This window comes from Pseudonocardia autotrophica (genome assembly GCF_003945385.1).
GTDB classification, from domain to species: Bacteria; Actinomycetota; Actinomycetes; order Mycobacteriales; family Pseudonocardiaceae; genus Pseudonocardia; species Pseudonocardia autotrophica.
In genome coordinates this window covers 5467817-5522700 of record NZ_AP018920.1, presented here as the reverse complement: position 1 = coordinate 5522700, position 54884 = coordinate 5467817, and the positions used below count along the sequence as shown (strand labels likewise).

56 protein-coding genes and 2 tRNA genes (1 of these 58 cut by a window edge) are annotated in these 54884 nt (G+C 72.9%); 28 read left to right on the top strand and 30 right to left on the bottom strand.

Translation table 11 applies throughout. The annotated features are described in order from the left end of the window. Positions 1 to 91 precede the first annotated feature (91 nt). Positions 92 to 376, top strand: coding sequence for a hypothetical protein (locus tag Pdca_RS25865; RefSeq protein WP_085916207.1), 285 nt, complete (start codon positions 92 to 94; stop codon positions 374 to 376). Between the two features lie 71 nt (positions 377 to 447). Here Pdca_RS25865 and Pdca_RS25860 read toward each other — a convergent pair whose 3' ends face one another. Next, the gene (locus Pdca_RS25860) at positions 448 to 1896 is read right to left on the bottom strand and encodes a flavin-containing monooxygenase (RefSeq protein ID WP_085916246.1); all 1449 of its coding nucleotides are present in this window, start codon (positions 1894 to 1896) and stop codon (positions 448 to 450) included. Between the two features lie 181 nt (positions 1897 to 2077). Between Pdca_RS25860 and Pdca_RS25855 the strand changes: the two genes are divergently transcribed. Further along, the gene (locus tag Pdca_RS25855; RefSeq protein WP_232021202.1) at positions 2078 to 2941 is read left to right on the top strand and encodes a universal stress protein; all 864 of its coding nucleotides are present in this window, start codon (positions 2078 to 2080) and stop codon (positions 2939 to 2941) included. On the opposite strand, the gene Pdca_RS25850 is transcribed toward Pdca_RS25855, so the two are convergent. Next, positions 2935 to 3492, bottom strand: coding sequence for a DsbA family protein (locus Pdca_RS25850; RefSeq protein WP_232021201.1), 558 nt, complete (start codon positions 3490 to 3492; stop codon positions 2935 to 2937). The two genes, Pdca_RS25855 and Pdca_RS25850, sit on opposite strands and share 7 nt — an antisense overlap. Positions 3493 to 3514: 22 nt before the next feature. Here Pdca_RS25850 and nhaA point away from each other — a divergent pair, with 22 nt between their 5' ends. Next, positions 3515 to 4855 (top strand): Na+/H+ antiporter NhaA, encoded by a 1341-nt coding sequence (gene nhaA / locus Pdca_RS25845; RefSeq protein ID WP_085916208.1) that lies wholly within the window; start codon positions 3515 to 3517, stop codon positions 4853 to 4855. Here nhaA and Pdca_RS25840 read toward each other — a convergent pair. Together Pdca_RS25840 and Pdca_RS25835 are read right to left on the bottom strand one after the other, a co-directional pair. Further along, the gene (locus Pdca_RS25840) at positions 4802 to 5923 is read right to left on the bottom strand and encodes a winged helix DNA-binding domain-containing protein (protein WP_085916209.1); all 1122 of its coding nucleotides are present in this window, start codon (positions 5921 to 5923) and stop codon (positions 4802 to 4804) included. The genes nhaA and Pdca_RS25840 overlap by 54 nt on opposite strands. Beyond that, positions 5920 to 6228, bottom strand: coding sequence for a DUF4180 domain-containing protein (locus Pdca_RS25835; protein ID WP_085916249.1), 309 nt, complete (start codon positions 6226 to 6228; stop codon positions 5920 to 5922). Before Pdca_RS25835 ends, Pdca_RS25840 begins: the two co-directional genes overlap by 4 nt. A gap of 244 nt (positions 6229 to 6472) precedes the next feature. Between Pdca_RS25835 and Pdca_RS25830 the strand changes: the two genes are divergently transcribed. From Pdca_RS25830 to Pdca_RS25805, 6 genes are all read left to right on the top strand, one after another. Beyond that, positions 6473 to 7024 carry an RNA polymerase sigma factor gene (locus Pdca_RS25830; protein ID WP_232021200.1) on the top strand — a complete coding sequence of 184 codons (552 nt, stop codon included), beginning with the start codon at positions 6473 to 6475 and terminating at the stop codon, positions 7022 to 7024. Then, entirely contained in the window at positions 7021 to 7611 is a 591-nt protein-coding gene (locus Pdca_RS25825) for an Asp23/Gls24 family envelope stress response protein (RefSeq protein WP_125911571.1), read from the top strand. The genes Pdca_RS25830 and Pdca_RS25825 overlap by 4 nt, the downstream gene beginning before the upstream one ends. After that, positions 7608 to 7994 (top strand): STAS domain-containing protein, encoded by a 387-nt coding sequence (locus Pdca_RS25820; protein ID WP_085916211.1) that lies wholly within the window; start codon positions 7608 to 7610, stop codon positions 7992 to 7994. The genes Pdca_RS25825 and Pdca_RS25820 overlap by 4 nt, the downstream gene beginning before the upstream one ends. Before the next feature lie 68 nt (positions 7995 to 8062). Further along, positions 8063 to 8668, top strand: coding sequence for a phosphatase PAP2 family protein (locus Pdca_RS25815; protein ID WP_085916212.1), 606 nt, complete (start codon positions 8063 to 8065; stop codon positions 8666 to 8668). After that, positions 8665 to 10086: a sensor histidine kinase gene (locus Pdca_RS25810; protein ID WP_085916213.1), complete on the top strand. Its 1422-nt coding sequence runs from the start codon at positions 8665 to 8667 to the stop codon at positions 10084 to 10086. Before Pdca_RS25815 ends, Pdca_RS25810 begins: the two co-directional genes overlap by 4 nt. Further along, complete coding sequence (locus Pdca_RS25805; protein ID WP_085916214.1) at positions 10083 to 10727, top strand: response regulator; 645 nt, start codon at positions 10083 to 10085, stop codon at positions 10725 to 10727. The genes Pdca_RS25810 and Pdca_RS25805 overlap by 4 nt, the downstream gene beginning before the upstream one ends. Here Pdca_RS25805 and Pdca_RS25800 read toward each other — a convergent pair. Further along, positions 10714 to 11712, bottom strand: coding sequence for a pentapeptide repeat-containing protein (locus Pdca_RS25800; protein WP_085916215.1), 999 nt, complete (start codon positions 11710 to 11712; stop codon positions 10714 to 10716). The genes Pdca_RS25805 and Pdca_RS25800 overlap by 14 nt on opposite strands. Positions 11713 to 11816: 104 nt before the next feature. On the opposite strand from Pdca_RS25800, the gene Pdca_RS25795 reads away from it, so the two are divergent. Next, positions 11817 to 12107 (top strand): ArsR/SmtB family transcription factor, encoded by a 291-nt coding sequence (locus Pdca_RS25795; RefSeq protein ID WP_085916216.1) that lies wholly within the window; start codon positions 11817 to 11819, stop codon positions 12105 to 12107. Continuing rightward, positions 12104 to 12496, top strand: coding sequence for a VOC family protein (locus tag Pdca_RS25790; RefSeq protein ID WP_085916217.1), 393 nt, complete (start codon positions 12104 to 12106; stop codon positions 12494 to 12496). Before Pdca_RS25795 ends, Pdca_RS25790 begins: the two co-directional genes overlap by 4 nt. Here the strand turns inward: Pdca_RS25790 and Pdca_RS25785 are convergent. From Pdca_RS25785 to Pdca_RS25755, 7 genes are all read right to left on the bottom strand, one after another. Continuing rightward, positions 12493 to 13404, bottom strand: a complete 912-nt coding sequence (locus Pdca_RS25785; RefSeq protein ID WP_125911570.1) for an aminoglycoside phosphotransferase family protein — start codon at positions 13402 to 13404, stop codon at positions 12493 to 12495. The genes Pdca_RS25790 and Pdca_RS25785 overlap by 4 nt on opposite strands. A 29-nt stretch (positions 13405 to 13433) precedes the next feature. Then, positions 13434 to 13802 (bottom strand): DoxX family protein, encoded by a 369-nt coding sequence (locus Pdca_RS25780; protein ID WP_085916219.1) that lies wholly within the window; start codon positions 13800 to 13802, stop codon positions 13434 to 13436. Positions 13803 to 13844: 42 nt separating this feature from the next. Next, positions 13845 to 15758, bottom strand: a complete 1914-nt coding sequence (locus Pdca_RS25775) for a S9 family peptidase (protein ID WP_085916220.1) — start codon at positions 15756 to 15758, stop codon at positions 13845 to 13847. A 76-nt stretch (positions 15759 to 15834) separates the two neighbouring features. After that, positions 15835 to 16287 (bottom strand): methyltransferase domain-containing protein, encoded by a 453-nt coding sequence (locus Pdca_RS25770; protein ID WP_085916221.1) that lies wholly within the window; start codon positions 16285 to 16287, stop codon positions 15835 to 15837. Between the two features lie 82 nt (positions 16288 to 16369). Then, positions 16370 to 16693: a DMT family transporter gene (locus Pdca_RS25765; RefSeq protein ID WP_085916222.1), complete on the bottom strand. Its 324-nt coding sequence runs from the start codon at positions 16691 to 16693 to the stop codon at positions 16370 to 16372. Between the two features lie 2 nt (positions 16694 to 16695). Then, positions 16696 to 18615, bottom strand: a complete 1920-nt coding sequence (locus Pdca_RS25760) for a S9 family peptidase (protein WP_085916223.1) — start codon at positions 18613 to 18615, stop codon at positions 16696 to 16698. Positions 18616 to 18714: 99 nt separating this feature from the next. Beyond that, positions 18715 to 19440, bottom strand: coding sequence for a MerR family transcriptional regulator (locus Pdca_RS25755; protein ID WP_085916224.1), 726 nt, complete (start codon positions 19438 to 19440; stop codon positions 18715 to 18717). A 131-nt stretch (positions 19441 to 19571) separates the two neighbouring features. Here Pdca_RS25755 and Pdca_RS25750 point away from each other — a divergent pair, with 131 nt between their 5' ends. Together Pdca_RS25750 and Pdca_RS25745 are read left to right on the top strand one after the other, a co-directional pair. Then, positions 19572 to 20285 (top strand): VOC family protein, encoded by a 714-nt coding sequence (locus Pdca_RS25750; protein WP_085916225.1) that lies wholly within the window; start codon positions 19572 to 19574, stop codon positions 20283 to 20285. Positions 20286 to 20487: 202 nt separating this feature from the next. Continuing rightward, complete coding sequence (locus Pdca_RS25745) at positions 20488 to 21030, top strand: alpha/beta hydrolase (protein ID WP_125911569.1); 543 nt, start codon at positions 20488 to 20490, stop codon at positions 21028 to 21030. Between the two features lie 134 nt (positions 21031 to 21164). Here Pdca_RS25745 and Pdca_RS25740 read toward each other — a convergent pair whose 3' ends face one another. Continuing rightward, positions 21165 to 21959, bottom strand: coding sequence for a PrsW family glutamic-type intramembrane protease (locus tag Pdca_RS25740; protein WP_085916227.1), 795 nt, complete (start codon positions 21957 to 21959; stop codon positions 21165 to 21167). A gap of 107 nt (positions 21960 to 22066) precedes the next feature. On the opposite strand from Pdca_RS25740, the gene Pdca_RS25735 reads away from it, so the two are divergent. Beyond that, complete coding sequence (locus Pdca_RS25735) at positions 22067 to 23377, top strand: FAD-binding oxidoreductase (RefSeq protein WP_085916228.1); 1311 nt, start codon at positions 22067 to 22069, stop codon at positions 23375 to 23377. Here Pdca_RS25735 and Pdca_RS25730 read toward each other — a convergent pair. From Pdca_RS25730 to Pdca_RS25715, 3 genes are all read right to left on the bottom strand, one after another. Then, positions 23367 to 26138, bottom strand: a complete 2772-nt coding sequence (locus tag Pdca_RS25730; protein WP_125911568.1) for an AfsR/SARP family transcriptional regulator — start codon at positions 26136 to 26138, stop codon at positions 23367 to 23369. The genes Pdca_RS25735 and Pdca_RS25730 overlap by 11 nt on opposite strands. Positions 26139 to 26208: 70 nt before the next feature. Beyond that, a complete protein-coding gene (locus Pdca_RS25725) occupies positions 26209 to 27102 on the bottom strand; it encodes a hypothetical protein (protein ID WP_158092329.1) in 894 nt (297 codons plus the stop codon). Positions 27103 to 27227: 125 nt separating this feature from the next. Next, a complete protein-coding gene (locus Pdca_RS25715) occupies positions 27228 to 28427 on the bottom strand; it encodes an alpha/beta hydrolase family protein (protein ID WP_085916230.1) in 1200 nt (399 codons plus the stop codon). 141 nt (positions 28428 to 28568) lie between these two features. On the opposite strand from Pdca_RS25715, the gene Pdca_RS25710 reads away from it, so the two are divergent. Further along, the gene (locus Pdca_RS25710; protein WP_085916231.1) at positions 28569 to 29312 is read left to right on the top strand and encodes a hypothetical protein; all 744 of its coding nucleotides are present in this window, start codon (positions 28569 to 28571) and stop codon (positions 29310 to 29312) included. 169 nt (positions 29313 to 29481) lie between these two features. Next, positions 29482 to 29622, top strand: a complete 141-nt coding sequence (locus Pdca_RS35780) for a hypothetical protein (RefSeq protein WP_158092330.1) — start codon at positions 29482 to 29484, stop codon at positions 29620 to 29622. Here Pdca_RS35780 and Pdca_RS25705 read toward each other — a convergent pair. From Pdca_RS25705 to Pdca_RS25695, 3 genes are all read right to left on the bottom strand, one after another. Beyond that, on the bottom strand, positions 29615 to 30022 hold the full coding sequence (locus Pdca_RS25705) for an ester cyclase (RefSeq protein WP_085916232.1): 408 nt from the start codon (positions 30020 to 30022) through the stop codon (positions 29615 to 29617). The genes Pdca_RS35780 and Pdca_RS25705 overlap by 8 nt on opposite strands. 728 nt (positions 30023 to 30750) lie before the next feature. Then, on the bottom strand, positions 30751 to 31467 hold the full coding sequence (locus Pdca_RS25700) for a hypothetical protein (RefSeq protein WP_125911565.1): 717 nt from the start codon (positions 31465 to 31467) through the stop codon (positions 30751 to 30753). 296 nt (positions 31468 to 31763) lie between these two features. Then, the gene (locus Pdca_RS25695) at positions 31764 to 31967 is read right to left on the bottom strand and encodes a MerR family DNA-binding transcriptional regulator (RefSeq protein ID WP_085916234.1); all 204 of its coding nucleotides are present in this window, start codon (positions 31965 to 31967) and stop codon (positions 31764 to 31766) included. Between the two features lie 478 nt (positions 31968 to 32445). Between Pdca_RS25695 and Pdca_RS25690 the strand changes: the two genes are divergently transcribed. Next, a complete protein-coding gene (locus Pdca_RS25690; RefSeq protein WP_085916235.1) occupies positions 32446 to 32772 on the top strand; it encodes a hypothetical protein in 327 nt (108 codons plus the stop codon). 351 nt (positions 32773 to 33123) lie between these two features. On the opposite strand, the gene Pdca_RS25685 is transcribed toward Pdca_RS25690, so the two are convergent. Continuing rightward, entirely contained in the window at positions 33124 to 33807 is a 684-nt protein-coding gene (locus Pdca_RS25685) for a siderophore-interacting protein (RefSeq protein ID WP_085916236.1), read from the bottom strand. A 157-nt stretch (positions 33808 to 33964) separates the two neighbouring features. On the opposite strand from Pdca_RS25685, the gene Pdca_RS25680 reads away from it, so the two are divergent. The 3 genes from Pdca_RS25680 to Pdca_RS25670 are packed head-to-tail and all read left to right on the top strand — an operon-like array spanning position 33965 to position 35692. Further along, positions 33965 to 34282, top strand: coding sequence for a hypothetical protein (locus Pdca_RS25680; RefSeq protein ID WP_085916237.1), 318 nt, complete (start codon positions 33965 to 33967; stop codon positions 34280 to 34282). Between the two features lies 1 nt (position 34283). Next, a complete protein-coding gene (locus Pdca_RS25675; RefSeq protein ID WP_085916238.1) occupies positions 34284 to 34466 on the top strand; it encodes a helix-turn-helix domain-containing protein in 183 nt (60 codons plus the stop codon). Beyond that, positions 34466 to 35692 carry a tyrosine-type recombinase/integrase gene (locus Pdca_RS25670; RefSeq protein WP_085916239.1) on the top strand — a complete coding sequence of 409 codons (1227 nt, stop codon included), beginning with the start codon at positions 34466 to 34468 and terminating at the stop codon, positions 35690 to 35692. Before Pdca_RS25675 ends, Pdca_RS25670 begins: the two co-directional genes overlap by 1 nt. Before the next feature lie 8 nt (positions 35693 to 35700). On the opposite strand, the gene Pdca_RS25665 is transcribed toward Pdca_RS25670, so the two are convergent. Together Pdca_RS25665 and Pdca_RS25660 are read right to left on the bottom strand one after the other, a co-directional pair. Then, positions 35701 to 35904, bottom strand: coding sequence for a cold-shock protein (locus Pdca_RS25665; RefSeq protein WP_158092331.1), 204 nt, complete (start codon positions 35902 to 35904; stop codon positions 35701 to 35703). Positions 35905 to 36040: 136 nt separating this feature from the next. Next, positions 36041 to 36117: transfer RNA gene (locus tag Pdca_RS25660), tRNA-Pro, on the bottom strand. A 156-nt stretch (positions 36118 to 36273) separates the two neighbouring features. Here Pdca_RS25660 and Pdca_RS25655 point away from each other — a divergent pair. The 6 genes from Pdca_RS25655 to Pdca_RS25630 all read left to right on the top strand — a co-directional run bounded on the left by Pdca_RS25655 (position 36274) and on the right by Pdca_RS25630 (position 46818). Further along, positions 36274 to 41544 (top strand): glutamate synthase-related protein, encoded by a 5271-nt coding sequence (locus tag Pdca_RS25655; RefSeq protein ID WP_085916241.1) that lies wholly within the window; start codon positions 36274 to 36276, stop codon positions 41542 to 41544. After that, positions 41541 to 43280, top strand: coding sequence for a diflavin oxidoreductase (locus Pdca_RS25650; protein ID WP_232021199.1), 1740 nt, complete (start codon positions 41541 to 41543; stop codon positions 43278 to 43280). The genes Pdca_RS25655 and Pdca_RS25650 overlap by 4 nt, the downstream gene beginning before the upstream one ends. 22 nt (positions 43281 to 43302) lie before the next feature. Continuing rightward, entirely contained in the window at positions 43303 to 44187 is an 885-nt protein-coding gene (locus Pdca_RS25645; RefSeq protein WP_158092332.1) for a ChuX/HutX family heme-like substrate-binding protein, read from the top strand. Between the two features lie 89 nt (positions 44188 to 44276). Continuing rightward, on the top strand, positions 44277 to 44975 hold the full coding sequence (locus Pdca_RS25640; protein WP_085916243.1) for a CHRD domain-containing protein: 699 nt from the start codon (positions 44277 to 44279) through the stop codon (positions 44973 to 44975). Then, positions 44962 to 45573: a class F sortase gene (locus tag Pdca_RS25635; protein ID WP_232021198.1), complete on the top strand. Its 612-nt coding sequence runs from the start codon at positions 44962 to 44964 to the stop codon at positions 45571 to 45573. Before Pdca_RS25640 ends, Pdca_RS25635 begins: the two co-directional genes overlap by 14 nt. A gap of 69 nt (positions 45574 to 45642) precedes the next feature. Further along, the gene (locus Pdca_RS25630; protein WP_085916244.1) at positions 45643 to 46818 is read left to right on the top strand and encodes a peptidoglycan glycosyltransferase FtsW; all 1176 of its coding nucleotides are present in this window, start codon (positions 45643 to 45645) and stop codon (positions 46816 to 46818) included. Between the two features lie 38 nt (positions 46819 to 46856). On the opposite strand, the gene Pdca_RS25625 is transcribed toward Pdca_RS25630, so the two are convergent. Together Pdca_RS25625 and Pdca_RS25620 are read right to left on the bottom strand one after the other, a co-directional pair. Next, positions 46857 to 47519: an anti-sigma factor family protein gene (locus Pdca_RS25625; protein WP_085916245.1), complete on the bottom strand. Its 663-nt coding sequence runs from the start codon at positions 47517 to 47519 to the stop codon at positions 46857 to 46859. Then, the gene (locus tag Pdca_RS25620; RefSeq protein WP_232021197.1) at positions 47516 to 48067 is read right to left on the bottom strand and encodes a sigma-70 family RNA polymerase sigma factor; all 552 of its coding nucleotides are present in this window, start codon (positions 48065 to 48067) and stop codon (positions 47516 to 47518) included. Before Pdca_RS25620 ends, Pdca_RS25625 begins: the two co-directional genes overlap by 4 nt. 152 nt (positions 48068 to 48219) lie before the next feature. Between Pdca_RS25620 and Pdca_RS25615 the strand changes: the two genes are divergently transcribed. Both Pdca_RS25615 and Pdca_RS25610 read left to right on the top strand, forming a co-directional pair. Continuing rightward, a tRNA-Gly gene (locus Pdca_RS25615) sits at positions 48220 to 48290 on the top strand. Positions 48291 to 48439: 149 nt separating this feature from the next. Continuing rightward, entirely contained in the window at positions 48440 to 49627 is a 1188-nt protein-coding gene (locus Pdca_RS25610) for an IS701 family transposase (protein ID WP_408635018.1), read from the top strand. 182 nt (positions 49628 to 49809) lie between these two features. Here Pdca_RS25610 and Pdca_RS25605 read toward each other — a convergent pair whose 3' ends face one another. From Pdca_RS25605 to Pdca_RS25580, 6 genes are all read right to left on the bottom strand, one after another. Beyond that, positions 49810 to 50955 carry a tyrosine-type recombinase/integrase gene (locus Pdca_RS25605; RefSeq protein ID WP_010228084.1) on the bottom strand — a complete coding sequence of 382 codons (1146 nt, stop codon included), beginning with the start codon at positions 50953 to 50955 and terminating at the stop codon, positions 49810 to 49812. After that, positions 50955 to 51173: a helix-turn-helix domain-containing protein gene (locus tag Pdca_RS25600; RefSeq protein WP_010228082.1), complete on the bottom strand. Its 219-nt coding sequence runs from the start codon at positions 51171 to 51173 to the stop codon at positions 50955 to 50957. The genes Pdca_RS25605 and Pdca_RS25600 overlap by 1 nt, the downstream gene beginning before the upstream one ends. After that, positions 51170 to 52525: a replication initiator gene (locus Pdca_RS25595; RefSeq protein ID WP_085916661.1), complete on the bottom strand. Its 1356-nt coding sequence runs from the start codon at positions 52523 to 52525 to the stop codon at positions 51170 to 51172. The genes Pdca_RS25600 and Pdca_RS25595 overlap by 4 nt, the downstream gene beginning before the upstream one ends. An 89-nt stretch (positions 52526 to 52614) precedes the next feature. Next, a complete protein-coding gene (locus tag Pdca_RS25590) occupies positions 52615 to 53280 on the bottom strand; it encodes a hypothetical protein (RefSeq protein WP_232021195.1) in 666 nt (221 codons plus the stop codon). Continuing rightward, positions 53277 to 53492 (bottom strand): hypothetical protein, encoded by a 216-nt coding sequence (locus Pdca_RS25585; protein ID WP_085916659.1) that lies wholly within the window; start codon positions 53490 to 53492, stop codon positions 53277 to 53279. The genes Pdca_RS25590 and Pdca_RS25585 overlap by 4 nt, the downstream gene beginning before the upstream one ends. Beyond that, positions 53492 to 54884, bottom strand: partial view of an FtsK/SpoIIIE domain-containing protein gene (locus Pdca_RS25580; RefSeq protein ID WP_085916658.1) — the 3' portion only. The gene runs 47 nt beyond the window's last position; the window shows 1393 of its 1440 coding nt (coding positions 48–1440); the start codon falls outside the window, past its right edge; its stop codon occupies positions 53492 to 53494. The genes Pdca_RS25585 and Pdca_RS25580 overlap by 1 nt, the downstream gene beginning before the upstream one ends.

The window sequence follows — 54884 nt, the reverse complement described above, 5'->3', positions numbered from 1 at the left end:
ACCCGTCCGGGTCGCTCCCGTATCCCCGCCCGTGACCGTCTGCTTACCGTCCGCTTGTCCGTCCCACCGGACCCACCATCGGGGAGAAGACATGCGCAGGAAGCTTGCGGTCACCGGGATCGCCGTCGTCGCGGCGCTGGTCGCCTTCAGCCCGCTCGCATCGGCGGCTCCGGCCACCGATGACGGCGACGGCGACTCGTTCGTGCAGGACGTCGGCAACGTCCGGGGTGACCAGTTCGGACTGGTCAACCTCGACGACGTCAACGTGCTCAACAACGTCGACGTCTGCCCCGGCATCAACGCCGCGGTGGGCAACGTGCTCGGGGTCCTGGGTGGCGGTGCCGCCCAGAACCGGGACAACCCGACGAGCTGCTGAGACCCGCCGGTGTCACGCCGGTGAACCTCCGCCCCGCACCCCACCGCCATGGGATGCGGGGCGGACGGCGTTCAGTGGAAGACGTAGTCGGCCGGATCCACCCGGCTGGTCAGCTCGTCGTACTCGCGCATGTAGCCGGGCCAGTTGGTGACGATCCGGCCGGAGTCGTCGCGGTACCAGGAGTCGCAGCGGGTCCAGGCGGTGCCGGTGAACCGGGCCTGGATCTCGGCGTCGTAGGTCCGCTCGACGTCGGAGCGCACCTCCACCGCGCTGCTCCCACGCCGCTGCGCCTCCTGCAGCGTCTCGCGGACGTAGCGGACCTGGTGCTCCAGGTAGCGGATGATCGACCCGCCGGAGGTGTTGGTGTTCGGCCCGTAGAGGACGAACAGCGACGGGAAGCCGGGCACCGTCATCCCGAGGTAGGCGTGCGCCCCGTCGGACCACTCCTCGGCGAGCGAGCGCCCGCCGGGGCCGGTGACCTCCATCGGGAACATGAAGTCGGTGGCCGCGAACCCGGTGCCCCAGATGATCGTGTCCACCTGGTGCGTCCGGCCGTCGGCGGTGCGGACACCCTCCGGCACGATCTCGGTGACCTTCTCGGTCTCCAGCGACACGTTGTCCCGCTGCAGCGCGGGCAGCCAGTGCGAGCTGAACAGCACCCGCTTGCAGCCGAAGGTGTAGTCCGGCCAGACCTTGCGGCGCAGCTCCGGGTCGCGCAGCTGCGCCCGCATGAACAGCGTCGAGTACAGCCGTCCGAGCCGGCCCCAGGTGGCCGGGTGCCGGATCATCAGCGTGATCGCCTCGCAGTACTCGGTGATGAACCGGCGGCGCCAGCGCTGCAGGCCCGGCACCCGCCGGATCGCGGCCCGCCACAGCGACGGGAACACCCGGTTACGCCGCGGCAGGAACCAGTTCCCGCTCCGCTGGAACACGCTCAGGTGCCCGGCCTGCGGCGCGATCGCGGGTACGAACTGCACCGCGCTCGCCCCGGTCCCGATCACGGCGATCCGGCGCCCGCGAAGGTCGTGCTCGTGGTCCCAGCGGGCGGAGTGGAAGGTGTGCCCGGCGAACGTGTCGATGCCGGGGATGTCCGGCACGACCGGGCGGTTGAGCTGGCCGGTCGCGATGATCAGGACGTCGGCGGTCCGGGTGTGGCCGTCCTCGGCGGTGACCGTCCACGGTCCGTCCGCGCGAGGGCGGTCGGCGGAGACGATCCGGACACCGGTCTCGATCAGGTCGGCGACACCGAACTCGCGCGCCACGTCGTGCAGGTAGGCGAGGATCTCCGGCTGCGGGGAGCACAGCCGCGACCAGTCGGTGCGCTGGGCGAACGAGAACGAGTACAGGTGGCTCGGGACGTCGCAGGCCGCACCGGGGTAGGTGTTGTGCAGCCACGTCCCACCGAGGCCGGGCGCGGCGTCGACGACGGTCACGTCCCGGATGCCGTGCGCGCGCAGCTCGATCGCCGCGGCGATTCCACCGAACCCGGCGCCGACGACGAGAACGCTCGGTGCGTGCATGGGGACCTCCCTGTCACCGGTGACGGCCGCCACCGTAGCGATCTTCGGCCGGATCGTGGGTGCCGGACGCGGCCCGCGCGGGCCCGCGGCGGCCCGGCGCGGCGCCCGGATGCGGCGGGCCGCGCGGGGGAGCACTGTGGAGGCCGGAGATCGGATGCCGGCCGGGAACGGGGTGGTTGTGATGGGCACGATCGTGGTCGGGGTGGACGGATCGGACGCGGCGCTCGACGCGGTCCGCTGGGCCGCGGCCGAGGCCGCGCACCGGCACGCCGAGCTGCACCTGCTGTACGCGTTCGATATCGCCGGGCTCTACGCCGACGCCGCCGTGGCACCCCTGCTCGACGACGTCGAGGCAGCCGTGCGCGAGGAGGCCCGGACGATCCTCGACGCGGCCCGGAGCGTCGCGGCGGAGACCGCACCGGCGGTACCGGTCGAGACCCGGCAGGACACCGAGGCTCCCTCGTCGGTGCTGCACGAGGCGTCCCGGACGGCGTCGCTGCTGGTGCTGGGCTCGTCCGGCCGCGGCCGGATCGGCACCGCTCTCGGCTCGGTGACCCTCGCGGTGGCCTCGCACGCGCAGTGCCCGGTGGCGGTGGTCCGCGGCACCGCACGCGAGAGCGCCCCGGTGCTGGTCGGGGTGGACGGCGGGCCGCTGTCCGACGCCGCGCTGGAGCACGCGTTCGAGGCGGCGTCGGCGCACGGTGCGGGACTGGTCGCGCTCTACGCCTGGCACGACGGCCGATCCCCGGCACTGCGCGCCGCCGGCGCGTTCGACCGGCTGCGCGACGCCGAGGAGCGGGCGCTCGCCGAGCGGCTCGCCGGATGGTCGGAGCGCTACCCCGACGTCGCCGTCGAGCGGGTCGTCGAGCGGTCCGAGCCGAGCCGTGCGCTGGCGCAGCGCAGCACCGGCGCCCGGCTGGTGGTCGTCGCGACCCGGGGGCGCGGCGGATTCACCGGGCTGCTGCTCGGGTCCACCGGGCTGTCACTGATCCAGCACGCGGACTGCCCGGTGCTGCTGGTCGGGCCGGAGGCCGCCGGTCAGTAGACGACCGGATCCTGCTCCAGCGCCGCGGTCAGGGCGTCGACCGTGACGTTCCCGCGGTACTGCTCCCCGTTCACGAACAGCGTCGGCGTGCCGCGCACCCCGCTGCGCACGGCCGCGTTGAAGCCGGCCTCGACCCGGTCCTCGACCTTCTGGGTCGCCGGCCAGAGCACCCGTTCCGGCCGTACCCCGGCGGTCTCGGCGTGCCCGGCCAGGTCGGCCTGGCTCAGCCGGGGCGGCCCCGGCGCGTACATCGCGTCGTGCATCTCCCAGAACCGGCCCTCCAGTGCCGCCATCTCCGCGGCCAGTGCCGCGGCCAGCGCGTGCGGGTGCATCTCGTGCAGCGGGAAGTGCCGGAACACGAACCGGAGCCGGTCGCCCAGCCGCTCCCGGACCTGCTCGATCACCGGCACCGCCGCCCGGCAGTAGGGGCACTCGTAGTCGCCGTACTCGACCAGGGTGAACTCCGCGGCCGGCGGTCCCAGCGTGTGGTCGTACGGGCCGACAGGTGGATCGATCGAGCTGATGGGGCACCTCCTGCAGACAGTGTGCACAGCGCAACGGCAGGATCGTTGCATGGCGGTCACCACCCTGGTCGAGCGCGGCGATCTCTCCGACGCCGCCCGGCGCTTCCTCGGCACCGAGTCCGGATCGGCGGTGCTGCTGGTCGTCGCGGCGCTCGGCGCGCTCCTCTGGGCGAACACCGGTGCCGGCTACGAGAGCTTCTGGCACACCGAGCTGGCGATCCGGCTCGGTGGTGCGGAGCTGGCGCTGGACGTACGGCACTGGGTGAACGACGGCCTGATGGTGCTGTTCTTCCTGTCCGTCGGTCTGGAGATCGCCCGCGAGACCACGCTCGGCGAGCTGCGGGGAGCGCGGGCGATCGCGGCCCCGGCCGCCGCGGCCGTCGGCGGGCTCGTGGTCCCGGCGCTGGTGTTCCTGTCGCTCAACGCCGGCGGGGAGGCCGCCGGGGCCTGGGGCATCGCGATCTCCACCGACACCGCGGTGATGCTCGGGGTGCTGGCGCTGCTCGGCCCGCGCTGCCCGGACCAGCTGCGGGTGTTCCTGCTGGCACTGGCGATCGTGGACGACATCGGGGCGGTCGCGGCGATCGCGCTGTTCTACACCGACGAGGTCGACCTCACCGCGCTGCTGATCGCGGTGGTGCTGCTGGCGGGGCTGCTGGGGCTGCGGCACGTCCGGTTCTGGCGGACCCCGTTCTACGCCACGATCGGGATCCTGACGTGGCTGGCGGTGCTGCGGTCCGGGGTGCACCCGAGTGTCGTCGGTGTCGCGCTCGGGCTGCTGGTGAACGCCTACGCACCGCGCCGGCAGGACATGGCGGCCGCGATCGGGGCCGGCAAGAACTTCCTGCTCGACCCGACCCCGGAGCGGGCCCGGACCGCGCAGGTCGTCGCGGTCGCCGCGGTCTCCCCGAACGAGCGCCTGCAGCAGCGGATCCAGCCGTGGAGCAGCTACGTGATCGTGCCGCTGTTCGTGCTCGCCAACGCCGGTGTGGTGCTGGACGCGCAGACCCTGTCCGCCGCCGCGACCTCGCTGCTGACCTGGGGGATCATCCTCGGTCTCGTGGTCGGCAAGCCGATCGGTGTCGCCGCCGGCACCTGGCTCGTGCTGCGCACCGGCCTGGGCCGGGTGCCGGACACGCTGCGCTGGGGGCAGCTGCTCGGTGGGTCCGCGCTGTCCGGGATCGGGTTCACGGTCGCGCTGTTCGTCACCGAGCTGGCGCTCGACGACGAGCTGCTGATCGCCGAGGCGAAGATCGGCATCCTGACCGGGTCGATCCTGGCCGCGCTGTCCGGCTGGCTGGTGTTCCGGCTGGCGGGGGAGCGGGGCGGGCAGTGCTCACCGACCGGGCTGCCGACGCTGCCCCCGCGCCCGTGGCGGCCGATCGACTGACCCGCCGATCGTCGTCGATCCGCCGGTCCCGGATGCGCCGCCGGTCAGGAACCCGCGCAGCCGTTCCCCCTCGACGCCGACGGCGTCGGCCTCGGCCCGGGTGAACGGCCGCAACGGGTGCACCGCGAGATCGTCCCCGGAGATGGTCCAGGTGGCGGCGACCCGCCCGTCGACCAGCACGAATCGGGCCCCGGTGATGCTCAGGCCGCGGTGCGCGTCGTCGATGATCCGGCTGCGGTCGTCGAACCCGAGTACGACGTTGTCGAAGGCGGGCAGGAACCGTGGCGGGGCCGGGGTGTCCGGGTCCGGCAGCGGGGTATCGGCGACGTCGAGCAGCTCGCGGCCGCGCTCGTCCCGGAAGGTCCGCAGCTGCGGGCGCAGCCGCGCGACGACGGCGGGCAGCCCGGTCAGGCCGCACCAGGCGCGCAGATCGGCGCTCGCGGCGGGGCCGAACGCGCGTAGATAACGCAGCACCAGTGCGGCGGCGTCCGGCTCCGGATCGGGGTCGCTCCCCAGCCAGGCGTCCACCGTGGTGAGCCGGGCCGGCCCGGAGCCGTCCCAGGTGCCCCGCGGCGGGACCTGGACCAGCGGGATCACCGAGATCGCCGCGTCGGCCAGCGCCGCGTGCCCCGCCCCCGGGAACCGGTCCGCGACCAGCCGCGCGACCTCCCCGCCGGTGCGCGGGGTCTCGGCGAACCACGGCCGCACGGCGTCGGCGAGCACTCCCGGGTCCACCCCGGGCAGCTCGGCCCGCCGCGCACCCCAGGTCCGCTGGGTGATCATCGGCTGGCACAGCCCGCGGAAGGCGAGGCAGTCGGCGGCCGTCACCAGGTGCACGGTCCGGCGGATCAGAACGGTGCGCACCAGCGTCCGGTCGTGCAGCGCGGCCGAGGTGGGAGCCGGGTCGAAGTCCGCGACCCGGGACCACAGTCCGGTGTAGGGCTCGCGGGGTTCCTGGGCCTGCAACCCGCCGAGACGGGCGACGATCTCGTCCGGGCCGTGCCGTTCGAGCAGCTGCTGGCGGGCGAGCGTCGCCCGGTTCAGCGACCGCCGGTCGAGCACCGTCATCCGGTGAACCGCAGCGTGCCGGCCCCCTGGTTGGCCTCCCGGATCCAGTCGGCGACCGGGCCGGGCTCCGCGGCCCACCGGGAGACGTCGCCGACGACGGTCAGCCGGACGCCGTACTGCGCGAACTTCTGGGTGATCGCACCGGCCAGCCCGCTGCGCAGCCGGAAGAACTCCGGATCGAGCCGCTGCACCGGGATCTCGACCTGCTCGGCCTGCTGCCCGAACGCGTCGCCGAGCACGCCGAGCGCGTCGGCCTCGGAAGCGATCACGGGGCCGTCGACGGGCAGGGTCAGGACGCGGTTCATGCTGGTGAGCACATCAGGGACGGTGCCGTCCGGCAACGGCTTTCACGAAAGTGCAGAACTGTGGTGCGCATCACCGAACCGGGCCGTGAGGTTCGGCGAACCGATGTGTCCCACTGATGCCGAGGAAGGGGACCGACGCCCCGTGAGCGACCCGGGGGGTGCCACGGGCCTCGGACCGGTCGGGCCCACCCGGGGGCGGGCCCGACCGGAGGCGTTCGACGGAGGGGGCTCCCAGGTGCCGCGGGTGGGGGAGAACGACCGGCTGGACGCGGCCGCCGACGACTGGCTCATCGGGAAGGTCAAGGGCGGCGACGTCGATGCCTATGAGGAGCTGGTGCGCCGCCACCGCGATCGGATCTACCGGATCGCGCTGCGGATGGTGGGGAATCCGCACGACGCCGAGGACGTCGCGCAGGATGTCGTCGTCGCGCTGTGGACGGCACTGACCGGCTTCGCCGGGGACAGCCTGTTCACCACCTGGCTCTACCGAGTGGTGGTGAACCGGTGCATCAACCTGATCAACAGGCGGCCCCGGTTCGAGCCGCTCGACGATCCGGACGTGACCGTCTCACCGGGGGCGGACCTGCAGGTGGAGGCGAGGAGGCACGCCCAGGCCGCGCTCGCGGCCGTCACCGCGCTGCCGGCCGAGTTACGTGCTCCAGTGGTACTCGTCGACATCGAGCAGATGACGTACCAGGAGGTGGCAGCCATCCTGAACGTGTCCGAGGCGACGGTCCGCGGACGGCTGTCCCGGGCGCGACGACGACTCCTCGACACCCTGCGGGAGTGGGCATGACCAGCCAGAACGAGGGCTCCGGGAGCCGTGACCGGCTGGCCTGCGGACGTTCGGTGGACGAACTGCTCGACCAGGTCGCGGCCGGGCGTGCGGACCGGCGCGACGAGCATCAGCAGGGCTGCGTGCACTGCCAGGCGGCGCTGGGCGAGTACGGGCGGCTGTGGTCGCCGGTGCGCGAGCTCGCCGCCCAGCCGGTGGCCGCGCCGGCGGGCCGGATCGACCGGATCCTGCGCCAGATCCGCGGCGTGCTGTCCGAACCCGATCACGCCGTGCTGGCCGGTCCGGACGGCGTCACCCGGATCGCGGCACGGGTGGTCGTGGTGACCGCCCGCCGCTCCGCGCAGTCGGTGCCCGGCGTCCGGGTCGCGCTGAGCCGGACCCTCGACGCGAACGGCACGGCCGACGACGTCGTCGCGGGCGTCGCCGGGGCCAGCACGGCGATCGAGATCGTGCTCGCCGCCGACTACGGACGGGATCTCAACGCGCTCGCCGACCAGGTCCGGCGGACCGTCGCCGAACGGGTGGCCAGCCTGACCGGGCTGGCGACGACCGAGCTGACCGTCGTGATCGACGACGTGCTGCGATGACCGGCCCGCCGGCCGGGTACGACGAGCTCGCGGCCGACCCGCTGCGGGCGAGCGCCGAGTACCGGCCGGACGGGTCGGTCGTGCTCCGGTGCCGGGGCGGGATCGACGCGGCCACCGCGCCGCCGCTGTCGGTGTTCCTGATCGGCTGGGTCGACCGCTGCTGCTGCGTCGAGCTGGACCTCTCCGGGGTGGATCACCTGGCCGCCGCCGGCCTCGCGGCGGTGCTCACCGGCTGCCGGCACGCCGACCGGGAGGGCAGGCACCTGCGGCTGGGGCCCGGCCGCTCCCCGGCGGTGGGGCGGGCGCTGGCGGCCGCCCGGATCGTCGTCGGTGACCGGCTCGGGCCGACCTGCCCGCAGCACCACCGGAGGCCCGCCGCCTGACGATCGTCGGGGGTGGTCCCTGCCGATCGTCGGATCCGCGGGGGCACCGGGTCGGTGAGGGTGCCGGCATGCTGCCGATCTCCGATGTCCCCGACGCGAGCGCCGCCGAGCTGACCCGGATCCTCGCCCTGCTCACCGGGGCCCCGGACCGGACCGGGGCGGTGGTCGCGCTGGTCGGTGAGCTGGCGCTGCTGCTCACCGTCGCGGTGTGGATGTGGCTGTGGTGGCTCGGCCGCGGCACCGGCCCGGCGACCACGGCGGCGGTGTTCGCCGTGCCGGTCGCGACGGTCCTCGCCTGGCAGCTGAACGAGCTGCTGAAGGACGCATTGGCGGTGGACCGGCCGTGCCGGCTGCTCACCGGCTTCCCGGAGTGGGGGGTGTGCCCGGACCCGGGGAGCTGGTCGTTCCCGAGTAACCACTCCGCGGTCGCCGGCGCGCTGGCGGTCGGTGTGCTGCTGGTCGCGCTGCGGCTGGGGGCCCGCGGTGTGGGGCTGCTCGCGCTGGGCTGCGGTCTCGCCGTGGCCGGATCGCGGGTGCTCGCCGGGGCACACTTCCCGCACGACGTCGTCGTCGGGTTCGGGCTGGGTGGCATGGTGGCCGTCGTGACCCTCACGCTGGGAGTGCTGCTCGCCGGACGGTTGCCTGCCGCCCGCCGTCACGCGGGGCGCCGATGAGCGAACGCGGCACCGCGATCGGTGCCGGGGTGGTGCTCGCGTCGGCATCGTGGCTGGTGGTGTGGCTGCTCCTCGGCGCCCGGGAGAGCCTGTTCGCGGCGACCGCGCTCGCCCCGCTGGTGCTGGTCGCGGGCGGGCTCGCCGGACGTTTCGGGGACCGCCGCTCGGCGTGGTTCCCGGCACTCGTCCCGCCGGCGGGTGCGCTCGCCGTCCACGCGACGACCGGCGGGGTGGACACCGCGCTCGCCGCCGGGATCGGGCTGGGCGTGCTGCTGTGGTGCCCGTGGCTGGTGGGCCGGTGGTTCCGGGAGCGGGCGGCGCTGGGCAACGCGGGCTGGCAGTTCGCCGCGCAGTGGGAGGAGCTGGCCCGGACCGCCGAGCACGAGGCCCGGATGCGGGAGCGGGCCCGGCTGGCCGCCGACATGCACGACCTGGTCGGGCACGATCTGGCGCGGGCCGCGCTGCGGCTCGGCGCCCTGGAACTGGACCGGGACCTGCCCGCCGAGGCCCGCCGTGGCGTCGGCGAGGCCCGCGAGCAGGTGAGCGCCGCGGCCGAGCACCTCGCGCAGGCGGTGTCCGCGCTGGGCGCCGACCGGGCCCCACCGACCGGTGCCGGCGCCGACGTGACCGCGGTCGTCGCCGGTGTGCGGGCGGCCGGTCGCGCCGTGGAGCTGGTCCCGGCCGATCCGGCGCCCGCGCTCGACGGGACCGCTCCGGCGGTGTCCGCGCTGGTGGTGCGGGTGGTGCGGGAGGGTCTGACGAACGCGGTCAAGCACGCCGGTGACGCCCCGGCCGAGGTGTCGATCGTCCGCCGGGACGGCGAGATCGACGTCGTCGTCCGGACCCGCGGGGCGCGCCCCGGACCGTCCGCTCCGGGCTCCGGGAGCGGACTGCCCGGACTGTCCGCGGACACCGCAGCGCTCGGCGGGACGCTGGAGCACGGCCGCTCCGGCACCGACCACCTGCTCGCGGCCCGGCTGCCGGTGACGGCCCGCACCGGGGACTCCGGCCTGCCCGCGGTGGAGACGGCCCGGCGGGTCGCGCTCGGCGCGGTGCGCCGCTCCCGCAGCACCGCGGTCCGCGGGATCGCGGCCGCCTTCGCCGTCTCGGTGCTGCTGGTGTCGACCTACCGGGTGCTCGATGCCGCGACCTCGGTGCTGCCCGCCGACACCTTCGACGCACTGACCGCCGGTACCGAGCGGGCCGCCGTCGAGCACGTGCTCCCGATGCGCACCCGCACCGACGGCACCGGCATCCCGCGCCCGCCCGGTGCCTGGTGCGAGTACTACAGCGTGGGCGTCGACCCGTTCGGCACCAGCGCCGCGGACCTGCGCAGGCTCTGCTGGGCCGGTGGGGTGCTGGTGCACAAGGACCTGATCGTCCGATCGGCGACGGCACCGGGCACCATCGGGACATGACCCGGGTGCTGCTGGCCGACGACGAGGCCGTCGTGCGGGTCGGGGTGCGGGCCGTGCTGGCCAGCGATCCCGGCATCGAGGTCGTCGCCGAGGCGGCCGACGGGCGGGAGGCGATCGAGCTGGCCACCGCGCACCGGCCGGACGTCGCCGTGCTGGACGTGCGGATGCCCGGCACCGACGGGCTGGACGCCGCCGCCGAGATCACCCGCCGCGACCTGGGCTGCGCGATCCTGGTGCTCACCACCTTCGCCGACGACGACTACCTGGTCCGGGCGCTCGCCGACGGCGCCGGCGGGTTCGTGCTCAAGACCGGCGACCCGCGGGAGATCGTCGACGGGGTGCGCGCGGTCGCCGCCGGCGGGGCGTACCTGTCCCCGCGGATGGCGCGCCGGGTGCTCGACCTCTACGCCCGCCGCCGGCCCCGGGTCTGCCGGGCGTCGGTCGACGCGCTGACCGGCCGGGAGCGGGCGGTGCTCGGGCTGCTCGGCGCGGGATTGTCGAACGCGGAGATCGGGCGGGAGCTGCACGTCGTCGAGGGGACGGTGAAGGTGCACGTCAGCGCGGTGCTCGATCGCCTCGGTGTGCGGAACCGGGTGCAGGCGGCGATCGTCGCGCACGAGCACGACCTCATCCCGGAGTGAGCCCGGCACCGCTCTCGGGCACCACCCGGTGCTCGGTGGGGTCGGGGCCGGGCTCGAACCGCCATCCGTCGGGCATCGTCACACCGAACAGGTCGGACTCCTCACTGGAGATCGTCGCGCCGGTGAAGGAGTGGCGGTCGGCGAACTCGGCGTCGGCGAACGAGACGTACCAGGGGAACCGGGCGTCGCTGAAGTCGGTGAAGCCGGTGAACACCGCACGGTCGAACATGGCCATCGACGCGACCCGGAGGCCGCCGAACTGAGCACCGCCCTCGAAGGTGCAGTCCTCGAAGTTGACGATCCGGGCGACCGAGCGGCTGCAGGTGACCCGGTCGCGGAACGTCGTGCCGTGGAAGTCGGCGACGACGAACTCGGTGTCGGAGAGCAGAAGATGGCCGAGCGTGGTGTTGCTGAGGTTCACCGAGATGCCGGGCCAGAAGTCGGCGGAGTCCTTCTTCAGGTGCGTGACGACGCGGTCGGTCACCACCTCGCGGACCACGTCCTCCTGGGGGTCCGAAGTGTCCGCCGACGGCGGGACCCGCAGGTAGGCGCACAGTACGTCGACGATCATCTGCCTGCGGCCGGCGTCTTCGCGCCCGATCTGCTCCAGCGCGTAAGCGCCGGCCAGACGGACCGCGGCGCTGCTGCTCCCCAGCTGGTCGGAGGCCCGGGTGAACGATTCCGCCGTCCGGCGTTCCAGCGCGTCGCGCTCCACTCCCCGGGCGACCTCCATCTGGTGCACCAGGGTCTGCTCGGTCGAGCGCTGCCGGCGTGCCGCGAGCAGCAGGGCGACGGCGCCACCGGTGCCCAGGACGATGGTCGCGGTCGTGCGGACGGCGTCGAGACGCGCCGCGTCCTGTGGCGTCCCGCCGCCGAACAGGTGCAGGAGCACCCACGCGACGGCCGCGGCGATGGCGACGAGCAGTACGCCGGCCGCGACGATCGACCGGACGGACAGGACCCGGCCGGCCGCTGGCTCGTTCACGTGCAGGCTCCCGTCGTCCCCGGCCTGATGGCGGCCCGCAGCGATCGTAGGGGGGTGGGCCGACGATTGACAGGCAAGTGGCAACTTGCCTATAAAGGTGCACCGTGGACGCGGACCTGTTCAGGGCGATCGGCGACGCGACCCGGCGGACCATCCTCGACGAGCTGACCGAGCGGGACGGTCAGACGCTGTTCGAGATCTGCGGACGGCTGAGCATGAAGCACGGTTCGACGTCGTCCCGGCAGGCCGTCTCGCAGCATCTCGCGGTGCTCGAGCAGGCCGGTCTCGTGCACACCCGGCGGCAGGGCCGGTACAAGTTCCACCACCTCGACACCGCTCCGCTGCGCGCGATCGTCGAACGGTGGCCCATCGACCGAGAAGGGCCGAACCCATGATCCGCATCACCATCACCAGCGTCTTCGTCGACGACCAGGCCAAGGCGCTCGCCTTCTACACCGACACGCTCGGCTTCGTGAAGAAGACCGACGTCCCGGCGGGTGAGTACCGCTGGCTCACCGTGGCGTCCCCGGCCGATCCGGACGGTGTCGAACTGCTGCTGGAACCGGACGGGCACCCCGCGGTGCGCCCGTACAAGGAGGCACTGGTCGCCGACGGGATCCCCGCCACCCAGTTCACCGTCGACGACGTGTATGCCGAGGTCGAGCGGCTCAAGGGGCGCGGCGTCGTGTTCACCCAGGAGGCGACCGATCTCGGGCCGGTGGTCACCGCGGTGCTCGACGACACCTGCGGCAACCTGATCCAGATCGCCGCGATGAAGGTCTAACCGGCCGCCCGCCACTGCTCGAGCACCGGGAGCAGGTAGTCGGCCAGCACCGGCAGCTGCGGGGTGAGCGCGAGGGTGGCGATAGCGCGCAGCGTCCCCACGGCGTCGGCGAAGGCCATCACGTCGTCGTCGAGTGGGCGCAGACCGCTCCGCCGGGCGCCACGTTCGTAGGCCGACCGCATCTCCGGGCCGAGGGTCGCCAGATCCCACTCCACCGGACCCGTGGTGACCAGCTCGAAGTCGGCGAACAGCGGCCCGTCGGTCCCGGCGAAGATGTTCGCGGGCGGGGAGTCGCCGTGCACCGGCTGGACCTCGACACCGGGGAACGCCCGCTCGAACGCCGTCCGGGAGTGCACCAGCGGATCCAGGGCCCGCCATTCCCGGCGGGCACGCTCCAGGTCGTCGCCGGTGAGCAGGTCGCCGCGCTCGGCGAGCTGGTCGAGGGCCTCCGGCACGTGCTGTGGTTCGTCGGAGGTCAGGAACGGCAGCGGCCCCGGGTACCCGTGCAGCGCCGCGTGCAGGTCGGCGACGCGCTCGGAGTTCGCTGCGTAGTCGGGCTCCGATCTCCGGTCCTCCTCGGTGAACTGCCAGAACGTCATCGAGAATCCGTTCCGTCGCACCGGCTCCCGCGCGACGAGCGGGCTCGGCGGGATCACCGGGGTCCCGCGCGCCGCGAGCCACCCGGCCACGTCCAGCTCCGCCTGCTGCCGGCCCGCCAGGATCTCCGGCGTCGTCGAGCGCGGGAAGACGACCGGCATCCGGGCCACCACGGGCGTCGGGGCGAGGTGCACGACCACCGAGAACAGGTCGTGCAGCACTGCGGCGTCGGTCACCGTGAGCCCGAGCCCGCGGGCCGCCCCGACGGCGGCGTCGACCGCGGCCGCGGTGCGTGCCGAGTGATCACTCATGCCGTCACGGTAGGACAGCCCGCGCGGCGTCAGACGGTCAGCACACCGAGCGTCGTCACGGCGATCGAGACGATGAGCAGGGGCGCCGGGTTGCGTACCCCGGCCGCATCGTTGTTCACCAGGTGGGTCACGACAGCACCCACGAAGTAGAGGGCCGCTCCGACGGCGGCCGCCACCCCGAGCGGCCGGAGCCAGATCCCGGCGACCAGCCCGGCCGCACCGGCGAACTCCGCGGTGGCCAGCCACGGGTACCAGGACCGTGGCACACCGGTGCGGTCCAGGTTCTGCACGACGGCCGCGGCGTGGGTGAGCTTGCCGTAACCGGAGAAGGCCAGCACGAGCGCGAGCAGCGCCGCCGACACCGCGTAGGCGATGTTCACGCCGACCCCGATCCGCACACCGGCCCCTCGCCCGGTGGCGGCGGCTCTCCGGAGGCCAGGCTACTCCGCGCGACGCCCGCCGAGGTGCTCGGCGAGGTGCCGCTCGATCGCCCGGTGCAGCAGGACCTGGTTCTCCGGGTTCTCGAAGCCGTGCCCCTCGTCGTCGGCGACGATGTACTCGACCGGCACCCCGCGCTCGCGCAGCGGCGCGACGATGTTGTCGGACTCGGCCTGCACCACGCGGACGTCGTTGGCGCCCTGGGCGACCAGCAGCGGCGTGCGGATCCGGTCGACCATGGTGATCGGCGAGCGGCGGCCCATCTCCGCCAGCTGCTCCGGGTCGTCCGGGTCGCCGACGTAGGCGATCCAGTTGTTGGTCATGTTCGCCCGGACGAACGGCGGCAGCGTCGCGAGGAAGTTCGCGAGATCGGAGATGCCGACGTAGTCGACGGCGGCGGCGAACTTCTCCGGGGTGACGGTGACGCCGACGAGTGCGGCGTACCCGCCGTAGGAGCCGCCGGCGATCCCGAGCCGGGCCGGATCGGCCCAGCCCTGCGCGACGGCCCAGTCGGCGCCGTCGATCAGGTCGTCGTGCATCGCGCGGGCGAACTCGCCGATGGCCGCCGTGATGTGCCGGCGCCCGTACCCGGTGGATCCGCGGAAGTTCACCTGCAGCACGGCGTAGCCGCGGTTGGCCAGGAACTGGACGGTCCGGTTGAACCCCCACGTGTCGTGCATCCACGGCCCGCCGTGCACCAGCAGCACCAGCGGCAGGGCCGACGGTTCGACGCCCACGGGCAGGGTCAGGAACCCGTGCAGCGGCAGGCCGTCGCGGGCCGGGAAGCTGACCGCGGTGGTCGGGGCGAGACCGGCCGGGTCCAGGGTCCGGTCGCCGGACACCTGGCGGGCGTCGCCTGTGCTGTGGTCGTAGAACCAGGTGGTCACCGGCTGCCGGTCGTGGATGAAGGTGACGATCCAGCGCTGCCCGTCCAGGTCGGACGACACGGTCCCCAGCACCCCGTCGGTCAGCTTCTCCAGCGCGGCCTGGACCTCGGCGAAGTGCGGGTCGATCGGCACGATCAGCGGGCGGTCGCCGGTGAACCGCGCGGCGATGACTCCTCCGGTGCGCCGGTCGGCGAACACCGTCGGTGGCAGGGTGTCGGCGACCGAGCTCAGGGTGTCCAGGCTGTGCCCGTCGACGGCGGCCACCACGGTCAGCTCGCCGGTCTCCCGGTCGAGCCGCAGCAGCCGCAGGTCGTCGGAGTCGTGGTAGTCACCGAGCAGCGCACCGGTGCCGTCCGGCAGCGGGTACAGGAACAGTCCCACCGGGTGCTCGGGTCCGCCCGCGCGGTGCAGCACCCGGCGCTCGCCGGTGTCGGGATCGGCGGCGGAGATCTCGTAGCTGCCGTCGTCGGCCCGCGCCACGTGCCAGGCCGCGCTGCCGGTCCGGTCGACGAAGAACATGTCGGCCGGGTCGGTCCGCTCCACCAGCGGGGTGATCTCCCCGGTGCCGAGGTCGATCCGGAACACGTCGACGAACAGCGGTCGCGGGTTCATCCAGATGATGGCGGTACCGGGCACCGTGGTCTCGGAGTCGACGGCGAACACCCGGGAGCCGGGCTCCAGCGGCGTCAGGTCGACGGCCGGCTCGTCCGGCCGGTCCAGGTCGACCCGGTAGAGGTGCCAGTCCTCGTTGCCGTCGTCGTCCTGCAGGTAGAGCAGCCAGCGCGGGTCGTCGGACCAGAAGTAGCTGGAGATGCCGCGGCGCTCGTCGTGGGTGACGAGCACGGCATCGGTGTGCTCCTGGTCGACACCGCGCACCCAGACGTTGCGACGGCCGTGCGCCGGTGCGAGGTAGGCGATGCGGGTGCCGTCCGGGGAGATCGACGGGGAGGAGAACTCCGGGTCGGCGAAGAGCGCCTCGACGTCGATCAGCGCCGGCCGCTGGTCGGTGGGGCGTCCGGTCACGCTCATGCTGTGCTCCGATCATCGGTTCGGAACCCATCCGACAGGATGCCGCTACGGCACGGTCAAGGCCGCCGCCCGCGGTTCACCGGTCCGGGGCGCGCCGGGTGTCCGGCGGGAGCCGCAGGGCACGCAGCGGCGTGCCGCCGTCGACGAACAGCTGCCCCCGCGGCGTCAGGGCCGCCGCGATCCGGGCCAGTGCGACGCGCCCGGCCGCCGGGTGCCGCCCGTCGAGCGCACCGACGCGGACGGCGAAGGCCAGGTCGAACGGGGCCTCCCCGGCGGCGAGCTCGAACTCCTCGATCGCGACCCGGCGGACGCTCATGAGCCCGGCGTCGATCTCGGCCCGCGAGTTGCGGCGGGCGAGATCGACGCTGCGCCCGGAGCGGTCGATCATGACGACGTGACCGTCGCCGATCCGCCCGGCGACGGCCCTGGCCGCCGCCCCGGGCCCGCCGCCGATCTCGAGCACCCGGATCCCCGGTCGGAGCGGGAGGGCGTCGACGATTGCGGCGAGCCGGGCCGACAGCGGGCTCATGCCGGGACGTCCCCGGTGCTCGTCATGCACCGATCACAGCATCCCGGCGCCGTGCGGTCCATGCCCGCGCGGCCCGCGGCGGTCAGTGCTGGGCACCGAGCTCCAGCGCCAGCACCCCGGCGATGACCAGCCCGATCCCGCCGAACTGCACGGGGGTGAGCGTGTCGCCGAGGAAGACCGCGCCGATGATCGCGACGAGCGCGACACCGGCCGCGGCCCAGATCCCGTAGGCGACGCCGACCGGCACCCCGGCCTTCAGCACCTGGGACAGCAGGCCGAACGCGCCGAGGTAGCCGATCACCACCAGGACCGAGGGGACGAGCCGGGTGAACCCCTCGGACAGGCGCAGGTTGATCGTCGCCATCACCTCGAGGACGATCGCCCCGGCGAGCAGCAGGTAGGGCATGGTCAGGCCTCGCTCGCGGTGCGTCCGCCCAGGTGCCGGGCCAGGAACTGCTCCAGGGTGCGGTAGAGCTCGATGTTGCTGTCCGGGTTGACGAACCAGTGGCCCTCGCGCTCGTTGAGCAGGTACTCGACCTCGGCACCGCGGGCCCGCAGCGCCTCGGCGACCCGGTCGGAGTTGCTGCGGTGCACCCGCAGGTCGTTCGCGCCGTGCACGAGCAGCACCGGTGCGGTGATGTCGTCGACCCGGGTGATCGGGGACCGGGCGTACATGTCGGCTTCCTGCGCCGGGTCGTCCGGGTCGCCCATGTAGCGGCCGAAGCTGTTCACGACGGCGCGCCGGACGAACGGGAGCACCCGCTTGCTGATGTCGACGAGATCGGACATGCCGGTGTAGCTGATCGCGGCGGCGAACCGGTCCGGGGTGAACGCGGCCCCGACGAGCGCGGCGTACCCGCCGTAGGAGCTGCCGTAGATCGCGACCCGGTCGCGGTCGGTGTACCCCTGCGCGATCGCCCAGTCCAGTGCGTCGATGACGTCGTCGTGCATGCGGCCGGCGAACTGCCCGATCGCGGCCTGCATGTGTGCCTTGCCGTAGCCGGTGGAGCCACGGAAGTTGACCTGCAGCACCGCGTAGCCGCGGTTGGCCAGCAGCTGCACCTCCGGGTCGTAGGTCCAGCTGTCGCGGTACCAGGGCCCGCCGTGCAGCAGCACCACGGTCGGCAGGTCGCGGTGCTCGGTCCCGATCGGCAGCGTGAGGTGGCACGGCAGGTCGATGCCGTCGCGGGCGGTGATCGTGACCGGGGTGACCGGGGCGAGCCGTGCCGGGTCCAGGTGCGGGTAGGGGCGGAACAGCCGGCGGGCGGTGCCGGTGGCGTGGTCGTAGAACCAGGTGGCGCGGTGGTCGCGGTCGTGGGTGAAGTCCACGACCCAGCGCCGGCCCGTCGTGTCGCAGGAGACGTGGGCCAGGTCGCCGTCGGACAGCTCGGCCAGCCGCGGCAGCACCTCGGCGAAGTGCGGGTCCAGCGGGTGGATGACCTGGCGGGCACCGAGGTAGCGGGCGCCGAGGAGCTCCCCGGTGCCCGGGTGCACGATCAGCGAGGACGGGTAGCGCGGATCGGCCTCCGGGCGCAGGGCGTCCAGGTCGAACACCGGGTGGCTGTCCACCCCGATCTGCTCACCGGTGTCGAGATCGATGCGGACCAGCCGGTTGCGGTCCGATCCGCGCACCGACCCGGTCCACAGACCCGTGCCGTCCGGGGTGGGGACGGCGGGCAGGATCCCGAAGGGCTGGTCGAAGCCGGAGATCCGGCTGATCACGCGGGGTTCGCCTGCGTTCCAGTCGGACAGCAGGTGGGTGCCGTCGTCGTCGAGGCCGAAGGCCACGATGCGACCGGTGGGCATGCGCAGCCAGCCGAGGACGTCGCCCGGGTTCGCGGCGATCAGGGTCAGCCGGCCGGTGTCGAGGTCGAGCTCGTGCAGGTCGACCAGCTCGGGGCTGCGCGCGTTGAGCTGGACGACCACGGTCCCGGGATCGGGGGTGAGCTGGGCGCCCATCACCCGGGCCCCGGCGATCGGGGTCAGATCGACCGTGGGCTCGTCGGGCCGGCTCAGGTCGGCCCGGTGCAGGTGGGCGTTCTCGTCACCGTCGGTGTCCTGGGTGAACAACAGGAACCGGGAGTCGGCGCTCCAGAAGAACGTCTCGATGCTGCGGTGGTCGTCGGAGGTGACGCGGCGCGACGCCGGATCGTCGGACGCGTCGCCGCCGGGCCAGTCACCGTCGACGTCGCGGACGAAGACGTTGAGCCGGTTCCGCCACGGGGCCAGATAGGCGACCTTCGTGCCGTCCGGCGAGATCCGGGCACTGCTGCGGACGGGAGCGTCGAAGAACTCCTCGACGGTGATCAACGGGGGTGGGGTGGTCATCGCGGAACCTCCGGGTGTCGTGGTGTGGACACCTGCGAGTTCAGACCCCGACGTCGCGTCGGACTCAAGCCCGGCCGCCGTGATTCACCCCATAGGGCCTCACGGCCCGTCGCGCAGCGCCAGCCGCTGCTCGACCTGTCGCAGGACGCGATGCTGGACGGGCCGCAGGTTGTGCCCGCTCAGCTCGTCCAGCAGGGCCGACGCCCGCCGGTCCAGTCCGGGCAGCCCGCTCAGCTGCCCCACGACCACGTCCAGCTGCGCGACCAGATCGTCGACCAGGGTGGCCAGATCGTCCTCGGGCGTGTCGGAGTCGAGCGCGTAGAAGCGCGCCGTGAGCGGGGCGGCCGCCGCGGCCCCGGTGCTGAGCAGGGCGATCAGATCGGCGTGCCCGGCGTCGTCGAGCAGGTGCCCGAGCAGCAGCAGCTGCTCGTGCTCGTGGCGGGCCAGGCCCGAGGGCAGCTCCGGTGCCGACCGGAGCGCCGCGAGCTCGGGGGACAGGTCCGGCGGGGAACCGGTGCGGCGCAGCACCGCGATGCTGTCCCGCCGGGCCCGCAATCGGTCGATCTCGGCGGCGGCCTCCCGGTCGAGCTCGTCGAGCAGCCGCTCGGCCGTCGCCGGATCGTCCAGCACCGCCGGTACCTGCGAGAGCGGGATGCCGAGCGCGGTCAGCCTGCCGATCCGGAGCAGCCGGACGAGATGGCCGACGTCGTAGTGCCGGTAGCCACCCGACGACCGCGGCGGCTCGGCGAGCAGCCCGATCTGGTGGTAGTGCCGCAACGTCCGGACGGTGACGCCGGCGAGTTCGGCGAGTTCACTGCTGCGCAACGGGCCGCTCCTTCGACCCGGCAAGCGTACGCAGAACGCCCGAGCGGGCCTCGCGTCGACGTCGAGGCGAGGTCGATCGAGGACTCCGATTTCTCCAAGAGATCGTGCGACACCGCTCCTAACCTGCTGTCATGACGACGATGAGCATGCACGGCACGGTCGGTTACGCGGCCCTGTGGGTCACCGACCCGGAACGCGCGGCGACGTTCTTCGCGACCGCGCTCGGCTGGTCCTACAGCGAGGAGACCCCGCAGCACCGGATGGTCGCGGACGCGTCGCCGCCGCAGAGCATCGTGTCCCTGACGGCGCTGCCCGCGGGAGTGTGGGACGCCTGGCCGCGACACAACACGATGTTCCTGAGCCACGCCGTGGACGACGTCGACGCCGCCGTCGAGCGGATCCGGTCGGCCGGCGGGCGGGCCGAGGATCCCGTCGACACCGGCAACGGGCGGTCCGCGAGCTGCACGGACGACCAGGGACTGCCGTTCGCCGTCCACCAGGGCGATGCGCGCGGCGACGATCGGCTCGCCTACCTGACCTTCGAGGTCGCCGACTCCGCCCGCGCCCGTGCCTTCTTCGGCGCGGTGTTCGGCTGGACGTTCAGCTCCGGCAGCCACGACGACGGCTGGCAGGTCGACGAGATGTACCCGAAGGCGGGACTGCACGGCGGGCATCAGCAGCCGACCGTGGTGCCGATGTACGCGGTGGACGACATCGAGGCCACCGTGACGAGGGTGCGCGCGGCCGGCGGCACCGCCACCGACCCGGATCGCCAGCCCTACGGGCTCGCGTCGAGCTGCGCCGACGATCAGGACACCCGCTTCTACCTGGGGCAGCTGGCCTGAGCCACCGGGCGACGGCCTTTCACCCGACCTTCAACCCGGTCCGTCGTCGCCGTGAAGCTGCTTTGAAGCCCTCGTGGGCGCGGTCTCCGCATCTCGACCGAGCGGGCAGGTCGTGATGCGGGCGGCCCTCGACCACCCCGGCCGGGTCGCTCGTCTGTCGCTCGTGTGCACCAGGGCGGCGCCCTGTCCCGCCTTCCACGCGGTGGCCGGCGCTCTGCGCGCCGGGACGGCGGACCGGACGGCGTCGCTGGCCCGCTGGTTCACCCCGGCGGAGATCGCCGGCTCGGATCCGCTCGTCGGGGCGGTGCGCCGCCGGCTGCTCGACGCCGATGCCGCTGGCTGGGCCGCGGCGCTGGAGATGGTCGCGGACTTCGACGTGCTGGGCGAGCTGGCGAGCCTGCGGATGCCGGTCGACGTCATCGCCGCCGAGCACGACGGTGTCGCCGTGCCGGAGCACATGGCGCGGATGGCGCAGGCGGTGCCCGGCAGTGCCTTCCACGAGGTGCCGGGCGCGCGTCATCTCCTCCCGCTGCAGCGCCCCGGAGTGGTGGCCCCGCTGCTGGGGGCTTGGAGCGCCGCCGGCACAAGGTCGGCCCCGGCCCCGGCCCGGCCCGGCCCGGCCCGGGTCCCGTGGTCCGCAGGGCCCTCCCCAGCCGGAGTCCGCTCACCACGTGAGCGAATTCCGGAACCAGACACCCCCCGGGGCCGCCCGACCCCTCGATGCCCGGTCCACCCCGGGCACTGATGGACCCTGTCTGTCGGCGGGATTCGCTCACCTGGTGAGCGATTGCCGGCCACATACCCCTGTCCGCGGCTCCGGGCCGGTGGTGCCCGGTCCACCCCGGGCACCGATGGACCCCGTCTGTCGGCGCAAACCGCTCACCTGGTGAGCGGATCCCGGCCACACGCCCCTCTCCGCGGCTCCGGACCGGCGGCTCGGCGTGCCGTCCAGGCCAGCATCACGAGGCCGCCGGCGGCGACGGCCGCGATCACCGGCAGCGAACGGGTGGTGTCCCAGGCGAGGTGCAGGCCGACGGCCGCGGCGAACGCGGCGGCGAACCGGGCGACTCCGCGCAGCGTCCAGCCGGAGCCGGCGGCCGCGAAGAGCGCGGCGGTCGCGATGCCCGTCCAGGCCATGTGGCCCGCGGGGCTCAGCAGCCCGCGCAGCGCCAGCAGATCGAGGGTGGTGGTGAGGCCGTCGTGGGAGTTCGTCAGGGTGCTGACCGCATAGCCCATGGTCTCGAGTGCGGCGAAGCCCGCGCCGACGGCCACACCCAGCAGCAGCCCGTCCGCGGCGCTGCGGTGCTGCCGGAGGGCGAGCAGCACACCGAGCGGGACCAGCAGCTTGCCGCCCTCCTCGATCAGCCCGACGCAGGCCGCCGGGAGGGTGCCGAACGCCTGCCGGGTGGCGTACTCGAGCACGGCTGCGGCGGTCGAGCCGATGACCCCGCCCAGCACAGCGACGGCGGCCACCGTGCCGGCGCCGATGTCGTAGGGCAGGCGGCGGCCGTGCACGAAGACGAGGAACGCCGCCGGGACCGTCGTGGCGCCGAGCAGGATCAGTGCGGGCACCAGGTTCGGGTCGCGGGTGAGTGCCAGCGCGCGATCGACCGCGAGGGTCAGTACGACCCCGACTACGAGCACGGCGATCCAGCCGTGGCGGGCGCGTTCCATGGTGGGGACCCTCGCGGCGCGCCCTTCAGGTCGCCTTCAAAGCAGGTGAAGGCCGGCTGAAGCCCGCCGGGGGACCGTCGACCGGTCCCTCCTGGAAGGAGCGCCCGATGTCCCTCGACCTCCATCGTCCCGGCACCCCCGGTTACGACGCCGCCCGCGCCGGATTCGATCTCTCCGCGATCCCCGCTCCGGATCTCGCCGTAATCGCCGGGTGCGAGGCCGAGGTGGTCGCCGCCGTCCGCTACGCCGCGGCGCACGATCTGCCGGTGGCCGTCCGGGCGACCGGGCACGGCCCGATCCCGGGCGTGGCCGGGGGCGTCCTGATCGACACCCGGGCGATGAGCTCGGTGCGGATCACCGGCCGGTCCGCGGTGGTGGGGGCGGGCGTAACCTGGACCGGCGTCCTCGCCCGTTCCGCCCCGCTGGGTCTCGCGCCGCTGTGCGGATCGGCGCCCGACGTCGGTGCGGTGTCCTACAGCCTCGGCGGGGGGCTGGGCCCGCTCGGCCGCCGGTTCGGCTGGGCCGCGGACCACGTCCGGCGGCTGCGGCTGGTCACCGCGGACGGCGTGGCCCGGGAGGTCGACGCCGGCACCGAGCCGGAGCTGTTCTGGGCGGTACGTGGTGGCGGTGGGAACGTCGGCGTGGTCACCGAGCTGGAGACCGAGCTGGTCCGCGTCGAGCAGCTCTACGGCGGCGGGCTGTATCTGCCCGGCGAGTCCGCGCCCGCGCTCCTGACGGCCTTCCGGCGGGCGACCGCGGAGGCGCCGGACGCGCTGAGCCTCTCGGTGGCGTTCCTGACCTTCCCCGGCCTCGACGCCGTTCCGGCGCCGCTGCGCGGGCGGTTCCTCGCGCACCTGCGGGTCGCCTACCTGGGCGATCCGCGGGAGGCGGAGGCGCTGCTCGCGCCGCTGCGGGCCGTCGCCGAGCCGGTGCTCGACACCGTCCGGCTGCTGGGGATCGACGAGATCGGCAGCATCCACGCCGATCCGGTGCGTCCGCAGCCGGTGCGCTGCGGGGGAGCGATCCTCCCGGCCTGGGACGACGACGCCGCCACGGTGCTGCTCGACGAGATCGGGGCCGCGACACCGCACATGCTGGAGCTGCGCCACCTCGGCGGCGCACTGGCCCGTCCGCCCGCAGTGCCGAACGCGGTCGGGCACCGCGGTACCGACTACGCGGTGTTCACCTCGGACCGTCCCGGTGCCCCCGGTGGCGGTGACCGGCAGACGGCGTTCTACCGGCGGTGGGAGCGCTGGAGCGGCGGCCGCTCGCTCTACAACTTCACCGCACATCCGGACAACACGCCGGCCGACGCCACCGGCGCCTTCGAGCCGGCGATCCTCGACCGCCTCCGCCTGGTGAAGAAGGAGTGGGATCCGCAGGACCGGTTCCGGTTCACCGTGCGGCTCACCGGGTGATGATCTCGCCGAGGGTGAGATCCGCGCCCGCTCGCCAGGCCTTCTCGTAGTCCGACGGCGTGAGGGCGGCGCGGGCGGCGGCCCGCAGCTCGTCGGTCGCCGGCATCGACCGCCATTCCAGGCCCTCGCGGTGGCGCTGGGTGCGAGCGGCCGAGTACAGCGCCACCGCGGTGCGGTGATCGCCCGCCAGCGCCAGGAAGTTCGCCCGCATCTCGACGAACGCCCCGCCCAGCTCACCGCCCTCGGCCAGGTGCAGCTCGATGACCCGCTCCGACCAGGCCATCCCGGTCTCGGCAGCGCCCGCGGCGAGCGCGGCGTAGCTGCCGGCCCTCGCGACCATCCAGGCCGCGACGTCCAGGTCGAGCGCCCGGGCCAGCGGATAGACCTGCTCGGCCCGGTCGAGCGTCACCCCGGGCTCGGCGACGTCGCTCTCCACGAGGCAGCGGGTCGCGTCCACGAGCACGGCCAGCACCGGGGTGTCACCGGCCGAGGCCAGCTCGGTGGTGCGGGCGAGCAGCTCCCTGCCGGTCTCGGGATCCCCTGCGGACCAGAGGTTCCCCGCCTGGATGGCGACGTCCAGGCCGAACGCCCCGATGTCCGCGGGTTCGAGCCGGTCGGCGACGGCCAGCCCGAGCTCGCTGTGCCGGCGACTGCGGTCCAGCCGGCCCTGGTGAGCGAGCATCTTGGCCAGCCCGAGGTGCACCCAGGCCGACGCCATCGGGTCCCGGTCGTCGAGGGCGGCGCAGCCGAGCTCCAGCCAGCGCACCGCCTCGACCAGCTGCCCGCGGTAGTACCAGTAGCCGTGCAGCCAGCCCGCGGTGCGCGCGCCGGCGGGGGAGGGCCGCTCCACCAGGCTGCGTTGCAGCATGGCGCGCACGGCGGCGTAGTCGTCGTCGACCATGCGGTAGCGGCGGCGCAGGTCGAGCCGGTCGGTGCGGGAGGCGACGGTGGCGAGCCCGGCCACCCAGTCGTCGCGCCGGTCCAAGGTCTGCTCGGTCTCGCCCGCCCCGTCCAGCTCGTGCCCGGCATGCCCCCGGACGACGACGAGCTGCCGGAACAGCGTCGGCCCACCCGGCCGCGGCGCGGCCTGGGAGGTCAGCAGCGAGCGGTTGACCAGCATCGCGAGCAGATCGGCGGTCTCGGGTTCCGGTAGCCCGACGGTGGCGGCGGCGGCCCGCACCCCGAACGGTCCCGGTAGCGCGGCCAGCCGTCGGTGCACGAGCTGCTCGGCCGGGGTGAGCAGGCGGTGCCCCCAGTCCAGTGCGGACTGCAGCGACTGTCGCCGCTCCGCGCCGGGGCGCCCCATCCGGGCGAGCCGGGTGGGATCGGAGCGGATCTGGTCCCGGATCTCCGCCAGGCCGTAGACGCGGGCCCGGGCGGCGGCGAGCTCGATGGCCAGCGGCAGACCGTCGAGCGCGGTGCTGATCTCGGCGGCGCGCGCCCGCACCTCGCCGGTGACGTCGAGCCCGGGCACCGCGGTGCGCAACCGCTCGACGAAGAGGTCCACGCCGGCCGCGTCCAGCGGGGCCACCGGATGGAGCACCTCGCCGTCGAGGTCGAGCGGTTCGCGGCTGGTCGCGAGCACGGTGACCGCGGTGCCCGCCCCGAGCACCGTGGTCACGGTGTCGGCGGCCTCGGTCAGGACGTGCTCGCAGTTGTCGACGACCACCAGCATCCGGCGCCCGCGGACGGCGGTGCGCAGGGCCTCCTCGGCCGAGCCCGCGGTCGCGGCGGTACCGCCGATCGTCGCCCCGACGAGCTCCGCGATCGGTTCTCCGCTGGTCAGCGGGGCGAGATCGACGAACCACACGCCGTCCGGGTACGCCGGCGCCGCCTGTCGGGCGACCTCGACGGCGAGCCGGGTCTTCCCGGTGCCCGCGGTCCCGGTCAGGGTGACCAGGCGATGCTCGCCGAGCAGCGCGCCGACGTCGGCCAGATCGGACTCGCGCCCGACGATCGCGGTCATCGTCGCGGGCAGGTGGATCTCCTGGCGGGGCCGGCGCGTGGGCGGCGGCTCGATCGCGGCGTCGTGCTCGAGGATCTGCCGCTGGATCTCGCGCAGCTCCGGGCCGGGGGTGACGCCCAGCTCGTCGCGCAGGCTGCGGCGCACCTCCTCGTAGGCGGCCAACGCCTGCTCGGTGCGGCCGCAGCGGTAGAGCGCGGTCATGCGCAGGGAGTGCAGGTGCTCGCGGAAGGGCCATTCCCGGACGAGGGCGTCGAACTCCGGGAGGGCACGTTCCGGGTGGCCGGAGCGGATCAGCGCGTCGAGCCGGCGTTCGGTGGCCTGGGCCCGCAGCTCAGTCAGCCGGGCGACCCAGGCCTGCGCCCAGTCGGCGGTGGTCGGGGTGCCCCGCCACAGCGCGAGGGCCCGCTCGCACAGGTCGAGGCAGTCCGCCGGCCGGTCGACGTCGGCCGCGTCGACGAGCGCGGCGAACCGGAGCGAGTCGAGCTGATCGGGTGCGACGCGCAGTCGCAGCCCGTCGTCCTGCTTGAGCAGGACGGTCGGGGCCGCGCCGGTGGCCCGGTGCGGTTCGAGCTGCTTGCGCAACCGGAACACGTGCGAGTCCAGGGTGTGCCAGGCCCCGGTGGGCGCCTCGGCACCCCACACCGCGTCGACCACCGTGTCGACCGGGACCAGCTCGTTCGCGTGGACGGCGAGCACGGTGAGGATCGCCGCAGGCATGCGGCCGCGGATCGGTTCGCGATGCTCGCCGATCGACACCTCGAGCGGCCCGAGATCGTGCACCCGCAGGTCGCTCACCGACACCGCCCGTCGCGCCGCCTCGTCCGCCGCGACGATCCTAGCGTCTGGTGCGGTCAGTGCGGCGTGATCAGTTCTGCCAGGTCAGGGTGATCGAACCGGCCCCGGCGGCGGTGGCGGTGCCGTAGGAGATCCCGGACACGACGCGGCCGTCGGCCCAGGTTCCGCCCGCGCCGCCACCCCCGCCACCGCCGCCACCGAACTGGCCGCCCTCGCCTTCGCGGCCGCCGGTCCGGCCGCCGCCCCCGCCTCCGCCGTCGCCGCCGTCCCAGCCGCCGTGGCCGCCGGAGCCGCCCGCCGGGCCGGGCATGTCCTCGGACGGGCCCTCCTTGCCCGCGCCGGGCCCGTGCCCGGCGTGGCCCGGGCCGCCGTTCTGGGCGCCGGATCCGCCGGATCCACCGGCCTCGATGCCCTTCGCACCGCCGCCCCCGCCGCCGCCGGCCCAGATCGTGGTTCCGGCGACGTCGACCGTGCTCGCGCCGCCGCCCCCGCCGCTGGTCCAGTTGTCCGAGCTGTAGCCGTCCAGGCCGGCGCCGCCCGTCCCACCGTCGCCGCCCCAGCCGCCGGCGGAGTTCGTGGCGCCGTCGCACCCGTCGGTCGAGCCGCTGCCACCGACCGCGATGGTGATCGTCTGACCGGCGGTGACCGGCGAGGTGCCGGTGACGGTGCCGCCCATCCCGCCCGCGGCGGCACCGGTCGCGGCGGTGCACGCGGCGTCACCGGCGGAGGTCTCGCCCTGCCCGACGCCGCCGCTGCCGCCGGTCGCGGTGACGGTGACGCCGGTGGCGCCGTCCGGGACGGTCACGGTGACCGGTGCGCCGGTGAAGGAGTAGGTCTGGGGCGCGGATGCGGCCATGTCGTCGGCCAGGCCGTTCGCCTGTGCGGCGCCGCAGCCGGCGAGCAGGGCCGCGCCGAGCACGACCGATGCCGCGGTGCCGGCCATCGTTGCGGGGGAGAGTGCCATCGGTGACTCCGTCTGTGTGTCCGGTGGCGCGGGGGTGCGCCGCCTGGGTGCGAAACACGCTGCGCGGCGGCGCTTCACGTGGACTTCAAGACCGGTTCATCCCCGCGGGGACGATCCCGGTGCCGTCATGCGGGGACGTGCTCGTCGAGCCAGTCGAGGACCCGTTCCCCGCGCAGGCCCTGGGCGAGGGGCTCGCAGTGGCTGTCCGCGCCCTCGGCCGCGGTGAACGGCTGCAGGGTGGCGGAGCCGCCGAGACCCTCGACGAGCTGCGCGGACTGGCCGGGCCAGAACTGCTCGTGCTCCGGATCGGTGACGAGCATCGGGCAGCGGATGGCGGCGAGCTCGTCGTCGGTGAGCCGGTAGGCGAGTGCGGCGGTGAAGAAGTCGTAGTAGGAGGTGACGCCGTACGGGCGCATCCGCCGGGCGAGGGTCGCGCGCAGGCCGGGGGAGAGCGTGAGCCCCCATTCCATGTCCTTGTCGAACTTCTTCCGCTCGCCGTTGTCGAGCAGCCTGCGGAGGAACTGCGGCAGCTCGCCGAGCATCACGGTGGACACGTCGACCACTCCGGGATCGACGACGGCTGCGGCGACACGGTGTTCGTGGGCGAGGGCGCGGGGAACCCAGAACCCGCCCTGGCTGACGCCGAGTACGGCGATCCGGTCGGGATCGACGTCGCTCCGGGTGCGCAGCAGATCGATCAGCGGGGTGAGCACGGCTTCCCAGTCCGGGCGGAACGGTATGCCCTGCCGGACGAGTGCGGCGTTCTGTCCGGGCCCGTCGACGGTCACCACCGTCCAGCCGCGGGCCGGTGCGGCGGCCGCGCAGCCGGCCCAGGCGCCGATCACCGACCCGTCGCTGCCGTTGACGTGGATCAGTGTCCGGCGGGGCTCCTCGCCCGGGGTGCGGAACAGGTACCCGGGCAGGGTCGTGTCCTCGAAGGGCACCGTGATCCGTTCGATGACGATGTCGCCGATCGCGTTGGCCCGGTCGACGAAGTGATCCCAGGCGTCGCGGTGGCGTTCCCACACCTGGTCGAAGGTGCCGGTGGCGTCGGCCTGCTCGGCGGCCTGGGCGTAGTAGCTCGACGCGCGTAGCCAGCGGGCGGCCGCGCTGCGCAGGTGGCCGGTGGACGCGGCCGCATCGGCGAGGCGGGCCAGCCGGTCGGCGGTGGCGGTCCATTCCCGCACCCAGGCGGCGGAGTCGCCGTTGGGGATGCGGGCGATGGTGGAGAGGATCTCGCCGGCGTCGGTGGCCTGGCTGTAGGTCTGGCCGAGGGCGTTCTCCACGGAGTACTGGGCGCTCGGGTTCTTGAAGAAGGCGGTCATGGACGGCACTGTGCGCGGCCCGGTTTCAAGCCGGCTCCAAGCCGCCGGTAACCCGATCGTGCAGCCGGGTTGAAGGGGCCGGCGCGAGCGTCGTCGGCAGTGGCAGCCCGACAAGGGGCCGTCCCGATGAGAGGAACTCTCGTGCGTACGACCACCCTGCTGCTCTCGGCCTCCGCCGGTGCGCTGATCGCCATCGGGGCGAGCACCGGTGCCGCCCTCGCGCAGCCGACCCCCACCCCGATTCCGGCCCCCTCACCGAGCCCCGCCGTTCCGGCCGTGCCTGCTGCCCCGGCGGCGGCCGAGGCGGGGTTCGTGTCGGTGTCGCCCGCGCAGGTCGCGCCCGGCGGGTCCGTGCGGGTGTCGGGAACCTGCCCGACCCCGCCCTCCGGGGCCCCGGACCCGCAGGTCCAGTCGGTCGTCTCGACCGCCTTCACCGGGCAGGAGTCGTTCTCCAAGACCGACCCGATGGCCTTCGACGGCACCGCCACGGTCGCCCCGACCGCCACCGCCGGCGCCCACCCGGTGCTACTGACCTGTAGCAACGGGTCCGCCACCGGAACCGTGTCGGTCACGGCCGGAACCGGGCCGCCCGCGCCCCCCGCCGGGGGCGGCTCGGGTTCCGGCTCCGGCCGATCGGGAGCCACCGGTGGCAGCACCGGGAGCGGTTCCGCCGGCACCCCCGGCGGTGTATTCGCCGTGAGTACCGACACCGCCGTCGACGAGGAGGCTCCGGCCGACGACCGGATGTCGTGGGGATGGATCGTCGCCGGTGTCGCCGTGATCGTCGCGGCCGGTGGTGGGGCGGCGGCCCATGCTGCCACCCGCCGTCGTCGGGAGGAGCAGGACGCGCGGGGCGACGCACCGACCCGGCATCTTCCCCGCTGAGTGGCGGCCGACGCGGGCGGCCGGGTGACAGGCCGGAGACGGCGGCTGCGGTTGAGGGGTCCGCGACGGTCATCATGCGATGCGAACCTCGCGCCGCACGTGACGCCGGACGGCGACCGGCCGAGTTGCCGCAGCGGCGTCCGGTCCGCGATCCCGAGACCTCGGCACCGTGGAGATCGAACGGGCCGGGATCAGCGACAAGCCGGCCCCGGTTGCTGCTCTCCCACGGCACCGGGCCGGGGTGGACGAGCTGGTGGTGGTCGTCCGGGGCGACCGGATCGACCCGTTCTCGCAGATCGGGTTCAGGTGATCTGCGCGAAGAGCGTCCCGGTGTCGGTGACGATCCAGCCTTCGACCCCCCGGCCGTCCTCGATCCGGTAGAAGTCGTTGCTCATGACGTCGATGGGGCGTCCGGTCGGTTCCAGCCCGTTGAACGGCCCGCGATGTGTGCCGGTGAGCGTGCAGCGCAGCGCGACCAGCCCTGCAGCGCGGACACAGCGTCGTGCAGCGTGGTCCGCAGGTCCGGAAAGCCCACGGCCATCTCCGCGACTCCGGCGAGCCAGGTCTCGCGGCCCTCGACCGCAACCGGCACCCGGCAATGGTGACGACCAGGTCGGGGTGCAGGTATTTCGGCATCCATCGAGATCGCCGGCGTCGGCGGCGCGCAGGACCGCCCGGATCAGGCCGATGTCCGCGCTCTCGTCGCTCATCGGACGAAGATTACGGGCGTCGCTCCGCTCCCGGGAATCGGCCAGGTCCCCGGAGTCACGCTCCCCGGAGGTCCCGATCGTCGTCGGTTCTTGCCGAGGCCGATACGGTGTCGGTCATGAGCCGTCGAAAGGCCGATGTCGCGTAAGGCCCCCGCCGCGGTCCGCCGTGAGCAGATCCGAGACCACCCCACCTGGTCGAAGACCCTGCCGAGGGTGCTCGCAACCGACCTCGAACGTATCGGTCGTGCCGATCTCCGACCTGAACAGATCGCCGGTGCACTCGCGGAGTGGAGGCGGATGGCTCGGCGATCCCGGCGTGAGTTGAGCAACGCGAGCGACGACGACGTGCAGCATTCGGGGCCACTCGCGCGGGATGTGCTCGACACAGCCGTCCGGGTGCTGCCCAGGCGTTCGTCCAGGACACTCCGCGCACTCGTCCGTTCGCCGGACGAGGCGATTGCTGCGAAGACCTTGCCCGACCCGTTCGCCGATCCGGCTCGGCCGTGGTGGCATCGCCGACTCACCGATCTCTACCATGGTCGGCCGCTCACCCGACGTGAGCGAGAGCGTGCCTATCGGCAAGCGGGTCTGGGGTCACCGGCGTCATGACCCCGTGTGCACGACGACGATCGTGGTGACTCGTCACCTTGCTCGGCGCTCGGAGTCGCGACCGCATCGCTCTGTACATTCGCGCCGACATCTGTGCAGAGCAGTGGCCGCGGATGACGTCAGATCGACGACGAGCTGTGCGCGAACCAGTCCCTCATGTCGTATCGGACCTGGCTGAACTGATCAGGGTCCCGCTCACTGCCGGCGAGTGACGAAGGAAGACCATCGCGGAAGAGGCTCAGAATCTCGCCCCGTAGATCTGCGCTCGCGAAAATCGGGACATCAACAGCCACGGTGGACGGGAGTAGCTCTCCATGGATATAGAATCTGGTCAGTTCAGGTCCACTCTGAACGAATCCCACCATGGCGACGTCACGCGGCTGCACCGAATGCGCGGTCCCCATCGACCACACACCTGCGGCAAGCCCGTCGACCCATCGAGCATGCGCACCGGACGATGTGTAAGCGACGGCACGCGCCTCAACGACCGGCGCCCCCAGAGCGGGGGAGTCGAGCCGGAGCTCATCGATGGCCCCGGGATCGACAGCCCGGAGCGCTTCCAAGCCCCTGATCAGCTCTACGACGTGAACCTTTGTGGTGAGGACGCCACGGTCGAACTCCAGCGGGAACTGGATGGCGTAACGCCGTACCAGCGAGCCGCCGGGAGCAAGCCACACGAGGAACGTGTCCCTGTTCTTCCGCGCCACTCCGCATACGACGATCTCGCCGTCGGGCAGGATCGAAGCGGTGTGTACCAGCAGCCCGTGAAGTGCCGCAGCGTAGGCGTAGTCAAGCACTCTGGCAGGCAGTTCTGAAGGAGTCGTGTGCTGCGGCATCGGTGGACGCTATCAGGACGGCGACTGCTCGGCTCGTTCTCGCAGAAGGTGGAAATCGTTCAATGAATGAGTCTGATTGTCATCGCTCTGGATCTTGTGTCGAGGATGGCATCGACGACTGCATGGAGTGTGCGCGACGAAGTGCGAGTGGCGAGAGAAGTGCGCGGTCGATGAGCGTCCGGCGATGAGGGGGGGGGCGGGTCGGCTGTATTGACTACAGCTCCAATGAAGTGCTGAAAGTGTGCAGGATGGGTTTCGACAAGGGGTGCGGCCAGGCCTGCGACCTGTTTGTCTGGCTAGCCGCCGTGGCGTTCTCTGGCCTCGCGGGCCAGTGCGTCCAGCTCTCGCTTGGCCTTGTCGAAGTTGTAGCGGGCCTGACCTCCGGGCGTCACGGTCTCGGGGGTCAGCTTCCCCATGGACCGGTACCTCTGGATGGTCCGAACGGACAGGCCGGTCGCCTTCGCCAGCTCTGAGGCTGTCAGGAGGGGCCGTTCGGTCACGCGATCAACCTACCTGCTGAAACCTTGCCTAGCCGTGGCCGTGGCAGACATAGCAGCATTGCTAGGTATGGCAGAGTTGGCGGACTTCGGAACTGCGAGTGTTCACACGGTGACCTACGTCCCCCGAAAGGGCGTGTGGGCATGGCACGCATGGTTCAACGGGGCATCTGAAACGGGGGAACAGGAGGATGCTCTGGATGCGGAACTCCGCGCTATGGAGTGGATAGGGCGCCAAGGGCGTGATCCCCTCGCCAAGGTGCTCCAGGACATCGCTCGGCTACGTGCCGAGTACCCGTCGGTGTACGAGCGGGGCGCGGCGGAGAATGGTGGCCCGAAGGGCTGAAGCCTGAGCGGGGCGGGTGGCTTGGATCTGGTGCCCGCTGCTACTCGGCTGGCCGCAGCAAGTGGGGCGAGTTCCTGCGGCACGTCGGGTCTGCTGCAGGGACGAGCCCAGCCGGCTCTATGGCACCGTGGGTCGGTGCAACACCCCGACGCGCGCCGCGGACAGCTGGTCAAGTTCACCCCGGGACGCCCCAACCCCGCTCCGCTGCACCCCGATCACCCGGGCGTGATCTCCGACGTGCTGCCCGGCGTCTTCGGCTACGTCATGGTCAGCTGGGTTGACCGGGAAGGAACCGTCGGCAACCAAGCTGTGTACGAGGCGGCCTGGGTCACGCCGATCAGTCGCGACGAGTACGACACCCTGGTCGCAGAGAGCCGCGAGCTGGACCGACAGCACGGCGTCCCACCGCAGCTCCCGAATCGCCGCGACACGGCCCCGGACGACCGGTCGAGCGAGAAGTAGTGCTTGACCTGGAACCGCCCCGGGATGTCCTGAGCGCTCCCCGCGCGGAGTGCACCGCAGGTCCCGTCGGCGTTCGTTGCCGTCCCTGCGATCCAGTACCTCGGCGGCAGGGACTGGGGCGTGTCCTCGGCAGCTGACTCCGTGGTGGGCCTATGCGCGCCGGAGGCAGGAGGTGGTCGGTAGCGACCGTCCGAGTGGGGCGAGTTCCTGCGGCGGGTCCCGGCCGACGGGCAGGGCTTCGCTGCGAGCGCGAGCGCGCTCGCCCCGTCCGGGGCCACGGTAATTGCTCTTGGAGCGCTGATCGTGAGCTTGCTCAAATACGCCGGAACACCGGCGCCGGTGCTCCGGTCATCAGTCCATGCCCTTCTTGCCCGGCGTCCAGAACGGCTTGGTCAGGATCGAGCGCCGGTCCCACCCCGCTTCCCGGAGTACCTGCCGCACTGCTTGCACCTCCCGTGCCTCCCCGGCGACATACGCGATCCCGCCGGGTTCGGGGGCGAGACGTCGTACCGCGTCCGACAGTGACGTCTCGCCCCGGAGTACCCAGTCGAGCCGGTCACCGCCCGTCAGGGGAAGCCGGTCCGCAGCTGTCGCCGTCTCGACGCACCCCGACACGACGGCTTCCCGGGGGAGAGCAGCGAGCATCGCACCGAAGGCGACCGAGGCCGTCTCGTCGCCGACGAAGAGATGGCGGGCGGCGTCCGGACGCAGCGTGAAGGTGCCTTCGGGGCGCCGTAGCCGCACCTGTTCGCCCGGTGTGACGGTGCGGCCCCAGCGGGCGCCCGGCCCGTCCGCCGCGTGGTCCAGTACGCACAACTCGACGCCGCCGGACGAGTCGTAGTGCCAGATCGAATACGTACGCAGGGTGAGTCCGCCGACCAGGACGCGCACCTGCTGGCCCGGCTGGACCTCCAGGTCGGCCAGTTGTCCGCCGTCGATGCGCAGCCGCCGCATCCGGGCGGTGACCTGCTCGGCCTCGGTGAGAGTGCCGCGCACCGTCAGGAGATCGAGGACGGGGCTCGGGACAGCGGGCATGAAGGGCTCCTCAACGGGGCGGGTTGTCGTACCCGGCGGGCGGTCGACGCGGCAGTGCGTGGTGGGAGGGTGGCGCCGAGACCTGCGACCACGGCCACCGTCGCCGCCGCCGAGTACTGCGACCGCATCGCCCGCACCGCCCGGAAGGGGAACTGACATGGCCACGACCACCGATCCGGTGTTCGACACCGTCCGGGGCGGCCTGGACCGGGTCACCGCCGAGATCCTCCGACTCGGAGCGGTCCAGCCGGACAGCCCAGCGGCGCACGCGGTCCGTGCCCGCCGCATGGCCGACCTGTACGACCGGACCGCGCGCTGGTGGCGCGTGCTCGCTCGTAGCCAGGCCGCGCGCACCAAGGTCGACCTGCTGTTCTACCGCGCCGTTCTGGGAGCCCGGGGCGACGCCGAGCACGAGGCCCGCTTCTGGCGGGAGTCCGCCCACAACTGGGACGCCCACATGAAGGAGGCCTGCTGACATGGACGCCCTGCTGCTCACCGCCGAGGAGACCGCCAAGCTGCTCCACATCGGACGCTGCAAGGTCTATGACCTGATCCGCAACAACGAGCTGCGCTCCATCAAGATCGGCGGTGCCCGCCGCATCCCGCGTTCGGCCGTGGAGGAGTACGTCGCCCGGCTGCTCGACGAGGACGCGGCCTGATGCCGCTGCGCAAGCCCCGAGGCCGCCGGGGCAACGGAGAGGGCTCGATCTACCAGCGCGAGAGCGACGGCTACTGGGTCGGCATGGCCTATGTGCACACCACGTCCGGGCAGATCAAACGTCGCCCCGTCTACGGGCGGTCGTTCGAGGAGGTCCGCGGGAAGCTCGACGTCCTCAAGACCCGCTCGGCCGCCGGGATGCCCGCACCTGACCGGCGCACGACCGTCGCGCAGTTCCTCGACCAGTGGCTCGCCGACATCCGCGACGACAAGCGCGCCACCACGATCCGCGGCTACGAGTCCGCGGTCCGGCTGCACCTGGTGCCCGCTCTCGGCAAGAAGCGCCTCGACCGGCTCAGCGCCGCCGACGTCCGCTCGTTCATGGCCGGGATGCGGGAGAAGTGCCTCTGCTGCGCCAACCAGTGGGACGCCCGCCGGCCTCCGGCGCAGCAGTGCTGCTCACGGGGACGCTGCTGCGGGCGGCGGCCCTCGACCCGGCAGCTCCAGTACGTGCACGCCGTCCTGCGCAACGCGCTCGGGCACGCCGAGCGCCTGGAGCTGGTCCCGCGCAACGTCGCCAAGCTCGTGCGGGTCAAGACGCCGGAGTACTCCGTCGGGAAGGGGCTGCCCGTCGACCAGGTGCGCACCCTCCTCGCGACGGCCGAGGGGACGCGGTTCCATCCGCTCTACGTCGTCGCGGCCACTCTCGGACTCCGACGGGGCGAGCTGCTCGGGCTGCGGTGGTGTGACATCGACATGGACGACGCGACGATCCACGTCCGGCAGACCGTGCAGCGTGTCGGCGGGGAGCTGGTCGTCGAGGGCACCAAGACCCGCGCCTCGTCGGCCGTCGTCCCGCTGCCGAAGATCACCCGCTCGGCGATCCTGGCTCGTCGCCGCGTCTGGGCCGACGAACGGGAGACCGCGGGGGAGTGTTGGCAGGACCACGACCTCGTGTTCTGCACGCAGGTCGGCACCCCGCTAGAACCGCGCGCGCTGAACCGCGACTTCGACAAGCTCCGTGTCCGCGCCGGCCTTCCTGGCGTTCGGCTGCACGACCTGCGGCACACCGTCGTCAGCTTGCTGCTGTCGCTCGGGACGCCGCCGCATGTGGTGCAGGCCATCGCCCGGCACGCCGACATCGACGTGACCATGACGATCTACGCCCACACCAACATGGACGAGATGCGCCAGGCGCTCGATGCGATCGAGTGGGAGGCGGGATGAGCCAGGTGTCAGAGGCGTCGTGCGCGCGTCGCGCGGAAACGGAAGCTGTCCTGCTGGGCCGGTTCGTAGTCGAACTCAACCTGGTCGCCCTGCTCGAATACCTTGTAGCCCTCGGCCTCGATGGCGCTGAAGTGGACGAAGGCGTCGAGGTCGTCGGGCAGCTCCGGGCTGCTGATCGCGCCCCAGCCCTTCTCGGCCTTGTAGAACTTCACGACCCCGGTTGCCATGCGTCGATCAGAGCAGGTCAGGTCGCCACGGTCCACGTGGTTGCGGGAGCCACTGCTACAGCAACTGCTACATCTCGATCTTCGGGCGATGTAGCACCGGCCTGTTTCCGCAGGTCGGATGTGGTCGGGGTGGCGGGATTTGAACCCACGGCCCCTCGCTCCCAAAGCGAGTGCGCTACCAAGCTGCGCCACACCCCGTCGACGGCAGTCTAGCCCCGCCCGTCCGTTGCAGGGCGACGACGTCACCACCCCGCCCGTCCGCGATGTGTCCCGCGCGACAGCTCCCGGGCGTTGATCCTCCGCGCCCCACGTTCCTAAGGTAAGCCTTCCCTAAAAACGAAGGAGCGATGCCGGTTGCGCGCACCGTCCCCACCCACCGGTCTGCACGACCCGGCCGCCGAGCTGAGCAGCTGCGGCGTCGGCCTGATCGTCCGCAAGGACGGCGTGCAGACCCACGACGTGCTCGTCCACGCCCATCGTGCCCTGTGCGCGGTCCCGCACCGCGGCGGCATGTCGGCGGAGGGCGTCGGCGACGGCGGCGGCGTCTCGGTGGATCTGTCGGTGCGGTTCTTCTCCGCGCTCGTCGGCCGGGAGCTCACGATCGGCCGGTTCGGCGTCGGGAACCTGTTCCTTCCGACCGACCCGGACCGTGCGGGCACCGCGGAGAAGCTGGTCACGACGACGCTGGAGAGGCACGGCGGCACCGTGCTCGCCGTCCGCGACGTGCCGACCGATCCGTCGGCGCTGCGTCCGGCGGCGGTCGCGCAGCAGCTGCCGATCCGGCAGTGGATCTTCACGGTGCCCGACGGCGCCGACACCGACCGGCTCACCCACCGCTGCCTGCTCGACGTGGAGGCGCTCGCCTACACCGAGCCGGAGCTCGCCGGCCTGTATCCGCTGAGCCTGTCCACCCGGACCCAGGTGCTCAAGGGGCGGCTCAACTCCTGGGAGGTGCTGCGCTGGTTCACCGACCTGACCGATCCGGCGCACGAGGTGTCGAGCCTCTACTTCCACACCCGCTTCTCCACCAACACCGACCCACATCCCACGATGGCGCAGCCGTTCCGGCTACTGGCGCACAACGGTGAGCTCAACACCGACCGCAAGAACCGGATCGCCGACGACGCGCTGGCTGCGGCCCGCGGTGAGCGGGTCGTCCGCCCGCCGGGCCAGTCCGACAGCGCCCGGTTCGACCAGACCCTGCACGCGCGGGTCGCCGGCGACGGCATCGACCTGGTCGCCGCCGTCGTCGCGATGAAGCCGCCGGCCTGGGAGAACGACCGCTCGCTGCCCGAGCCGGTGCGGGCGATGCTGGAGTACCACTCGCTGGTCGAGGAGATCAACGACGGCCCGGCCGCGGTCGTCTTCTCCGACGGCGACGTGACCGGCGCCCGACTGGACCGGCTCGGCCTGCGTCCGCTGCGGACCTGCGAGACCGACGAGTATCTGACGGTCTCCTCCGAGGCCGGGCAGTTCGACCTGCCCGCCGATCGGGTGCTGCGCCGCGGCCGGATCGAGGCCGGCGGGATGCTGTGGTGGAGTGCCACCGAGCGGCGCAGCTACGACACCGCGCAGACCCTGGAGCTGCTCGCGTCCCGCGCCGACTACCCGGCGCTGCTGGCCGCGGCCCGCACCGGGCTCGGCGAGCTGCCGGCACCGGCGGCCGAGCGCGAGGGCGCGGGCGATCTGGCCGTGCACCAGCGCTACGTCGCCTACGGCCTGGATTCCGAGGCGTTCCGTTTCCTGCTCGACCCGATGCTGACCGACGGCGCCGAACGGATCTCGGCCATGGGCTACGGCAACGCCATCAACGCGCTCACCGACCGCGAGGGCGGCGTCGCCCGGTTCTTCACCCAGCGGTTCGCGCAGGTCACGAACCCGCCGCTGGACCCGATCCGGGAGGCCGACGGGATGAGCCTGCGGGTCGCGCTCGGCGCGCGCCCGCTCGCCGACGGCGATCCGTTCCACCGGATCGTCCTCGCCTCCCCACTGCTCGACGACGCCGAGCTTGCCCGGTTGCGGGTCGGCACCGTCGTGCCGGTCGCCGAGTTCGACCTGCTGCACACCCCCGGCGACCTGGCGGCGGCGATCGAGTCGCTGCGCGCCGACGTCGTCGCGTTCGCCCGCGCCGGCGGCGGCATCGCCCTGCTCGACGACGGCGCGCTGAGCGCACAGCGGGCCGCGATCCCGGCGGTGCTCGCCGTCGCCGCGGTGAACCGGGCCCTGATCGAGGCCGGCCTGCGCCCTGCGGTGTCGCTGGGCGTCGCGACCGGGCAGGTGTGCTCGTCGCACCATCTCGCCGTCGTGCTCGGGTTCGGCGCGTCTGCGGTGCACCCGCACTCGGCCCGGCTGCGCGCGGCGGAGTCCGGCGATCCGGGCGCGTTCGGCCGGTTCCGCGCGGCAGCCGAGAAGGCGCTCCTCAAGACGATGGCGCGGGTCGGACTGTGCACCGCGGAGAGCTACGTGGCGGGCGAGTTCTTCGAACCCGGCTACCTCGACACCGACGATCCCGTCCTGCGGCGCTGGTTCCCGGACCTGGACGCCCCGGTCGGTGGGGTCGGTTTCGCCGCGATCGAACGGTCCGCCGCCGACTGGCACCACCGGGCGCTGACCGCCACCGGCCCGGACGACGTTCCGCAGCTCGGGCTGTTCAAGGAGCGCGCCGACGGCGCCGGGCACTCCTACGGCGTCGCCGCGGTGCGGGCCTTCACCGGGCTCACCGACGAGCGGGTCGCGCTGACCGCCGCCGGCGTCGACCCGGCGCTGCGGCTGCTCCCGCTGACCGGGCTGGCCGATGCCTTCGGACTGCACGAGGAGGCGTATACGCACACCGGCCTGCGCGCGCTGAGCAGCGCCGAGATCGACGGCTTCACGATCACCCCCGGCTACCGGGAGTTCGCCGCCGCGCTGGCGCGGGAACGTGAGCGGCGCCCGTCGGCGCTGCGTGACGTGCTGTTGCTGCCGGTGGACCTGCGCGACGGCGTCGACCGGCTCGACCGGATCGACGCCCGCGCGACCGCGACGATCGCGGTGCGCGGGCTGCGCCGCGACGGCGACCGGCTGGTCGTCGACAGCGACGCGGGCCCGCTGGCCCACTATCTGAGCGGCCGGTTCGGCCCGGAGATCGACGTCGAGCCCGACGGCCCGGCGGTGCACGTCCGATCCGCCCGCGGCGCGGCCCTGGACTGGCTGGACCGGCTGGTTACCGCGCCGGAACCCGTTGCGCTGCAAGAGGTGCAGCCGGCGTCGGAGATCACCCGCAGGCTGGCGTCCGGCGCGATGAGCCACGGCGCGCTCGTCGCGGGCGCGCACGAGGCCGTCGCACACGGCACCAACATGGTCGGCGCCCTGTCGAACTGCGGCGAGGGCGGCGAAGCCCGCTCCCGGTTCGGGACGATCCGTGGCTCCCGGATCAAACAGTTCGCGTCCGGCCGGTTCGGGGTGTGGGCCGGCTACCTCGCCGATCCGATGCTGGAACAGATCGAGATCAAGATCGCGCAGGGGGCGAAGCCGGGCGAGGGCGGCCAGCTGCCCGGCCGCAAGGTCACCGTCGACATCGCCGCAGCGCGCGGCGCGACCCCCGGCGTCGAGCTGGTGTCCCCGCCGCCGCACCACGACACCTACTCGATCGAGGACCTCGCCCAGCTCATCCACGACGCCACCGCGGCCCGGGTGAAGGTCGTCGTGAAGCTGGTGTCGTCGGAGGGCATCGGGACGATCGCGGTCGGCGTCGCGAAGGCCGGCGCGCACGTCGTCAACGTCGCCGGGAACACCGGCGGGACCGGCGCGGCCGCCGTCACCAGCCTGAAGTTCGCCGGCCGCTCGGCCGAGCTCGGCGTCGCCGAGGTGCATCAGGCGTTGTCCGCGCACGGCCTGCGCGATGCCGTCGAGTTGCGCTGTTCGGGCGCGCACCAGACCGGGGGCGACGTCGTCGTCTCCGCCCTGCTCGGCGCCGACAGCTTCGAGTTCGGGACGAGCGCGCTGATGATGCTGCGCTGCGTGATGGCGAAGAACTGCAACGTGCGCTGCCCGGCCGGGATCACCACGAACGCCGAGGCGTTCGACGGCGACCCGCGCGCGCTCGCCCAGTACCTGCTGGGCGTGGCGCACGAGGTCCGGGAGATCCTCGCCGGGCTCGGCCTGCGCAGCCTGCGCGAGGCCCGCGGCCGCACCGACCTGCTGCACCTCGCCGCGCATCCGGCGCTCGTCGCCCGGCTCGACCTGCGCCGGATGCTGCACCCCGCGCCCCGCGCGCAGATCGCCGATCCGGTGCGGGTCGGCGCCGAGCACGCGCACGACGAGTCGTGGTCGGCGACCGTGCGCGCGGCGCTCGCCAGGGGCGCTCCCGGTATCGCGATCGACGGTGGCGAGCTGGGGAACCGGCACCGCTCGGTCGGCGGGCGCCTGGCCGTCGATCTGGAGCGGATGCTGAACCACGAGCGCGTCGCGGGGCCTGCCCTGACCGACGACCGCGGCCGCCGCTTCCTGCCCGAGCGGCACGTCCGGATCCGCACCCGCGGCGCGGCCGGGCAGTCCTACGGCCTGTTCTGCAACGACGGGATGTGGCTGGAGCACACCGGCACCGCCAACGACGGGGTCGGCAAGGCCGCCTGCGGCGGGACGGTCGCGGTGCGCTCGCCGGGCGGTGCGGGCGGCGGCCCGGGGGAGAACGTGCTGATCGGCAACTTCGCCCTGTTCGGCGCGACCGGCGGCAGGCTGTTCGTCGAGGGAGAGGCGGGGGACCGGTTCGCGGTGCGGAACTCGGGCGCGTCCGCCGTCGTCGAGGGGCTCGGCGACTTCGGCTGCGAGTACATGACCGGCGGCGCCGTGCTGAACCTGGGCACCGCGGGCGCCGGACTGGGCAACGGCATGTCCGGCGGGTTCCTGTACCAGTACGACCCGCAGGGGCGGACCGCGTTGCGCACCGACTCGGTGGACGTCGCCCCGGTCGGCGGGTTCCACGAGACCGCCGTCCGGCTGCTGCTCGGCTGGCACCTCGAGGCCACCGGCTCCGCGCGCGCCGCCCGGCTGCTGGAGCACTGGGACACCGAGCGGGCGCACGTGCTGGTCGCGACCCCGCGGGCACTGCGGCTCTACCAGGACGCCGATGCCGTGCTCGCCGCGAACAACCGCGCCGAACTCGTCGACGAGCTGGCCGACGCGCTCGCCGCGCACCAGTTGCGCCGACACAAACTGGCGCAGCGCGACGGCGTCCCGGTGGCCGGGGGAGCCGTCCCCACCGACCCGGACGAACAGATGTACGCGCTGGTCAACGGCCTGACCGTGCAGCGGATCGCGGAGGACGTCGCGCGTCGCCGCGGCGCCGACCCGCGCACCCTGCTGCTCACCGAGGATCACGCCGTCCGCGCCCGGCTGGTCCGCTACGCCCGCGACGCGCTCACCGGCTACGACGACGGCGAGCTCGCCGTGCTCGTCTCCACCAAGCGGGTCGGCGATCTCAAGGCGGCACTGGCGCGGCGCGACGTGTACGGCACCGACAGCCCGGGCACGTTCGGCTGGATCCTCGCCCAGGACGCCGCGAACACCGCCGCGCTGGGCCGGATCCCCGGGTTCGAGGAGCTCTTCGCGGCCCGCGCCATGCCGGACCTGGTGGGTGCGCCGTGACCGCGCAGCCACCGCCGGACCTGCGGGCACTCGGCGTCGCCTCCGATGCCCCGTTCAGCCCGGAGCAGCGGATCTGGCTGTCCGGGTATCTCGCGGGCGCCCGCTCCGCGGCGAGCAGCGGCGAGCCGGCGGACACGTCCGCGCACCCGCCGGTGCACGTCCTGTACGGCACCGAGACCGGCAACGCCGAGCTGGTCGCGGGCACGGTCGCGAGCCGGTTGAGCGCAGCGGGCGCCCCCGCCGAACCGGTCGAGCTGGACCAGGTCGACGCCGCCGCGCTCGCCGCCATGCAGCGGGTGGTGATCGTCTGCTCCACCTACGGCGACGGCGAGATGCCCGACAACGCGGACCTGTTCCGGCAGCTCGTCGAGTCCGGTGCGGCGCCCCGGCTGGAGTCCACGACCTACGCGGTCTGCGCGCTCGGCGACACCGCCTACGACGACTTCTGCGCCGCCGGGAAGCTGATCGACGCCCGGCTCGCGGAGCTGGGCGCGACCCGCGCACTGGACCGCGTCGACTGCGACGTGATGTGGGAGGACCAGGCCGAGCAGTGGTACGAGCAGGTCATCGCGACGTTCGCCGCCGGCCGCCCCGGCCCGGCCGCCCCCGTCCAGGAGGAGGCAGGCCCGCGGTGGGACCGCCGCCGCCCGTTCCCGGCGGTACTCGCGCACAGCGTCCGGCTCTCCGGGCCGGGCTCGGACAAGGACATCCGGCATCACGAGCTCGCACTCGCCGACAGCGGGATCGGCTACGCCGCGGGGGACGCGCTGGCGGTTCTGCCGGGCAACGACCCGGCGCTGGTCGAGGCGCTGCTGGAGCAGCTCGGGGCGGACGGTGACACCCCCGCCGGGGACCGGCCGCTGCGCGAGGCACTGACGCACGCGCACGAGATCGTGACGCCGTCACGCGAGCTGCTCGCCGTGCTCGCCGAACGCGCGCCGGACGACGGACTGCGGGCCGCGCTCGCACACCCCGACAAGGCCGCCCGCGAGGCGTACCTGTGGGGGAGGGACCTGCTGGATCTGCTGCGCACCGCCCGGTTCCGGTGCGACGCCGACGAGCTGCTCGGGCTGCTGCGGCCGCTGCAGCACCGGGCGTACTCGATCTCGTCCAGCCCCCTGGTGTCGCCGGACCGGATCCACCTGACCGTCGCCAGCGTGCGCTACCGGTGCGGTGATCGAGCCGTCGGCGGGGTCTGCTCGACCCATCTCGCCGATCGGCTCGCCGTCGGCGACACGGCGGGGGTGTTCCTGCAGCCGAACAGCACGTTCCGGCCGCCGGTCGACGACACCGTCGACATGATCATGATCGGGCCCGGGACGGGGGTCGCGCCGTTCCGGGCGTTCCTCCAGGAACGTGCGGCACGCGGGGCGACCGGCCGGAACTGGCTGATGTTCGGCGACCGGAACCGCGAGCACGACTTCCTCTACGGCTCCGAACTGACCGGGTGGGCCGATTCCGGCCTGCTCACCCACCTCGACCTGGCGTTCTCCCGCGACCAGGCGAACAAGATCTACGTCCAGGACCGCATGCGTGAGCACGGCGCGCGGCTCCACGACTGGCTCGCCGGCGGCGCGCACCTCTACGTGTGCGGCGACGCGAGCCGGATGGCCCGCGACGTCGATGCGGCGCTGCACGCGGTCGTCGCCGAACACGGCGGTACGGACGTCGACGGTGCCGCGGAGTTCGTCGCCGACCTGAAGCGGGCGAAGCGCTACCTGCGTGACGTCTACTGAACTACCTGATCCGGAGCATCTCGTGACCCTGCCTCGCACCGAGCTCGACCTGCTGCTCGCCAACCGCGTCGGTACCCGGCTCGATCTCGATCCCGACTCGCTGGCCCGGCACCTGCCGCTGCTGGAGGAGGTCGTCGCGACCACCGCCAACGGCAGCGCGCTGATCACCGAGCTGGGCACCTACGCTCCGCCGACCTTCGCCGGAGAGGCGTTCGCCGTGCGGGCCGGGATGGTGAACCTGCGACTGTCCAGGTCCGCGGTGTCGTCGCTGATCAGTACCGCCCCGGACGACGACTCCCGGGAGCCGGCCGGGTTGTGGATGTTCGACTCCGGAGGGACGGCGGTGCACCGGTCACATCTGGTGTCCGAACCCGCGGCGCTCGTCGTCGACGTGATGGAGCTGGCACCGCGGTCGGACGGGGGAGCGCTGCCGGCGCCGGACTTCCCGGACGACCCCGGCGAGCTCGACCACCTCGGCCTGCTCGACCTGGTCACCACCGGCGACGCGGATCTGCTCGACCGGCTCGCCCGGCCGTCGGTGCCGCAGTCGGGGTTCCTGCCCGTCGTCGAGCTGCTGTGTGCGCTGTGCGAGCACGGCGTGCCGGTGGGATTCGCGGTGCCGAACCGCGGGTGCCTGCAGGCGTCCGTCGGGCGGGTCGACCACGTGGAGACGGGCGAGGTCGTCGGGGTCGTGTCGGGGCCCGCACAGTTCGCGTTCGGCCCGGCCGACGTCGGGGAGCTCCGGGTCGTCCGCACGCACGGCGTGCACGGCCGGATGTCGACGGTGCTGCTGATCGGCGCGGACGGGGACTGTCTCGGCCTGCTCGGACAGCTCGGCCTGCCGTCCGCCGAGGCGGTCACGGCATGGGAGCGGATGGTCGCGGACGTCTTCGGCCCGCCCCGCTGATCATCCGATCGGATGACGGATGAACGTGGCTCGGGACACGTGCGTAGAGACCGGCATCAAGGATGAATGAGTCAGAAAGGACTCCCCAGATGCATCGCACCCTCCCTCGCCTGGCCGCCGTCACGGCCGCGAGTGCCCTCACGTTCGTCGCGACCGCGGGTATCGCCATGGCCCAGGAGACGGAGGTGCCGGAGCCGGACACCTTCACCAGCATGTACACCGTGATGGCCACCCCGGACACCATCATCAACAACGACGGTGAGTCGGTGCCCGGTCAGCCCGGCGCGACCGGGGAGTTCAACTTCCGGATCAACAGCGATGACGAGATCATCTGCTACGACATCACCCTGCGCGGGGTGACCGGGGAGTACGAGAGCCCGGCGAAGACCGCGACGCACATCCACGAGGCGAACGCCGGCGAGCCCGGCCCGCCGCGCCTGGCGTTCCCGAACCCGAGTGGTGACGGCGACACCCGTAACTCGTCGGGCTGCATGCAGGGCCCGTTCACCACCGGGCTGGAGGGTGACAACGGGCAGGACACCGCGACCGGGTTCACGCTGAGCCAGATCGAGGCGAACCCGGCCGGCTTCTCCGCCGACACCCACACCGCGGAGTTCGCGGCCGGCACCGTGCGCGGCCAGCTGACCGAGGTCCCGATGGGTGGTGTCGAGACCGGTGCCGGTGGCGCCTCGAACGACGCCGCGATGTACGCGGTCGGTGCGGCCGGGCTGGCCGCCGTGGCCGGGGCCGGCGTCGTGCTGGTCCGCCGGAGCCGTGCGCAGGGCTGAGTACGCGCGTGACCGGCGCCCGGGAGCCACACTGCTCCCGGGCGTCGTCGCGTTGCTGCTGTTGCTGACGGCGTGCGGGATGCCCGCCGCATCCGACGCGCCGGACGCGCCCGAGCCGCCCGCGGCCCCGATGACCCAGGAACCGGTCGTCGCGCAGGCGGGGGAGGTGCTGCCGACGTCGTTGCGGATCCCGGCGATCGGGGTGGACGAGCCGGAGCTGATCCGGCTCGGCGTCGCCGAGGACAACACCGCGGAGGTCCCGCAGGACTTCGACCGGGTCGGCTGGTTCGACCGCGGCGCCAACCCTGGCCCGACCGTCCTGCTGGGGCACGTCGACTCCCGGGCCGGACCCGCGGTGTTCTTCGATCTGCGCGATCTCGAACCGGGCGACGTGATCGAGGTCGGGCACAGCGACGGCAGCCTGGAGCAGTACGTCGTCGAGCGGACCCGGCAGATGCCGAAGGACGAGTTCCCGACCTTCGAGGTGTTCGGTGCGACGTCGAGCGACGTGCTGCGGCTGGTCACCTGTGCCGGTGACTTCGACCGCGGTGAGCGCAGCTACGTCGACAATCTCGTGGTGCACGCCCGTGCCGGATGACACCGTTGCAGGACGCGCCGTGACGGCCGGTTACATCGCCGATGACCGGATCTGACGGACACTGATCGAGTGACGTCGCCGAGGTCGAGTACGCGGTCCGGGTCGGGTGGCCGACCGGCGGGCGCCGCGGCGTCGTTCCGGGCCCGGCTGGCCCGGCTGGGCCGGGTGCCACCGCTGCACCTGGTGCTGGGCGTGACCGGGGTGCTGCTCCTGGTCGGTGTGGTGATGGTGCTGTCCGCGTCCGCGGGTGGCCGCACCGTCGCCGACGGGATGGTGCTCACCGTCTTCGCCCGGCACATGATCTTCCTGGTGGTCGGGATCGCCGCGTTCGCCGTGGGGATGGTGGTCCGGCCGTCGTGGCTACGGGCCTGGACTCCGATCCTGCTCATCGCCTGTGTCGCCGCGCTGGTCGTGGTGCTGATCCCGGGGATCGGCGAGGTCCGCGGCGGCGCCCGGCGATGGATCTCGCTCGGCGGGTTCACCGTGCAGCCCGGCGAGGCGGCGAAGGTGATCGTGCTGCTGTGGGGTGCGCACGTGCTGGCTCTGCGCGGACGCGCGGTCCGGCTCGCGCGCTACGCCGTCCTGCCGCTGGTGCCGGTCGGGCTGCTGATGGCGGCGCTGCTGATGATGCAGCCCGCACTCAGTACGACGGTCGCGCTCGGCGTGATCGTCCTGGCGCTGCTGTATTTCGCCGGGACCCCGCTGGGCTCGCTCGCCGCGATGTGCGGCGGCGCCATCGCGGGCGCCGCGGTGCTGGGCCTGACGTCGGGTTACCGGCGGGACCGGATCGCCTCGTTCCTCGGTGCGGGTGACGATCTCGGCGCCGGCTACCAGTCCCGGCAGGCGCTGCTGTCGCTGGCCGACGGCGGCGTGTTCGGCGCAGGCCTCGGCCAGGGCCGGGCGAAGTGGGACTACCTGCCCAACGCGGCCAACGACTTCATCTTCGCCGTGATCGGCGAGGAGCTCGGGCTGGTCGGCGGGCTCCTGGTGCTGTCGCTCTATGCACTGCTCGCCTGGGTGGGTCTGCGGATCGCCGCGCGCACGAAGGACCCGTTCCTGCGCCTGACGACGGCGGCGACCGCGACCTGGGTGGTCGTGCAGGCGGCGATGAACGTCGGTTACGTCGTCGGGCTGCTGCCGGTCACCGGACAGCAGCTCCCGCTGGTGTCCGCGGGCGGCACCGCGCTGGTCAGCACCCTGTTCCTGCTCGGGTTGATGGCCAACGCGGCGCGCCGCATCAGGTGAATGCGGCGCGCCTCTTCAGGTGAGCGCGCCGCGCCGGGTCAGGTGGCCGTCAGGTCCCCGCGCAGCACGGTCGCGCCGGCGGCGTCGAGCACCTTGAAACCGGAGGCGTCCGACCGCAGCACCGACGAGTTCAGGTTGCAGATCATCGGGTTCTCGCCGGTCCCGATGAACTCGCCGGCGCCGACCTCCCGGCCGTCGTCGGCCTCGACCACCACCCGGTAGGTGGAGCCGGCCCGGAACCCGTCGGCGTCGAGCACGATCTCCACGCCCCAGGTGTGCGGAATCGCGACGGCCGTGGCCTGCACGGCCGGGTCCATCGCCTGCACCGCGACCGGCTCGCGGGGGATCCCGTCGTAGTCGCCGGCCGCGTAGCCGACGGCGCCGCCGATCAGGATCGCGACCGCGGCGGCGGAGGCCACCGGGAGCCAGCGCGGCCGCTGCCGCGGGCGTGCCCCCTCCGCCCGGGCGGCGGACACGATCCGCTCGCCCAGGTCCGGCGGCGGGAACGGGGTGTGGTCGAGGCGCGCCGGATCCACCCGGCGCAGCGCCGGCAGGACCGAGGAGATCTCGGCCAGCTCGGCGCGGCAGTCGGCGCAGCCGTCCAGATGCGCCTGCAGCGCCGACGTCTCGTCGCGGGGCAGCCGCCCGATCGCGTAGTCGCCGAGCGCCTCGCGCAGGGCCCGGTGCTCGTCCGGAGTCACGGTTCCACCCCCATCTCGTCCATCGCCAGCCGCAACGCCTTCAGCCCGTAGAACACCCGGCTTCGGATCGTCCCGACCGGCACCCCCGCCTCCGCCGCGATCTCCGCGTGCGGACGTCCGCGCAGGTAGGCCTGCACGATCGCCTGCCGGTGCTCCGGCCGGAGCCGGCGCAGCGCCTCCTCGACCAGCCAGGTGTCGACCAGCGCGTCCTCGGCCGGGCCGATCGAGTCCCTCCCGGACTCGGGCTCGTCGGTGAGCTGCCTGCGCCAGGGTCGCACGTTGAGCCGGCGGATCTCGTCGACGACCACGTTGCGCGCGATCGCGAACAACCACACCCGCAGGCTCGCCAGCGACGCGTCGTAGGAGTCGGCCCGCCGCCAGGCCCGCAGGAAGACCTCCTGCACGACCTCCTGTGCGCCGCCGTCGTCGCCCAGCTGGCGCAGCGCGTAGCGATAGATCTCCGGACCGTGCGCGCTGTACGCAGCCCTGAGCCCGGCCTCGGTGTCGAGCCCCGGGTCCGTCGGCGGTGCCCCCGGTGGGGACCCCACGGACCGCAGGCCGCGTCTGCGCGCCATCATCATCGGTGTCCGGAACCTCCTGAACGTCCTTGCCCGGATGTCGATACGTACCCGGGGGCGGGGATGTTCAGTGGTTCGGAGTGGGATACGCTGGCGGACGTCCGATCGACACGATCGGGCACGCGGGCGTAGCTCAATGGTAGAGCCCCAGTCTTCCAAACTGGCTACGCGGGTTCGATTCCCGTCGCCCGCTCAGAGCTTCTACCAGCGAAAACGGCGCCCACTCCCGATCATGGGAGGGGCGCCGCTGTCGTTCCGTGCAACTAGCGTGCAATTAGTACTGCAACGGCGTTTCGACGTGTCGTGAGAGGCTGATCCGGGTTCGGCGGTGATGATCGCCGGGTGGTGGATCTTGCTGGATGGGTAGCGGCGTTGGACCAGGTCATCGCGTCGATCGGGCCGCGGTTCTTCCGTCGTGAGCCCCGCGCGCGGGCCGGGGCGTATGTGCGCGGCCTGCTGGCCGGGTTGGAGCGCAAGAACGGGTGGACTCTGGCCGAGCATGCGGGGGCGGTCTCGCCGGACGGGACGCAGCGGATGCTGCGCATCGCTGACTGGGACGTCGACGGGGTCCGCGACGACGTGCGCGACTACGTCCTCGACGCCCTCGGCGACCCCGCAAGTGAGGTGTTCGTGGTCGACGAGACCGGGTTCATCAAGAAGGGCCTGCGTTCGGCGGGAGTGCAACGCCAGTACACCGGTACCAGCGGCAAGGTCGACAACTGTCAGCTCGGGGTGTTCCTGGCCTATGCCAGCTCGAAGGGGCGGGCGTTGATCGACCGCGAGCTCTACCTGCCGACCTCGTGGACCGAGGACCGGGACCGCTGCGCCAGAGCTGACGTGCCCGATGAGGTCGGGTTCGCCACGAAGCCCCAGCTCGGGCTGGCGATGCTCGCCCGCGCCCACGCCTGCGGGGCCCTCACACCCCGCTCGTGGGTGACCGCCGACGAGATCTACGGACAGAATCCGACCTTCCGCACCTGGCTGGCCGACCGGGAGATTCCGTTCGTGCTGGCCACTCGCAACGACGACGTCCTGACCAGCCCGGACGGGCATCGCCGCCAGGCCAAGGTCCTCGCCACGATCGCCGGCGCCCGCGACCCCGACACCGGCCGCAGCGGGTGGGAACGGCGCCAGGTCGGCGCGGGTGCGCACGGAGAGCGGATCTATGACTGGACCACCGTCGCCCTCGACCCGGCCGGCCTGCCCCACGGGTGGGGGCACTGGCTGCTCGTGCGCCGCCAGACCGAACCCGGGCAGGGCAAGACCACCCGGGAGCTGGCGTTCTACCGCTGCGCCGCCCCCGCGGCCACGCCGCTGCGCGAGCTGGTCCGCGTCGCCGGCGCACGCTGGGCGATCGAGGAATGCTTCCAGACCTCCAAGAACGAAGCAGGCCTCGACCACTACCAAGTCCGCTCCTACCGAGCCTGGTACGCCCACATCACACTGGCCATGCTCGCCGCCGCCTACCTGTCCGTCACCCGCGCACAGGAGGCCGAAAAGGGGGATCTCCAGCCGAGCGGACCGGGCTGATCCCGCTGAGCGGCAACGAGATACGGCGTCTGCTCGCCACCCTCATCCTCACCCCAGCCGCCTGCCTGGCCAGCACACTCGCCTGGTCCACCTGGCGCCGACGACGCCAGCACCAGGCCCGGACCTGCCACTACCGCCGCCGCGGCCAACGCCCACCAGCCTGACAAAACGCCGTTGCAGTATTAGCCGACATCGTCTTCGGTGCTGTCCTCGTCGCCCTGGACCAGGTCGTTGAGCCGTTGGGCGATGGCGCGGTCCCGCTCAGTCGTCGCGTGCTGGTAGATCAGCGCGGCCCGCATGGAGCCGTGGCCCATCCGGTGCATCAGCTCGCGGGTGCTGGCCCCGGCCGTCGCGGCGAGGTGGTTGCCGGTGTGGCGCAGGTCGTGGAAGTGAAAGCCACTCGGTAGGCCCGCGGCGACGACGGTGCGGGTCCAGGCAGTGGCGCGGTGGAAGTTGCCCCGGCGCAGCGGGCCGTCACGGTCGCCGGTGAACACCAGGCCCTCCGTGCCGTCCTCGGCGTACTCGGCAATGTGCTCGCGCAGTTCGGTCACCAGGACGTCGGGGAGGGCCACGGTGCGGGCTCCGGCCACGGACTTGGTCGGGCCTGCCTCGATCTCTCCGTTCTTGTGTTCAGCCAGCCGCCGGTAGACGTGGACTGCTCCGCCGTCGAGGTCGATGTCGCAGCGCCGTAGCGCGACCAGCTCGCCCCAGCGGAGCCCGGTGAAGGCCGCCGCGAGCACGAGGACCCGGAACCGCGGTGGGACGAGCCCGGAGAGCTTCGTGACCTGGGCGACGGTCGCCGTCGGTCGCTCCGGAGTCCGGTGTTGACCCGCTCCCTTGATCCGGCACGGGTTGCGCTTGATCAGGCCGTCGTCGACGGCGGTATTGAGGACGGCGCGCAGCAGCCGGTAGGCCTTGGCGGTCCGGTCCTCCGAGCGTCCCTCGCGGAGCAGGGTGGCTCGCCACGAGCGGATCAGGTCGGTGCTGATCTGGCCGATCGGGTAGTCACCGAGGTACGAGGCGAGGTGCAACCTCCACACGCTGGCGTACTCCTCCCGAGTCCTGCGGCTGATCTTGTGCTCGGCGATCCATTGCTCGGCGAACTCGCGCAGCGGGATCTTGCCGAGGGCCGGGTCGGTCCAGTCGTCGCGGAGTAGCTCGGTCTCGACAGCAGCGAGCCACTGCTCGGCCTCACGCTTGCGAGCGAAGGTGTCGGGCGCGGCCCGTCGTCGGCCGTCGGGGCCGAGGTAGGAGGCCTGGTAGCGCCCGGAGGGCAGCTTCCTGATCAGCCCGAAGCGGCGGTGTCCGGGGCGGTTGCCGCGTGCCATCAGCCCACCTTCCGAAGCTGTCGGCGGACGTCGCCGGCGGTCACCGGTTCGACCCGTCCGGACTGGACGAACTCCTCCAGGTCGGCGACCCGAAGCCGCACGTGCCGGCCGACATAATGGAAGGCGATCCGGCGTTCAGCGATCAGCCGGCGGACGAAGCGCACGGAGGTATTGAGGTAGTCCGCCGCCTCCGGGACGGTCAGGTACCGCGTGGTCATGACGTCTCCTTCCGGGATCGCGTGGTGCGTTGTTCGCGTCGTCGTTCGGCGATGCCGAGTGCGATCTCTCGTTCGGCGTCGTTCCGGTGTCCGAACTGGACGACCTGCCAGTCGTTGACGACCAGCACGGAACCCGAGTCGGCGGGGGTGTCGAGGCCGGCGAGGGTCTCGCCGAGGCGGTAGGTGCGGCGCTCCCCGCGGATAGTGCCGAAGGTCGTGGAGTAGGCGCGGGACTTGGTCAGGAAGTGGCCGCGGAAGCCGAGCATGTGCGCCCACCGGCGCAGGTTCAGCGCCTCGTACTGCTCCTGGCCACCGAGCTCCCACGCGGTTTCGATCAACCGTCGGTGGTGCGGGGTGATGTCGAGATGCCGGACGTGGGCGATGTCGCGGATCGGCCGGTCGGTCGCCTCGGACTTTCCGGTGCCCTTGGTGGCGTACTTGGCGACGTAGGCGGCCAGGGCATTGTCGGTGATCTCGCCGTCGTCGTCCTCGAGCGCGGCCGCTGTAGTCGAGGTGATGGGGCGGATGTCGACCTGCTTCCCCCATGCCAGCGGGAGCGGTGTCCCGTCCGGTCGGTCCACGACGAGGGACACCGAGCTTGCTGCGTCCCGGACCGCGACGCCCAGGGCCTCGGTGGTGATCCAGCCGGGTGGTGCGGTGGTCGGCCCGTCGGGTCCGTCGAGGCGGACGACTGCGTGGAAGTGCACGAGCCCGCGGCGCTGGTACTCGGCGACCTTGGCGTAGGAGAGCCGGGCGTGGTCGTGGAACTCGCGGACCTTGACCCCGAGCATCCCGGCGAGCAGCCGTCGGAGTCGGATGGCGAAGCGGTTCCAGAGCTTTCCGGCGTGGGCCTGCCAGAGCACGGCGCCGACGTAGTCGTGGGTGTCGGGGTCGATTGCGGTGCCGACGCGGGGGTCGTCGCGGTGGTGCTTGTCCCCGCAGCCGCAGGGGACGACGAGCCCGCGGGCGGTGACGCGGCGGGTGTGGACCGGCCCGAACGACGGGGCGGTGAGGGTGACGAACGCCCGTGGGTGCTCGGTGGCGGTGTCGGGGACGCCCTTGCCGCCGGCCATTCCGGAGCGCAGGAGGTGGTAGGCGTCGGAGGCGTAGCGATCCGAGCAGGCCGGACAGACCGACGCGCGCCGGTTGCCGCACGGAGCGAGGATCTCGCCCTCCCGCTCAGCGAGGACGGTGCCAGTGGCTCGGTCGTGGATGCGCGACGAGCCGGTGAGGTGGATCGGGGCGGCGCAGCCGCCGATGGCGGTCACTTCGCGGCGCCAGTCCTGGAAGTTCTCGGAGCGCAGCAGGTGGGACAGGTCGTGGTCGTGCTGGGTGGTTGTGGCAGCCGTCATCACGGCATCCCTCCCGGGACGGGTCAAAGGCTGTGGGTGGGCGTCTGCCCCGCCGGGAGCTGGTCGCACAGCGGCGAGGCCGGGCCGGGTTACCGGCGGTGGGCGCGGTGTTCGTGCTCGATCTCGACCGGTCCCGGCGTGTAGCCGTGGTAGCGGGCGAGCAGGCGGGCGGCGGCCCGGTAGGAGCTGGCGTGACCGACGAGTGCGCCGTGGTCGTTCTCGACCCGGTAGCGGCCGGCCTCGCGCAGCACAGTGCCGCCCTGGCCGGTGTGGCCCAGGCACACCAGGGCCTTGCCCGGCTCGACAACATCGACCCCGATGAGTCCCGTGGAGCGCTGCGGCACCTTCTTCGGCTCGGAGGCCCGGGCTGGTGTGGGGATGGGGTGCAGGTGGTCCCAGCGGGACACCATGTCGCGCGTCTGCTTGGGCACGAGCACGGAGCGGGCCGGTCCTTCCGAGCCTGCGTGGTGGACGTGGTGGGTGCCGCCGAGCCGGAGGTGGCCGGTGTCGAGGAGCTGGACCACGGTGTCCCCGTCGTGGCGGGCGAGCGCGTCCGCGCAGCCAGGGCGGGCAGGGTCGGCCCGCAGGACCTGTCCGGAGCGCTCGACGAGGAACAGCCCCGGGTCGTGAGCGAGGCCGACGATGCGGGCGACCTCGCGCGGGTCCTGCGTCGCCGCCGGGCCGTGGTCGTCGGGCTGGACGGTGACAGGATCGCCGAACAGCGCGTCCTGCACGGTGCCGGCCTGATCGGTCATGCTGACCACCACCAGGTGGCGCGGGCTTCCCAGGACCACTCTCGGGCGAGCTGGCGGATCACGTACCACTCCGCCACCAGCGCGCCGCCGGTCACGATCCAGAACCAGCCCGAGGCCGATCCGAGGTAGAGCCAGGTCCCGCCGACGATCACGGCGAAGAGCAGGGTGAGCTTGGCCCAGGTGCGCAGGGCCCATACGATGGTGGTGCGCATCAGGCCGCCCCCCGCTCGGTGTCGCCGTCGTTGTGGAGGCCGATCACGTCGGCGTCCAGCGGCGGGGCGCAACGTTGGACGAGCTCGGCGATGCCGTCGTCGGAGACGAACGCCGCGCGGAAGCGGACCGGGAGCCGCGACCCGCGGTCGATGACGAAGCCGATCCCGGCGTGGCGGGCGTCGCCCGGGACCTCGTCGGCCAGCGCCCCGCGTTCGCGGGCACCTTCGCCGAGCACCATGTCGACATGGGATGCGGCGGTGACGCCCAGGCAGATCCGCTGGGTGAACAGCTCCCGCACGTCGACGACGTCCTTGGAGGGTTCCTGCAGGTAGCCGTGCACGGCGAACAGCGAGGCCCGGCCTTGGGTCATGACCTCGGCCAGCAGGCGCAGGGCCTCGCGGACACTGGTGCGGTCGCCGTAGGCGGTGAGCATGGCCATCTCGTCGATGACCAACAGCTCCACCGGCGTCGCCGCGCTCGGGGTGCAGGCGCGGATGTTCTGCTCGCGCATGTCGTCCTGCCGATCCCGCATCGCATCGCGGAACTCGGCCAACAGCTCCAGGGCCTCGGCCATCGAGGTGGCGTAGCGGTGGAACAGCGGCGCGCCCTGTTCGGTCTCCACGCCGCCCTTGAGGTCGACCATCCACACCCGCACGACCCCGTCGCGCAGGCACGGCCCGACCCCGCGCAGTGTGGACCACAGGATTGACCCCTTCCCGGACCCGGAGGCGCCAGCGACGAGCCGGTGTCCGCCGACGAGGGGCGCGGTGAAGGGTTCGCCGCGTTCGTTGTCGCCGATCTCGACCGCGCCGAGGTCGACGTCGTCGGCCTGTTCGGGGATGTCCGGCGCGGGGATGGTGCGGGTGAAGGGCAGCTCCCACTCGATCACCACCGCGACGACGCCCGGCCGGTGGCGGGTGATCGCCACCCGGTGCGCGATCAACGCCTCGTAGAGAACAGAGGCGCGTTCCTGCCAGAACGCGACGTCCTGCCCGCGGACCATGCGGACGTAGACGGTGTCGATCGTCGACGACGAGGAGCGGACCCGGAGCACGCGGGGGACGAGCTGTTCGCCGCTGTGGCGGTGCTCGCGGGTCAGGCCGCAGTCCGACATCAGCTGTGTCCACCGGCGACCGCGGTAGACGGTCCAACGGCGCCAGGCGGCCCGCAGGTGCGGGGCGGCGAACCGGTCGAAGCTGGCCGGGTGCGCCCGTCCCCACACGGCCACACCGGCCATCAGGACCGCGAGAGCGGCGGCGGTGATGAGCGGGCCGAGGCTGAGCGCGAGGCCGAGCCCCAGCAGTGGGGCGGCGATGAAGCCGGGGTGTCGGGCGAGCCAGGCGGCGGCCTGGAACTCGCGGCCGGGTGGCCGGGTGGCCCGGGTGCCGTGC

Bases quoted from the DNA above. Each gene is read 5' to 3' on its own strand.
- Pdca_RS25785 (WP_125911570.1), bottom strand. From the start codon at position 13,404: ATGAGTGATCACTCGGCACGCACCGCGGCCGCGGTCGACGCCGCCGTC.
- Pdca_RS25680 (WP_085916237.1), top strand. From the start codon at position 33,965: ATGGCCACGACCACCGATCCGGTGTTCGACACCGTCCGGGGCGGCCTG.
- Pdca_RS25770 (WP_085916221.1), bottom strand. From the start codon at position 16,287: ATGAGCCCGCTGTCGGCCCGGCTCGCCGCAATCGTCGACGCCCTCCCG.
- Pdca_RS25700 (WP_125911565.1), bottom strand. From the start codon at position 31,467: ATGCCGCAGCACACGACTCCTTCAGAACTGCCTGCCAGAGTGCTTGAC.
- Pdca_RS25865 (WP_085916207.1), top strand. From the start codon at position 92: ATGCGCAGGAAGCTTGCGGTCACCGGGATCGCCGTCGTCGCGGCGCTG.
- Pdca_RS25585 (WP_085916659.1), bottom strand. From the start codon at position 53,492: ATGCGCACCACCATCGTATGGGCCCTGCGCACCTGGGCCAAGCTCACC.
- Pdca_RS25600 (WP_010228082.1), bottom strand. From the start codon at position 51,173: ATGACCACGCGGTACCTGACCGTCCCGGAGGCGGCGGACTACCTCAAT.
- Pdca_RS25820 (WP_085916211.1), top strand. From the start codon at position 7,608: ATGACCGGCCCGCCGGCCGGGTACGACGAGCTCGCGGCCGACCCGCTG.
- Pdca_RS25725 (WP_158092329.1), bottom strand. From the start codon at position 27,102: ATGGCACTCTCCCCCGCAACGATGGCCGGCACCGCGGCATCGGTCGTG.
- Pdca_RS25810 (WP_085916213.1), top strand. From the start codon at position 8,665: ATGAGCGAACGCGGCACCGCGATCGGTGCCGGGGTGGTGCTCGCGTCG.
- Pdca_RS25825 (WP_125911571.1), top strand. From the start codon at position 7,021: ATGACCAGCCAGAACGAGGGCTCCGGGAGCCGTGACCGGCTGGCCTGC.
- Pdca_RS25715 (WP_085916230.1), bottom strand. From the start codon at position 28,427: ATGACCGCCTTCTTCAAGAACCCGAGCGCCCAGTACTCCGTGGAGAAC.
- Pdca_RS25605 (WP_010228084.1), bottom strand. From the start codon at position 50,955: ATGGCACGCGGCAACCGCCCCGGACACCGCCGCTTCGGGCTGATCAGG.
- Pdca_RS25815 (WP_085916212.1), top strand. From the start codon at position 8,063: ATGCTGCCGATCTCCGATGTCCCCGACGCGAGCGCCGCCGAGCTGACC.
- Pdca_RS25590 (WP_232021195.1), bottom strand. From the start codon at position 53,280: ATGACCGATCAGGCCGGCACCGTGCAGGACGCGCTGTTCGGCGATCCT.
- Pdca_RS25740 (WP_085916227.1), bottom strand. From the start codon at position 21,959: ATGGAACGCGCCCGCCACGGCTGGATCGCCGTGCTCGTAGTCGGGGTC.
- nhaA (WP_085916208.1), top strand. From the start codon at position 3,515: ATGGCGGTCACCACCCTGGTCGAGCGCGGCGATCTCTCCGACGCCGCC.
- Pdca_RS25790 (WP_085916217.1), top strand. From the start codon at position 12,104: ATGATCCGCATCACCATCACCAGCGTCTTCGTCGACGACCAGGCCAAG.
- Pdca_RS25750 (WP_085916225.1), top strand. From the start codon at position 19,572: ATGACGACGATGAGCATGCACGGCACGGTCGGTTACGCGGCCCTGTGG.
- Pdca_RS25595 (WP_085916661.1), bottom strand. From the start codon at position 52,525: ATGACGGCTGCCACAACCACCCAGCACGACCACGACCTGTCCCACCTG.
- Pdca_RS25705 (WP_085916232.1), bottom strand. From the start codon at position 30,022: ATGAGCGACGAGAGCGCGGACATCGGCCTGATCCGGGCGGTCCTGCGC.
- Pdca_RS25860 (WP_085916246.1), bottom strand. From the start codon at position 1,896: ATGCACGCACCGAGCGTTCTCGTCGTCGGCGCCGGGTTCGGTGGAATC.
- Pdca_RS25735 (WP_085916228.1), top strand. From the start codon at position 22,067: ATGTCCCTCGACCTCCATCGTCCCGGCACCCCCGGTTACGACGCCGCC.
- Pdca_RS25670 (WP_085916239.1), top strand. From the start codon at position 34,466: ATGCCGCTGCGCAAGCCCCGAGGCCGCCGGGGCAACGGAGAGGGCTCG.
- Pdca_RS25840 (WP_085916209.1), bottom strand. From the start codon at position 5,923: ATGACGGTGCTCGACCGGCGGTCGCTGAACCGGGCGACGCTCGCCCGC.
- Pdca_RS25835 (WP_085916249.1), bottom strand. From the start codon at position 6,228: ATGAACCGCGTCCTGACCCTGCCCGTCGACGGCCCCGTGATCGCTTCC.
- Pdca_RS25760 (WP_085916223.1), bottom strand. From the start codon at position 18,615: ATGACCACCCCACCCCCGTTGATCACCGTCGAGGAGTTCTTCGACGCT.
- Pdca_RS25765 (WP_085916222.1), bottom strand. From the start codon at position 16,693: ATGCCCTACCTGCTGCTCGCCGGGGCGATCGTCCTCGAGGTGATGGCG.
- Pdca_RS25855 (WP_232021202.1), top strand. From the start codon at position 2,078: ATGGGCACGATCGTGGTCGGGGTGGACGGATCGGACGCGGCGCTCGAC.
- Pdca_RS25685 (WP_085916236.1), bottom strand. From the start codon at position 33,807: ATGCCCGCTGTCCCGAGCCCCGTCCTCGATCTCCTGACGGTGCGCGGC.
- Pdca_RS25675 (WP_085916238.1), top strand. From the start codon at position 34,284: ATGGACGCCCTGCTGCTCACCGCCGAGGAGACCGCCAAGCTGCTCCAC.
- Pdca_RS25775 (WP_085916220.1), bottom strand. From the start codon at position 15,758: ATGAGCGTGACCGGACGCCCCACCGACCAGCGGCCGGCGCTGATCGAC.
- Pdca_RS25805 (WP_085916214.1), top strand. From the start codon at position 10,083: ATGACCCGGGTGCTGCTGGCCGACGACGAGGCCGTCGTGCGGGTCGGG.
- Pdca_RS25640 (WP_085916243.1), top strand. From the start codon at position 44,277: ATGCATCGCACCCTCCCTCGCCTGGCCGCCGTCACGGCCGCGAGTGCC.